At 37.2% G+C, this 53,217-nt stretch carries 51 protein-coding genes and 1 tRNA gene (1 of these 52 running past the window's edge); 26 read left to right on the forward strand and 26 right to left on the reverse strand.

Annotation, left to right across the window (positions count from 1 at the left end; all coding sequences use genetic code 11):
* Together G440_RS0104220 and G440_RS0104225 are read right to left on the reverse strand one after the other, a co-directional pair.
* On the reverse strand, positions 1–516 hold the 5' portion of the coding sequence (locus G440_RS0104220; protein WP_026450162.1) for a lysophospholipid acyltransferase family protein. It extends 288 nt beyond the left edge of the window; only the first 516 of its 804 coding nucleotides appear in the window; the start codon lies at positions 514–516; its stop codon lies beyond the left edge, outside the window.
* Between the two features lie 142 nt (positions 517–658).
* A complete protein-coding gene (locus G440_RS0104225; RefSeq protein ID WP_026450163.1) occupies positions 659–1,300 on the reverse strand; it encodes an NUDIX hydrolase in 642 nt (213 codons plus the stop codon).
* A gap of 2 nt (positions 1,301–1,302) precedes the next feature.
* Here G440_RS0104225 and G440_RS0104230 point away from each other — a divergent pair, with 2 nt between their 5' ends.
* Positions 1,303–2,031, forward strand: coding sequence for a peptidylprolyl isomerase (locus G440_RS0104230; protein WP_026450164.1), 729 nt, complete (start codon positions 1,303–1,305; stop codon positions 2,029–2,031).
* Positions 2,032–2,211: 180 nt separating this feature from the next.
* Here G440_RS0104230 and G440_RS21680 read toward each other — a convergent pair whose 3' ends face one another.
* From G440_RS21680 to G440_RS0104240, 3 genes are all read right to left on the reverse strand, one after another.
* On the reverse strand, positions 2,212–2,343 hold the full coding sequence (locus G440_RS21680; protein WP_157417842.1) for a T9SS type A sorting domain-containing protein: 132 nt from the start codon (positions 2,341–2,343) through the stop codon (positions 2,212–2,214).
* 74 nt (positions 2,344–2,417) lie between these two features.
* Complete coding sequence (locus tag G440_RS0104235) at positions 2,418–3,035, reverse strand: trimeric intracellular cation channel family protein (RefSeq protein ID WP_026450165.1); 618 nt, start codon at positions 3,033–3,035, stop codon at positions 2,418–2,420.
* Between the two features lie 107 nt (positions 3,036–3,142).
* The gene (locus tag G440_RS0104240) at positions 3,143–3,868 is read right to left on the reverse strand and encodes an RDD family protein (protein WP_026450166.1); all 726 of its coding nucleotides are present in this window, start codon (positions 3,866–3,868) and stop codon (positions 3,143–3,145) included.
* A 38-nt stretch (positions 3,869–3,906) separates the two neighbouring features.
* Here G440_RS0104240 and G440_RS0104245 point away from each other — a divergent pair, with 38 nt between their 5' ends.
* The 7 genes from G440_RS0104245 to G440_RS0104275 all read left to right on the forward strand — a co-directional run bounded on the left by G440_RS0104245 (position 3,907) and on the right by G440_RS0104275 (position 11,298).
* On the forward strand, positions 3,907–4,881 hold the full coding sequence (locus G440_RS0104245; RefSeq protein ID WP_026450167.1) for a stage II sporulation protein M: 975 nt from the start codon (positions 3,907–3,909) through the stop codon (positions 4,879–4,881).
* Entirely contained in the window at positions 4,856–5,782 is a 927-nt protein-coding gene (locus tag G440_RS0104250) for a hypothetical protein (protein WP_026450168.1), read from the forward strand. Before G440_RS0104245 ends, G440_RS0104250 begins: the two co-directional genes overlap by 26 nt.
* Positions 5,775–6,497: a hypothetical protein gene (locus tag G440_RS0104255; RefSeq protein WP_157417844.1), complete on the forward strand. Its 723-nt coding sequence runs from the start codon at positions 5,775–5,777 to the stop codon at positions 6,495–6,497. The genes G440_RS0104250 and G440_RS0104255 overlap by 8 nt, the downstream gene beginning before the upstream one ends.
* On the forward strand, positions 6,490–7,677 hold the full coding sequence (locus tag G440_RS19455; protein WP_051285139.1) for a DUF4350 domain-containing protein: 1,188 nt from the start codon (positions 6,490–6,492) through the stop codon (positions 7,675–7,677). Before G440_RS0104255 ends, G440_RS19455 begins: the two co-directional genes overlap by 8 nt.
* A 3-nt stretch (positions 7,678–7,680) precedes the next feature.
* Positions 7,681–8,673, forward strand: coding sequence for an AAA family ATPase (locus G440_RS0104265; protein ID WP_026450170.1), 993 nt, complete (start codon positions 7,681–7,683; stop codon positions 8,671–8,673).
* Positions 8,674–8,804: 131 nt separating this feature from the next.
* A complete protein-coding gene (locus G440_RS0104270) occupies positions 8,805–10,139 on the forward strand; it encodes a DUF58 domain-containing protein (protein ID WP_026450171.1) in 1,335 nt (444 codons plus the stop codon).
* 220 nt (positions 10,140–10,359) lie between these two features.
* Positions 10,360–11,298 carry a LysR family transcriptional regulator gene (locus G440_RS0104275; protein ID WP_026450172.1) on the forward strand — a complete coding sequence of 313 codons (939 nt, stop codon included), beginning with the start codon at positions 10,360–10,362 and terminating at the stop codon, positions 11,296–11,298.
* Positions 11,299–11,372: 74 nt separating this feature from the next.
* Here G440_RS0104275 and G440_RS0104280 read toward each other — a convergent pair whose 3' ends face one another.
* Together G440_RS0104280 and G440_RS0104285 are read right to left on the reverse strand one after the other, a co-directional pair.
* Complete coding sequence (locus tag G440_RS0104280) at positions 11,373–11,570, reverse strand: hypothetical protein (RefSeq protein WP_026450173.1); 198 nt, start codon at positions 11,568–11,570, stop codon at positions 11,373–11,375.
* Positions 11,571–11,759: 189 nt separating this feature from the next.
* On the reverse strand, positions 11,760–12,212 hold the full coding sequence (locus G440_RS0104285) for a DUF4442 domain-containing protein (RefSeq protein WP_026450174.1): 453 nt from the start codon (positions 12,210–12,212) through the stop codon (positions 11,760–11,762).
* A gap of 133 nt (positions 12,213–12,345) precedes the next feature.
* Here G440_RS0104285 and G440_RS19460 point away from each other — a divergent pair, with 133 nt between their 5' ends.
* From G440_RS19460 to G440_RS0104310, 6 genes are all read left to right on the forward strand, one after another.
* Positions 12,346–12,846 (forward strand): DUF4870 domain-containing protein, encoded by a 501-nt coding sequence (locus G440_RS19460; RefSeq protein ID WP_034258941.1) that lies wholly within the window; start codon positions 12,346–12,348, stop codon positions 12,844–12,846.
* On the forward strand, positions 12,830–13,081 hold the full coding sequence (locus G440_RS21175; RefSeq protein ID WP_157417847.1) for a hypothetical protein: 252 nt from the start codon (positions 12,830–12,832) through the stop codon (positions 13,079–13,081). The genes G440_RS19460 and G440_RS21175 overlap by 17 nt, the downstream gene beginning before the upstream one ends.
* Entirely contained in the window at positions 13,011–13,349 is a 339-nt protein-coding gene (locus tag G440_RS0104295) for a PadR family transcriptional regulator (RefSeq protein WP_026450175.1), read from the forward strand. The genes G440_RS21175 and G440_RS0104295 overlap by 71 nt, the downstream gene beginning before the upstream one ends.
* The gene (locus G440_RS0104300; protein ID WP_026450176.1) at positions 13,346–15,061 is read left to right on the forward strand and encodes a PspC domain-containing protein; all 1,716 of its coding nucleotides are present in this window, start codon (positions 13,346–13,348) and stop codon (positions 15,059–15,061) included. Before G440_RS0104295 ends, G440_RS0104300 begins: the two co-directional genes overlap by 4 nt.
* A gap of 106 nt (positions 15,062–15,167) precedes the next feature.
* Positions 15,168–15,884 carry a head GIN domain-containing protein gene (locus tag G440_RS0104305; protein WP_026450177.1) on the forward strand — a complete coding sequence of 239 codons (717 nt, stop codon included), beginning with the start codon at positions 15,168–15,170 and terminating at the stop codon, positions 15,882–15,884.
* A gap of 158 nt (positions 15,885–16,042) precedes the next feature.
* Entirely contained in the window at positions 16,043–16,474 is a 432-nt protein-coding gene (locus G440_RS0104310) for a hypothetical protein (protein WP_026450178.1), read from the forward strand.
* A gap of 75 nt (positions 16,475–16,549) precedes the next feature.
* On the opposite strand, the gene trxB is transcribed toward G440_RS0104310, so the two are convergent.
* Positions 16,550–17,512 (reverse strand): thioredoxin-disulfide reductase, encoded by a 963-nt coding sequence (gene trxB / locus G440_RS0104315; protein ID WP_026450179.1) that lies wholly within the window; start codon positions 17,510–17,512, stop codon positions 16,550–16,552.
* Between the two features lie 110 nt (positions 17,513–17,622).
* Positions 17,623–19,125 (reverse strand): malate dehydrogenase (quinone), encoded by a 1,503-nt coding sequence (gene mqo, locus G440_RS0104320; protein WP_026450180.1) that lies wholly within the window; start codon positions 19,123–19,125, stop codon positions 17,623–17,625.
* Positions 19,126–19,334: 209 nt separating this feature from the next.
* Here mqo and G440_RS0104325 point away from each other — a divergent pair.
* Positions 19,335–19,408, forward strand: a tRNA-Pro gene (locus G440_RS0104325).
* 531 nt (positions 19,409–19,939) lie between these two features.
* Here G440_RS0104325 and G440_RS0104330 read toward each other — a convergent pair.
* The 11 genes from G440_RS0104330 to G440_RS0104385 all read right to left on the reverse strand — a co-directional run bounded on the left by G440_RS0104330 (position 19,940) and on the right by G440_RS0104385 (position 36,095).
* Positions 19,940–20,455, reverse strand: a complete 516-nt coding sequence (locus G440_RS0104330) for an EF-hand domain-containing protein (protein WP_245574823.1) — start codon at positions 20,453–20,455, stop codon at positions 19,940–19,942.
* A gap of 258 nt (positions 20,456–20,713) precedes the next feature.
* Positions 20,714–22,453, reverse strand: coding sequence for an efflux RND transporter periplasmic adaptor subunit (locus G440_RS0104335; protein WP_026450182.1), 1,740 nt, complete (start codon positions 22,451–22,453; stop codon positions 20,714–20,716).
* A gap of 186 nt (positions 22,454–22,639) precedes the next feature.
* On the reverse strand, positions 22,640–23,131 hold the full coding sequence (locus G440_RS0104345) for a DUF305 domain-containing protein (protein WP_026450183.1): 492 nt from the start codon (positions 23,129–23,131) through the stop codon (positions 22,640–22,642).
* A gap of 12 nt (positions 23,132–23,143) precedes the next feature.
* Positions 23,144–26,119, reverse strand: coding sequence for a heavy metal translocating P-type ATPase (locus G440_RS0104350; protein ID WP_245574824.1), 2,976 nt, complete (start codon positions 26,117–26,119; stop codon positions 23,144–23,146).
* Positions 26,120–26,281: 162 nt separating this feature from the next.
* A complete protein-coding gene (locus G440_RS0104355; protein ID WP_026450185.1) occupies positions 26,282–26,737 on the reverse strand; it encodes a heme-binding domain-containing protein in 456 nt (151 codons plus the stop codon).
* 78 nt (positions 26,738–26,815) lie between these two features.
* Positions 26,816–27,421: a DUF3347 domain-containing protein gene (locus G440_RS0104360; protein ID WP_026450186.1), complete on the reverse strand. Its 606-nt coding sequence runs from the start codon at positions 27,419–27,421 to the stop codon at positions 26,816–26,818.
* Positions 27,422–27,473: 52 nt separating this feature from the next.
* Positions 27,474–29,810, reverse strand: a complete 2,337-nt coding sequence (locus G440_RS0104365) for a multicopper oxidase domain-containing protein (protein WP_026450187.1) — start codon at positions 29,808–29,810, stop codon at positions 27,474–27,476.
* A 64-nt stretch (positions 29,811–29,874) separates the two neighbouring features.
* Positions 29,875–30,441, reverse strand: a complete 567-nt coding sequence (locus G440_RS0104370) for a helix-turn-helix domain-containing protein (RefSeq protein ID WP_026450188.1) — start codon at positions 30,439–30,441, stop codon at positions 29,875–29,877.
* A gap of 2 nt (positions 30,442–30,443) precedes the next feature.
* Positions 30,444–31,679, reverse strand: coding sequence for a TolC family protein (locus G440_RS0104375; RefSeq protein ID WP_026450189.1), 1,236 nt, complete (start codon positions 31,677–31,679; stop codon positions 30,444–30,446).
* A 10-nt stretch (positions 31,680–31,689) separates the two neighbouring features.
* On the reverse strand, positions 31,690–35,544 hold the full coding sequence (locus tag G440_RS19465) for an efflux RND transporter permease subunit (protein WP_034258944.1): 3,855 nt from the start codon (positions 35,542–35,544) through the stop codon (positions 31,690–31,692).
* A 134-nt stretch (positions 35,545–35,678) separates the two neighbouring features.
* Positions 35,679–36,095, reverse strand: a complete 417-nt coding sequence (locus tag G440_RS0104385; protein ID WP_026450190.1) for an HYC_CC_PP family protein — start codon at positions 36,093–36,095, stop codon at positions 35,679–35,681.
* A 295-nt stretch (positions 36,096–36,390) separates the two neighbouring features.
* Here G440_RS0104385 and G440_RS0104390 point away from each other — a divergent pair, with 295 nt between their 5' ends.
* The gene (locus G440_RS0104390; RefSeq protein WP_026450191.1) at positions 36,391–37,305 is read left to right on the forward strand and encodes an NADP-dependent oxidoreductase; all 915 of its coding nucleotides are present in this window, start codon (positions 36,391–36,393) and stop codon (positions 37,303–37,305) included.
* A 510-nt stretch (positions 37,306–37,815) separates the two neighbouring features.
* Positions 37,816–38,706, forward strand: a complete 891-nt coding sequence (locus tag G440_RS0104395; protein ID WP_034258946.1) for a DUF6929 family protein — start codon at positions 37,816–37,818, stop codon at positions 38,704–38,706.
* Between the two features lie 76 nt (positions 38,707–38,782).
* On the opposite strand, the gene hflC is transcribed toward G440_RS0104395, so the two are convergent.
* A complete protein-coding gene (hflC, locus tag G440_RS0104400; RefSeq protein WP_026450193.1) occupies positions 38,783–39,727 on the reverse strand; it encodes a protease modulator HflC in 945 nt (314 codons plus the stop codon).
* Between the two features lie 2 nt (positions 39,728–39,729).
* Positions 39,730–40,737 (reverse strand): FtsH protease activity modulator HflK, encoded by a 1,008-nt coding sequence (gene hflK / locus G440_RS0104405; RefSeq protein ID WP_026450194.1) that lies wholly within the window; start codon positions 40,735–40,737, stop codon positions 39,730–39,732.
* Positions 40,738–41,073: 336 nt separating this feature from the next.
* Here hflK and G440_RS0104410 point away from each other — a divergent pair, with 336 nt between their 5' ends.
* Positions 41,074–41,538 (forward strand): 3D domain-containing protein, encoded by a 465-nt coding sequence (locus G440_RS0104410; protein WP_084426574.1) that lies wholly within the window; start codon positions 41,074–41,076, stop codon positions 41,536–41,538.
* Positions 41,539–41,626: 88 nt separating this feature from the next.
* On the opposite strand, the gene G440_RS0104415 is transcribed toward G440_RS0104410, so the two are convergent.
* Positions 41,627–42,040, reverse strand: coding sequence for a DUF6691 family protein (locus G440_RS0104415; RefSeq protein WP_026450196.1), 414 nt, complete (start codon positions 42,038–42,040; stop codon positions 41,627–41,629).
* 3 nt (positions 42,041–42,043) lie between these two features.
* Positions 42,044–42,601: a YeeE/YedE family protein gene (locus G440_RS0104420; RefSeq protein WP_026450197.1), complete on the reverse strand. Its 558-nt coding sequence runs from the start codon at positions 42,599–42,601 to the stop codon at positions 42,044–42,046.
* Between the two features lie 104 nt (positions 42,602–42,705).
* Here G440_RS0104420 and G440_RS21315 point away from each other — a divergent pair, with 104 nt between their 5' ends.
* Entirely contained in the window at positions 42,706–42,861 is a 156-nt protein-coding gene (locus tag G440_RS21315; protein ID WP_169718940.1) for a hypothetical protein, read from the forward strand.
* Between the two features lie 53 nt (positions 42,862–42,914).
* Here the strand turns inward: G440_RS21315 and G440_RS0104430 are convergent, their stop codons facing one another.
* Positions 42,915–43,712 (reverse strand): sulfite exporter TauE/SafE family protein, encoded by a 798-nt coding sequence (locus G440_RS0104430; protein WP_026450198.1) that lies wholly within the window; start codon positions 43,710–43,712, stop codon positions 42,915–42,917.
* A 234-nt stretch (positions 43,713–43,946) separates the two neighbouring features.
* Here G440_RS0104430 and G440_RS0104435 point away from each other — a divergent pair, with 234 nt between their 5' ends.
* From G440_RS0104435 to G440_RS19470, 5 genes are all read left to right on the forward strand, one after another.
* On the forward strand, positions 43,947–44,876 hold the full coding sequence (locus tag G440_RS0104435; protein WP_026450199.1) for a LysR family transcriptional regulator: 930 nt from the start codon (positions 43,947–43,949) through the stop codon (positions 44,874–44,876).
* A gap of 349 nt (positions 44,877–45,225) precedes the next feature.
* The gene (locus G440_RS0104440; protein WP_034258948.1) at positions 45,226–46,608 is read left to right on the forward strand and encodes an MmgE/PrpD family protein; all 1,383 of its coding nucleotides are present in this window, start codon (positions 45,226–45,228) and stop codon (positions 46,606–46,608) included.
* A 186-nt stretch (positions 46,609–46,794) separates the two neighbouring features.
* Positions 46,795–47,679, forward strand: a complete 885-nt coding sequence (locus G440_RS0104445; RefSeq protein ID WP_084426577.1) for a phosphosulfolactate synthase — start codon at positions 46,795–46,797, stop codon at positions 47,677–47,679.
* Positions 47,680–47,822: 143 nt separating this feature from the next.
* The gene (locus G440_RS0104450) at positions 47,823–48,560 is read left to right on the forward strand and encodes a YggS family pyridoxal phosphate-dependent enzyme (RefSeq protein ID WP_026450202.1); all 738 of its coding nucleotides are present in this window, start codon (positions 47,823–47,825) and stop codon (positions 48,558–48,560) included.
* A 187-nt stretch (positions 48,561–48,747) separates the two neighbouring features.
* Positions 48,748–49,905, forward strand: a complete 1,158-nt coding sequence (locus G440_RS19470) for a GIY-YIG nuclease family protein (protein WP_051285141.1) — start codon at positions 48,748–48,750, stop codon at positions 49,903–49,905.
* A gap of 57 nt (positions 49,906–49,962) precedes the next feature.
* Here the strand turns inward: G440_RS19470 and G440_RS0104460 are convergent, their stop codons facing one another.
* Positions 49,963–50,301, reverse strand: coding sequence for a hypothetical protein (locus G440_RS0104460; RefSeq protein ID WP_245574825.1), 339 nt, complete (start codon positions 50,299–50,301; stop codon positions 49,963–49,965).
* A 318-nt stretch (positions 50,302–50,619) separates the two neighbouring features.
* Here G440_RS0104460 and G440_RS0104465 point away from each other — a divergent pair, with 318 nt between their 5' ends.
* Both G440_RS0104465 and G440_RS0104470 read left to right on the forward strand, forming a co-directional pair.
* Complete coding sequence (locus G440_RS0104465) at positions 50,620–51,753, forward strand: helix-turn-helix domain-containing protein (RefSeq protein ID WP_026450204.1); 1,134 nt, start codon at positions 50,620–50,622, stop codon at positions 51,751–51,753.
* A 286-nt stretch (positions 51,754–52,039) separates the two neighbouring features.
* A complete protein-coding gene (locus G440_RS0104470) occupies positions 52,040–53,203 on the forward strand; it encodes an IS4 family transposase (RefSeq protein WP_026450205.1) in 1,164 nt (387 codons plus the stop codon).
* Positions 53,204–53,217: the final 14 nt, after the last annotated feature.

Here is a 53,217-nt window from a genome sequence, read left to right on the forward strand (position 1 = left end):
ACCGCGTCTAATTGGTTTCCAAGGCTTCGTAGTTCCTTGCGGAAATGTGATAACCCAACCATCGTCCAAAGCTTTGGTTATATTGCTCACATCGCTCATTTTAACTTGTTTATTAACCTCTTTCCCTTTTTCGCGCCAAGTACGTTCAATACTAACGGAACCGGTATATGCCAAAATTTTTGTCAGCAAACTCGCTTTCATGGTTTCCTTTGCTGCAACATAATAAATATTGAGTTTTGGACGCCACAAATAACCGACGTTTTTTATGTTGTCGTCCCGTCCGCTTAAACTCGCATTAAACACGTGAAGCATGGCAGCTACATCTGCAAAATAGGTTTGGTGGTTGCTCACAAAAAGCACGTTTGTTTCGGGAAGATTTCTTAAAATCTCACTTCCGTGAATTTGCAATTCGTTAAAACCCTTGAAACGTCTGTGGGTCAATACACCAGCAATCCGTATCAACCAGAGTTTTAAAAAAAGTATATGCCCAAATGGGTTTTTTTTGAAGAGACTCATTTTTTAGTGATCAGTGGTCAGTATTCAGTATTCAGTATTCAGTAGGAGTAAGCAGAGTAATTTTCTTTTTCATTATGCCTTTGGCATTATTCATTCTGCATTATGAATTATTTATTCTGGACAAATATACTAAAATATGCTTTTATAGCGCCATTTTAAGCAATTCACGTACCTCGTTAAGCATCATTGCAGTAGCACCCCAAACTATATGCCCATTAAGTTTAAAGGCAGGAACTTCAAGGCTAGTGGCGTATGAAGTAGATAAAATTTGCGAGGTTATATTCTTATCATTCAAAAAATCTTCCAATGTTACTTCAATCAAGGCTTCAACTTCTTCTTCCTGCATTATAAATTTTGGTAATTTGGTGGTGATTCCCAAGAAGGGCTGCACAAAAAAGTTGCTTGGTGGGATATAGATTTCTGTCAGTTTTTTTAATACCGAAATGGTTTCTCGCGCAACCCCCACTTCTTCTTCGGTTTCTCGCAATGCCGCATCTTGAATGTTGTTATCTTCAAGTTCCAGCTTTCCTCCGGGAAAACCTACTTGCGCGGAATGCACTCCTTTATAGGTTTTCCGAAGAATCAAAATCAAGCGAGTTTCAAATTCTTCCGAAGGATAAAAAAGCGACATCACCCCTGCCCTTCTTGCCGTATCTCTGCTTTTTGCTTCTCGCTTCAATTCTTGCAAACGTTCCATCGGTGCCATTTTAAACTGTACCGATTCTCCTGGAAGTTCCATTTTTGTTACATTTACAATCCGTTTTTCAAAATCGTGAAAATTCATCTATGCAAAAATTATTTATTTATTGTTTCGGAATTATGCTGTTACTGGCAAGTTGTGAAGATAAGAAAAAGGCTTCCCAAAATGAAAACGATCCCGATAGTTATCGGGACGAAAACCAAAAACCCGTTAAAACTGAAGCTGAGTTAGAAACTGAAAAGAAAGATACAATCAATTACCCCGAAATCACCAACGAAAATGTAGTTTCTTTTTTAACCCAATACGGTGCGAAAAACCCAGAAACAAAAGTCATGATAAATACTCGCTTTGGGGATATTGAAATAGAGCTTTACAAAGACACTCCGCTACACCGCGCTAATTTTATCTATTTGGTGAAGCAGCATTATTTCGACGATACTTTTTTTCATCGCGTGGTGCCGAATTTTATTATTCAAGCAGGAACCAGCGACCTTGCATCAACCCCAAAAAAACGCGCAAAGCTCGGGAAAGAATATTTACTTCCTGCAGAAATTATTCCGGGTAGAACCCACGAATATGGCACGGTTTCCGGAGCTAAGGAATATCGCGAAAATCCAGATAACAGAACGGCACCCTACGAGTTTTTTATCTTTCTGGGACCAAAATCCTCTACCGCACATCTAAACGGAAAATATACCATCTTCGGAAAAGTGATTCAAGGAATGGACGTGGTGGAAGAAATTTCAAAAGTGGAAACAGACGACGGAGATTGGCCTTTGCAGAATATTTATATTAGTGCGAAGGTTATTGAGTAGAGAGAGTATAGTGTTTTAAGAAGCATATTTTTGCAAATAAAATCCCGAAGGGATTACATATTTATAACAACATACAACCTTACAAATATACGACCCCAAACGGGGTCGAACATCCGTACCTTATCGTTTCCTATAAATATATGAACCTTTCAGGTTCAGAGGTATGGAAATATTCTGAATCTATTCCTTTATAAATCTGTTCATAAAACTCTTTCCTTCATAAGTAATTTGCGCATAATACACCCCAGCATTCAGAGCCGAAACATCAATGACTTTTGAAAACGCGGGGACACAATTCAATGAACTCAACACATCACATTACCGGACGGTTTCTTTCACAACTTCTAAACCCTCCTACGCCTACCAAGCTCATAAACCCTCTTTCCTCACTCCAATTCATCATTTCGATAAATACTTGGTAAGGATAGTTTGAAATATACTGCAAGTAGCCTAACAGTAATAACAGTAGCACCAGAAATAATAACAATGAAGTCTAAGGGAATTCTTGTTTTTAAAAGTAGAAAATATACTAAGGCACCAACAATACACGCCGTTGCATAAATCTCTTTTCTAAAAATGATTGGAATATCGTTACAAAGAATATCCCGGAGCACCCCACCAAAGCAAGCAGTCATTGTTCCCAGCGCAACGCAAATTATTGGATGAAAACCTGCCGCAATCCCTTTCTCTACCCCAACGATGGTATAAAGCGCAATCCCAATAGTATCAAACAAAAACAGGGACTTCCGAAAGTAGCCAAGCCGCTTTCTAAAGATTACTGCAAATAATAACGATCCAAAAATAACATAGACATAGGTTAGGTTCAACATCCATTCTACTGGAGAATTGATCAGTATATCGCGCAAGGTCCCACCTCCTACTGCAGCTACAAACGCAATTATCAGTATCCCAAACGGATCTAGTCGTTTATTCATAGCTGTAAGTACGCCCGAAATAGCGAACGCAATGGTTCCCAAAATATCAATTACTAATATTAATTTCATCTATATAATATATTTGATACAGCGGAATGCTTCGACTGCGCTCTGTACAGGAATGTAATGTCCAAATTATACATCTTTCGTTAATTTATCAATTTTTAATGAGCATTTCACATGTTTTGTGTAAAATGGTTATAATCCCGCATTACGGTATCTAAATATTGTTTGTCGTATAAATCTGAAGAAGTTCCCAAAATAGATTCAACCTTTATCCGAAGCAAATTTAAGGTTTTAAAGTCGTTAGATTTCTTTGCAATTAGATAGGTTTCTTTAATGAGCCTTACATCTTTATCAGTGAGCATGGTAACATTCAAAAATTTGGGTTGATAATCTTCGGCAATTTCCTCTAAAATTGTATGACTAATATTCACCTTGTTTTTTGTACTTATCACAACTGTTCCAGCAGCGTGGTCTCCTACGCGTTGTCTTCTTTCAGAAAAAATTATGGAAAGCAATCCAATAGAGCCTAAAAAAATCCATATATCTACCAACCTAAGCATCCATAATACCATATAATCGCTCCATCGGGCGGGACTGCCATCTACTTTGATAACTTTAGTTTTCATCGCCATCTTTCCCACTGTTCGTCCGTTAAAAAGTATATGCATATAAAGCGAATAAAATAGCACTGGCAAAAGTAGTAATTGCTGAATTCCAAAAACGGTCCAATGATCGCTAAAAGCCATACTCATTGCTTCTGTAGCTAGTTCCACCAGATAGAAATATACAAAAAACAGAAAGAGATCTATCAAAAATGCGAGAATGCGTTCGCCAACACTAACTATCTTATAGTCTAGATTTACGTTTTGGGTTGTATTGATTTCTAAGTTTGCCATGTGAAAGCAAGTGATTATATTTATCGAAATTTTAAAACATGCGCGAAGCAGCATTCGTCAAGCAAAATAAGGGAAAATGGATTGCATTTGAAAAGGCAATTACATTAAATTCAAAAATAAGTCCAGACCAGCTTGCCGACCACTATATCCAACTTACTAATGACCTTGCTTACGCACAAACCTATTATCCTGAAAGTAAGACGCTTCAGTATTTAAATTCGCTAACTTCCCAAGCCCATCAAAAGATTTATAAAAACAAAAAAGAAACTAAAAACCGGGTTGTCAGCTTTTGGAAAGAGGAATTTCCGCTGTTTTTCGTTCAATATCATCGCACTTTGCTCTTTTCGTTTTTAATATTTGCTATTGCTTCGGCAATTGGAGCCATTTCAGCTTTCAATGATGATTCATTTGTACGCTTAATTTTGGGTGACGGTTATGTAAATGAAACCTTAAGCAATATTGACAAAGGCGATCCAACGGCTATTTATAAAAGCGGAAGTGAAATTGGAACTTTTTTGGGCATTACCATCAATAATATTCGCGTAGCATTTTTAGCCTATGCTTTCGGAGTTATCACTTCCTTGGGAACAGCTTATTTACTTTTTAGTAATGGCGTGATGCTCGGTGCATTTTTTACGTTTTTCTACAATCGTGATCTGCTTTTTGAAGCTTCAAAAAGTATCTGGCTTCATGGGACTATTGAAATTTCAGTGATTGTAATTGCTGGCTGTGCCGGTTTGGTTATGGGGAACAGCATTCTTTTTCCAAAAACCTTTTCGCGGAAAGTTTCATTTTTAAAAGGCGCGAAGGACGGATTGAAAATCGTGGTGAGTACGATTCCATTTTTTATCATTGCCGGGTTTATTGAAGGCTTTATAACTCGTTATAGTAATATGCCCGTTTGGTTGGCAATGTGCATTATTTTTAGTTCCTTGGCTCTCATTATTTTTTATTACGTTATTTATCCTATTATCCTCAATAAATCACATGCAAGACAAATATATACCGCTTAAAAGACAACGTGACGTAGGCGAAATGATTACCACTTATTTCGAATTCTTAAAAAAGAACTTTAAACCCTTTTTAAATATTTTCATAAGTTATAATGGAATTTTTATTCTTGCTTTCTTAGGTGTAAGCTATCTCTTGGTCACAGGTTTTGTAGGTGCGTTTGTCGCAACTCCTACTTTTGGAATGACTAACGACGTTACAAGCTATCAAATTTATTTTGTCGTGGGAATCATTGGTTTCTTAGTACTCTTTATTATTACAGCCGTCCTGAACTACAGTCTTGCCGCGGTGTATATGATCCAGTATGAGCGAAACAAGGGCACTGCAATCGAAAAAAGAAAAGTCTGGGAAGTAGTAAAACAAAACCTAGGTAAAATTGTACTGTTTATTATTTTAATGATGCTAATGTATCTAGTGGTGATGATTGTTGGAGTTGTAATTTCATTCATTCCAATCCTGGGATCATTTGCTTATTATTTAATTATACTGGCATATACCAGTTGGATGGGTCTTTCCTTTATGTCCATGATTAATGATAACAAAGAAGTAACGGAAGCTTTCGGCGAGGGTTGGAACTTGTTAAAGAAATTCTTTTGGAAAAGCGTCCTTTCAAACTTGGTGATTGGAATGCTGTTAGGTATTTTGATGATGGTGGTTTTAATGATCCCCGGAATTTTGATTGGGGTTTATGCCTTCCATTCCTTAGATACTGGAGTAGATCTCGCAAATTCGCCAATGGCAAACGTGGTTTGGACCCTTGCACTTTCATTAATTTTGATACTTTATACCATAAATCAATCTTTAGCGCAGTTTGTAAACGGAATTCTATACTATTCTCTTCACGAAGAAACCTATAACGAAGCAACCCGGGAACGTATTGATAACATCGGCACTGGTGAATAAAATCTTAATCATCTTATTTGTTCTTTTGAATACGCTCGCCGCCACGGCATCTGTAAAGGATAGCTTGTTGGTTGCTGTGGACAGCAGTAAAATTGTACAAAAGAATTTTTCTAAAAAATTATCCGTTAAATATACTGGTAACAATTTTGATTATGAATCCATGGAAGGCGATGCCGAAAACTTTTTAGGGCGCGCCATTAGCTGGTTTTTCGATAAGATCGGTCAGATTTTCGGCTTCCATTTAACACCAGGAATGTATCAGATAATTAAACTTATAGTCTATTCCCTCCTTATTTTTTTCGCTATTTATATTTTGATAAAACTCCTTGTTGGCAATAATGCTTCCTCATTGTTTAGCCGACAGAGCAAACTTGTTGCTCCGCTAAATATTCAAGAAGAACATATTGAAAATGTCGATTTGGACTCTTATATCAAAAATGCTTTAAAAGAAGAAAATTACCGCTTGGCAATTCGGTATATGTATTTGAAATCCTTGAAATTGCTTTCGTTAAACAATATAATCGACTGGCATTTTGAAAAAACGAATACTGATTATTATAGAGAAATTGAAAATGAAAGTTTAAAGGAAAACTTCAAAAAAGCTTCCTATTTATATGACAATATTTGGTATGGTGAATATGCATTGGACAAAATAGGTTTTGAAAACGCACAAAAAGATTTTGAACGCTTAAACCAACACTTAAAAAATGCTTGATAAACGTTCTAAAAAAGTATTATGGGTTTTCGGAGTTGCCTTGCTAGCCATTGTGATTACGGAATTGGTGCGTCCAAAACCAATTGATTGGCGTACAAGCTATACTTCATTTGACAAGATACCTTTTGGCGGATTTGTATTTTTTGAAGAAGCGCCAAGCCTTTTTAAAAATTCTGAAATAAAGAAGATTGAGAAAGATCCGTATGAGTTTTTAAAGGATAGCACCTATTCAGAAAATTCTGCTTACGTCTTTATAAATGATGAAGTTTCGCTGGATAAAAGACAAGTGGAAGAAATTTTAAAATATGCAGAAAGCGGAAACACCGTTTTTATGTCTTCGCGAAGTTTAGGCTACATTTTGAGGGATTCCCTAAAGCTTTTCACTTCCACAAATTATAATATTTTAGAAGAAGAATTACATCCAAAACTTTTCAACAAAGCATTAAAGCAAGATTCTGTTTCAACATTTAAAAAAGGTGTTTTTAAATCCACATTTTCAAAAATTGACACCTTGAAAACTACGGCCCTTGGATATTTTGATACAAAAGAACCAGCATTGAAGGAACTGAATTATATAAAAGTAAAATTCGGAAAAGGTCAGTTTTTACTTCATAATATGCCTGAAGCATTTTCAAACTATTACTTGCTCAACGGCAATGAAAAATACGCGGCCAATGTGCTATCCTATATTGATGCAGACGAAATATACTGGGATGAATATATAAAATCTGGCAGAAAGGTTATTACTTCACCTATGCGGTTTATTTTAAATCAAGAGCCATTAACTTGGGCGTATTATGTTTTACTTGGAGGTTTGTTGATCTTTGTTCTTTTTAAAGGAAAAAGAGAGCAGCGCGTTGTAGCGGTTATGGAACCTTTAAAGAACACTTCGGTTGAATTCACAAAAACCATTGGAGATTTATATTTTCAGCATAAAGATTACAGCAATATTATAGCGAAAAAAATCACGTATTTTTTAGAAACCCTTCGTTCAAAATATTATATAAATACGAATGAAATTTCTGAAGATTTCATTAAAACATTAGCTTTAAAAAGTGGGAATTCTTTTGAAAAAACACAAGAATTGATGCTTTTTATAAGAAACTTAAAGGAAAAATCTGTTCACAGTGAAGCCGATTTGCTGGAACTTAACAAAAAAATAGAAGCATTTAGACTATAGACTATGGAAGAATCACAAGTAAACCCGTTGGAATTTAATTCGAGAATAGACTTAAAAAACCTTCAGGAAGCCGTTCAACAAATAAAAACCGAACTCGGAAAAGTAATCGTAGGGCAACACGATATGCTGGAAATGCTTATCATTTCAATATTGAGTAATGGCCATTCCCTTATTGAAGGCGTTCCGGGTGTTGCAAAAACATTGACCGCGAAATTATTGGCAAAAACATTGGCGGTAGATTTCAGTAGAATTCAATTTACACCAGATTTAATGCCGAGCGATATTCTGGGAACTTCTATTTTTAATGTAAAAACCAGTGAGTTCGAATTTAAAAAAGGCCCGATCTTTTCTAACATTATCCTGATAGACGAAATAAACCGTGCACCCGCAAAAACCCAAGCTGCACTTTTTGAAGTTATGGAAGAGCGACAGGTAACAATGGATGGCACAGAATATAAAATGCAACTTCCGTTTTTGGTTTTTGCAACACAAAACCCCATAGAGCAAGAAGGTACCTATGCCCTACCCGAAGCGCAACTGGATCGTTTTCTATTTAAAATTAATGTGCCTTATCCAAGCCTAGAAGAAGAGATTCATATTTTGGAAAACGAACATAACAGAAAGGATAAACTTATTCTGGATGATATTAAACCAGTTTTAAACGCGCAGCAAATTGCAGAATACCAGCATACGATAAAGCAAATAATTATGGAAAGCAATCTGCTAAAATACATTGCAGCCATTGTTGATAATACCAGAACAAATGCGAATCTATATCTGGGTGCTTCCCCACGAGCATCCTTGGCTATTATGAACGCCTCAAAAGCATTAGCTGCAATGAACGGCCGTGATTTTGTAACCCCAGATGATATTAAAAAAATAGCGCCTTCAGTTTTACGACATAGAATAATGCTGACGCCAGAGCGCGAAATGGAAGGAGTAACCCCTGATAAGGTGGTGCAGCAGATCATTGAGACGATTGAAATTCCACGCTAGCTTCGATACAATCCCGATGATCCCGATAGCTATCGGGACGGTATCACTCAGCTGCCTTTTGGGGATTCGGGGTTTGTTAATTCGGGCTCGAACTAGAAACCAGAAACTATAAACTTGAAACAATTTGTGAAGTGAAAAAATTTCTTAAAAGCTTATATCTAACAAAACGATTTTTTATCGTGGTGTTTTCACTTGCGATCCTGTTTGTAGTTTCCTATTTTTTTCAGGAACTGTTCGGGGTGATTAAGCTTTTGTTTTATTTACTTCTTGGTACTTTTATTTTTGATGTTTTATTATTGTTCCGAAATAAAACTGGCTTACAAGCATACCGATTATTACCTGAAAAGCTTTCAAACGGAGATGACAATAACATTGAGATAAAAGTGGTTAACAGATTTCAATTTAAAACTTCCATAAAAATAATAGATGAATTGCCTGTGCAATGGCAAATTCGCGACTTTAAGATTGAATCGGTTTTAAATTATTCCGAAGAAAAACGATTTACCTATCAAGTTCGACCTACGGAACGCGGGGAATATCACTTTGGAAACCTAAATGTATTTTCTTCATCTGTTTTGGGATTGATTTCACGGAAGCAACAATTTTCGGCAGAGCAAATGGTGCCAAACTACCCTTCATTTTTGCAGTTAAAAAAATATGATTTTATTGCCTTCTCAAATAAACTACAGCTTTTTGGACTTAAAAAGATCAGAAGGATTGGCCATACCATGGAGTTTGAACAAATTAAAGATTACACTCCTGGAGATGACATTCGTAACATAAACTGGAAAGCGACCGCCAAACGAAACAATTTGATGGTGAACCAATTTCAGGATGAAAAATCACAGCCTGTTTATTCTGTAATTGATAAGGGAAGGGTAATGAAAATGCCTTTTAACAACCTGAGTCTTTTGGATTATGCCATAAATTCCACCTTGGTTATTTCAAATATTGTATTAAAAAAGCACGATAAAGCCGGTATGTTTACTTTTTCCAAAAAAGTGGACGATCGTGTAATTGCCCAACGAAGAAGCGCCCAAATGCATCTTATTTTGGAAACACTTTACAATGTAAATACAGACTTTTCTGAAAGTGATTTTTCCAGATTATACGTTGATGTAAAACGACATATTAAACAAAGAAGTCTGTTGTTGCTGTACACCAACTTTGAAACTATGGATGCCCTTCACCGCCAATTGCCTTATTTGCAAGCAATCAATAAAACACATCTCCTAGTGGTTATCTTTTTTGAAAACACCGAGTTGAAATCATTTATCGATAAAAAAGCGACCACAACACATCAGGTTTTTGAAAAGACAATCGCTGAAAAGTTTATATATGAAAAGAAATTGATCGTCAATGAACTTCATAAATACGGTATTCAATCCATTCTTACCGCTCCCGAAAATCTTACGGTAAATACTATTAATAAATATTTAGAGATTAAGGCGCGAGGACTACTTTAAGCTCTTCCTCCGGCAGGCAGGCCCAAAGGGGGAATTATTTCTTGGAAAAATCATACGGCTCTTCAAGCTTCAGACCTTTTTAAGAATATTTTGTCTTCAGTGGTTTATTTAATTCTTAATTTTCTTAAAGCCAGATTCCTGTTACATTTTCTTCCCGATTCGAATTCCAGCTATAGCTTATATCGATAGAAACATTATCTTTGTATAAACAATCTCTACAATGACAATCACGCAACTTAAATACGTTTTAGCGGTAGCCGAGCATCAGAATTTCACGAAAGCTGCTGAAAAAACCTTCGTCACGCAGCCTACGCTCAGCATGCAAATCCAAAAACTGGAGGATGAACTGGATATTCTTATTTTCGATAGAAGCAAAAAACCAATCGAGCTTACCGAGGTTGGAAAAAAAATAGTGGAACAGGCTCGAAACATTGTAAACGAATCAGAACGGATGCAAGATGTGGTGGATCAGGAAAAAGGCTTTATCGGTGGTACTTTTAAACTCGGAATCATACCAACCATAATGCCTACGCTACTTCCTATGTTTCTCAAGAATTTTTCGAATCGGTATCCAAAGGTTCAGCTTAAAATTGAAGAACTCAATACAGATGAGATCATTACCAAAATCAGCGACGGTTATCTTGATGCAGCAATTGCCGCCACGCCTTTGAAACATGATAAAATTAAGGAAAGAGTTTTATATTATGAACCATTTGTAGGTTACATCCCAGAAAACCATCGACTAACTTCAAAAGAAAAACTGGAAGTTGGCGATTTGGATATTGACGATATATTGTTGTTGGAAGACGGCCATTGCTTTCGAGATGGTATAATAAATCTTTGCAAAGCCTCTAAACACGGAGGTATTGATAAATTCCAACTAGAAAGCGGCAGCTTTGAAACTTTAGTAAAACTATCCAATGAAGGTTTGGGAATGACGTTGCTGCCCTATTTACACACTTTGGATATTAATCCAAGTCTTACAAAAAATCTAAGATATTTTAAAAATCCCTCACCAGCGCGTGAAGTAAGCTTAATTTACAGTAAAAGTGAACTTAAATTGCAAACAATAAATGCTCTTTATGATATTATCGCAGGAGTGATACGTGGCGCAATTGCTTTTCAGGATGTGAAAGTTATCAGTCCGACGAAAAAGTGATCCTCCGTTTGAAGTAGCAGTAAAAAGTAACTTAATAATTAAAAAATCCCCTTGATTTCTCAAGAGGATTTTATTTATGGGTTTAGATAGATTAGACACTGATTTAGTTGCGGGTTCTGTTTAAGAAGTGAATCGATCCAAACTTTGAGCTCTTCTACTTCATAGGGAAGTAATCGGGTCAGCGCTTTTTGCAATTCTTTACAGAACAAATTAACATCAAAACTTACTTTTGCAAGTACGGCTTTGGTGTAATCAAACATTGCTCTTGCCATAGCTAATTGAGATTTTATAAAATTAAGTTAGGTAGATGTTCTCTCAATAGGCGAAGATGTTTTTTTTAATTTGACATAAATATAGCCAATATATTTCAAATCTGTTCCCTTTCAAATGGAATTAACCTTGTTAAAGATTTGTTAATTAGGAGATAAGCTTTTCAAACCTTTAGATACGCGGAGGTTAGCTTACTTAACTTTTAATGTCCATTCAAACTCAAAAATAGAAACTACATCCCCTTCTTCATCTTTTCCTTCAGATTTCATCCAAATGGTCTGTCCCTCTCCAGAACTTATGGTTTTTTGTATTGCCGCATCAATTAGTTCTCCATCAGCACAGGAATAATTTATTCTTCCGCGAGCCTTTTTAGTAAATGTAGCTTTGTTACTCGCCACGAGCATGGAAATCTTTCGCTCACTCTGCTGAATTTTGGCCATTACCATTGCTCCTGTACTCAATTCGGCAGCCATTCCTTGAACTGCCCAAAACATAGAGTTAAATGGGTTCTGGTTAATCCAACGATGCTTTACTGTGGTCTCACACGCATTTTCCGAAATAGATTTTACACGTACTCCTGTAAGATATGCAGAAGGCAGTTTAAATAGTAAGAAAGTATTGATTTTACTAGGGCTGAGTTTCATTTTGTAGAATTATTTTACAAATATATTCAATAAATCCATGACAAACTATTTGTTAAAAAAATGTTAATTATAGTACTATGCGTAACATACTACTGTCTTTTAGACATATATTTGTATAAGAAAATATAAGGCTATGACAACTACAATTTCAGAAAACCAAAAAAACACGAGTGCTTTTATTCACTTGTCAACATTTTTAAAATACTTTTTCCCGTTCGCGAATTATATCGCCCCACTTCTAATTTGGACTTTTAACAAGGAAAAGCCCTTTGTTGACGAGCATGGGAAACAGGCTATTAATTTTCAGCTAAGTATTTTGGTGTATACCATATTAATAGGACTGATCTGCTTGCCATTTTTTATAATTTTCGCAACCGATTTTATTTCGCTAATAGAAACCATCAATAACAATACGGGACATTTTTCGGTAAACAACATTCAAAATATTTCAGGATACATTCTTCTTTTTGGTTTAGCATTGATCTTATTATTGGGATTATTCGTTTTTGAACTTTATGCCGTAATCAATGCCTCTATCCACGCATCTCGCGGACAACTTTATCAATATCCACTTTCTATACCATTTATAAAAACCAACCCTCAAAATCCAATTCAAAATGAGCACATTAGTTAGTTACCTATTGGCTGCCATTTTACAGTTTATAGGTCTAAGCGTACCGACGGAACAGGAATCTGTTAGCGAGTTGACTCATCAACAATTCGAAGAAACCACAAGTGCGCTTCCGTATTCATTCATCATCAACAACGAACAAGAATTAAAAACAAACATTAGAAAAAATGAAAATCGAAAACACAAAGGCGCAGATGCGAAAAGGGGTTTTGGAGTTCTGCATCCTTTCCGTTCTTAAGGACGGCGAGGCATATACTTCAGATATTCTGGAAACTCTCAAAGATGCGAAAATGCTTGTCGTGGAAGGCACCATTTATCCGCTGCTCACAAGGCTTAAAAATGCGGGACTGCTTTCATATCGCTGGGAGGAATCTACCGGCGGACCACCGCGAAAGTATTACAGTCTTACTGATAAAGGTAAGTTATTTTTAACCGAATTGAACAGCACCTGGAACGAATTGCAACAGGCTGTGAATATAGTAACCAGCGAAAAAAACACAAAATGAACAAGACAGTAAACATTAATTTGGCAGGTATTTCCTTTCACGTAGACGAAGATGCCTTTGGAAAACTTTCGCGCTACCTAGACGCCATCCGTAGATCACTAAAACACGATGAAGGAAGTGAAGAGATCATGCAGGACATTGAAGCCCGTATTGCGGAACTTTTTTCTGAAAAAGTAGAAGGTTCAACACAAGTTATAACATTAAAAATGCTTGATGATGTAATCGAAATCATGGGACAGCCCGAGGATTACGAAGTTGACGATGAAATTTTTGAAGACGTTCCCCCACATTCCAAAGCCGACGAGAAAGCACGTGGAACTTCCAGGCGCAAACAACTGTTCCGAGATCTGGACGATAAATACATCTCTGGTGTCTCTTCTGGAATAGGACACTTTTTAGGAATAGACGCAATTTGGATCCGTCTATTATGGGTTCTTTTAGTAGTTGCCGGTTTCGGTTCGCCTATCCTTGTTTATATATTGTTTTGGATTTTGGTTCCCCCAGCTTTGACTACTTCTGATAAACTGAAAATGACAGGAGAACCCGTTAATATTTCAAACATTGAAAGAAAATTTAAAGAAGGTTTTGACAATGTTGCCGATAGAGTGAAAAACGTAGATTATGACAAGTACGGCAATAAAGTGAAAACCGGGGCTTCAAACTTTTTCGATTCCTTAGGGGAAGTAATCGTAGTACTGTTTAAGATATTCGCAAAATTAATTGGGGTGCTTATAATTATCGTTTCCCTCACAACCATCATCGGATTAGTAATTGGATTTTTCACCTTAGGTTCTATAGATTTCTGGGGAAATACTGAAATAGCCGAGAAAATTGCAATGGTAGATACCACCAATGCGCCCATCTGGTTAATGGCTTTATTAGTCTTTTTCGTAGTTGGAATTCCATTTTTCGCGCTGTTTGTTTTAGGTTTAAAGTTGTTAATCAGCAACCTAAAGTCGATGAGCTCTACATTAAAAATCTCCCTAATCGTTATCTGGGCGCTCTCTCTAATAGGTTTAACCATATTAGGGATCAAACAAGCGACGGAACAAGGATATGATGGAAATTACATCGAGGAGCAAGCTTTGGCCTTAAACACGGGAGACACCTTACATCTTTCTATGCGAGCCGATAAACAGTTCAGCTATAAGGTTGGACGAAGCAGTGGTTTGGAGTTGAAATATAATCAGGATAATAAACGTGTGATTTATTCGAACGATATTTCAATAAATATAAAATCGACCAAAGATTCAACTGGAAAAATTGTGATTGAAAAAACAGCCCAAGGAAATAATAATCTAGATGCTAAAAAACGAGCAGAGGCAATTGACTACAGGTTTACAATTAATAACGATAACCTCATACTCGACGGATTTTTCACAACTAATACCGCTAATAAATACCGCGATCAGCAAATAGAAATAACTGTTTATTTGCCAGAAGGCACCATTCTTTATTCCGAAGAGAACACGAATTCTTATTACGGTTATAATTCAGACTTTAAGGAATTGAGCAATTGGGATAACGACGCACATTATTATAGTGTATTAAAGAATAAATTTGAATGTTTGGATTGTCAAGAAAAGGAAGAAATCCTTCAAGAAAACGATTCTTTAGAAACAATACATTTAGAAAAAGCTTCTGACACCGTAGAAGCCATTCAGAATAAAACTTGGGAAGAGCAAGTACAGGAAGACTTAGGAAACGATTAACTGCCAATATGTTTAACCCAAGTTTCAATGCACACTACCATAAACTTTTAAACCCTCCTTCGACGGGCAAGCTCATAAACTTTTTTAACCATCAAAAACTAAAATTATGAAACCAATCCATTTAATAGCCACTTCGATTATAGCATTAATTTTCACTTCCTGTGTCATTAATATTGACGGCGAAAAGGGTAACGGCAATGTCGTGACCCAAGAAAGAGATGTTACTGAAAATTTTACAGAATTGCGTGGCAGCGCTGGTCTTGAGGTTTACCTAACCCAAGGCGATGAAAATAAAATTGTAGTTGAAGCCGATGAAAATCTACTGCAATACATTTCAACAGATATTAAAAACGGAAAGCTTCACATTACCACTTCAGAAAACATAGGGCGTTCTAAAGCAAAAAAAGTATATGTTACTTTTAAGGAATTAAACAACATTGAAGCAAGCAGCGGTGCAGATGTCATTGGAAATTCAGTGATTAAAAGTCAAAACCTGTCGCTTAGAAGTAGCAGCGGCGCAGATTTAAAAGTCGAAGTGTTTTCACAAGACCTCGTCATCAAATCCAGTAGTGGCTCAGAAGTAGACGTTTCTGGAAAAGCATCTTCATTAAAAGCTGATGCCTCTAGCGGAAGTGAAATTGACGCAGAGGAGCTTTTAGTAGCTAGTTGTAATGCAGAAGCCTCTAGTGGAGCCGAAGTAACCGTGAATGTAAAAGATAAATTAGAAACACACGTAAGCTCTGGCGGATCTATAAATTACTACGGAAACCCAGTTTCGGTAGATTCCAACAAAAGCCATTCGGGAAGTGTGAAAAAAATGTAAATTATAGCTATCGACAGTATTTACATTCGGAAATAGACCTCGAATTGCCAAAAAAGGCTTAACAGATTCACAAAATACTGTTAGGCCTTTTATCATTTATAATTATTTTAAGAGGATTTCTTTCATAATCAAGCAACTTTGAATAAAAACCTTAAATTATGAAAAGACTTTTTGTATTATTAGCAATAGTTGTTTTTGCTTCCTGTAGTTCAGATGATGATTCAGGGGATGCATACACTAGCGAATTTGAGCAAATTAAAACCACGCTTCCGCAGGGTCAATGGAAGATCAGCACACTTATTAGTAATGAAGCAGATCATACTTCAGACTTTGAAAGTTTTGTCTTCACTTTTAACGAAGACGGCACGGTAGACGGAGAAACCGATTTATTCAGTGAAACTGGAAATTGGACTTATGACAACACCTCCAGTACTTCGGAAAAATTGGTTTTAGAATTTGGAGAAACTGAACCATTTCCTCAGATTAGTGATGACTGGCATATTATTTCGGTCAGCACTTCAAAAGTTGAACTTTCAGACGATGATAATGCGAGCGGAGGGACCGAACTTCTAACTTTCACAAAGTTATAAGCCTTCATCCTGACAGTATATCAAAAGAAAATGCCGCAAAACGCGGCATTTTCCTATTCTAATAAGCTTCTTTAATTAAGCTGTTACTTCAGTTTCAACAGTAGCAAGATAACGTTCTGCATCTAATGCAGCCATACAACCGGTTCCGGCAGCAGTAACCGCTTGACGATAATCCTTATCTTGTACATCACCACTTGCAAAAACACCAGGACGATTGGTCTTGGTAGTTTTTCCTTTTGTGATTACATATCCTGTCTCGTCCATATCCAACTGACCTTTAAATATTTCAGTATTTGGTTTATGTCCAATCGCTATAAACAGACCGGTAATTTCAATTTCACTTTTCTCTCCTGTTTCATTATTAACCATTCTCAGGCCTTCCACAACTGTATCACCTAAAACCTCATCAACTTCTGTGTTGTAGAGAACCTCGAGATTTTTTGTGTTGTTCACTCGGTGCTGCATCGCTTTTGAGGCTCGCATGAAGTCTTTTCGAACCAACATAGTAACTTTATTACAGATGTTCGATAAATAAGTTGCCTCTTCCGCAGCTGTATCACCAGCTCCTACTATGGCAACATCTTGACCTTTGTAGAAAAAACCATCACAAACCGCACAAGCAGATACTCCACCTCCACGTAATTTTTGTTCGCTAGGAAGTCCTAAATATTTTGCAGTAGCCCCTGTTGAAATAATAACCGTTTCGGCCTCAAGTTGCGTACTATTATCAACCGTAATTTTATGAATGCCACCAGCTACTTCACTAAATTCAACATTAGTAACCATTCCAATTCTCACTTGGGTTCCAAAACGTTCCGCTTGTTGTTGCAGCTGCACCATCATAGTTGGTCCATCTATCCCTTCAGGATATCCTGGAAAGTTGTCAACTTCTGTAGTTGTAGTCAGTTGTCCACCTGGTTCCATTCCTGTGTAAAGAACAGGTTTTAGGTCTGCACGTGCAGCATAAATAGCAGCTGTATATCCCGCAGGACCCGAGCCGATAATAAGGCATTTTATTCTCTCAATAGTTTCGCTCATGATATTCTCTTCAATATATTTTTCAAAGTGCAAAAATAGCAACTTTCACAACAATGTAGTCTTAAAAGTTATGAAGAATTGTTATATATGCATTAGTCAAGGTTATTCTTTCACTTCAGAAGCTTAATTTCAAGTGTTTCAGAGCATTGTTTTCTAATGGCTTTGAAATCTTCTACATTTTCCGCTATTTCCTTATTCCAAAAGGGAACCATTTCTGAAAACTTCTCCTTCCATTCAGAAGACTCCGCTTTTTCAGGATAAGCAAAGTGTAAGAGCTCAATCATAATATCGACTGCTACAGAAGCTCCAGGAGATGCACCCAATAGGGCCGTAATTCTGCCGTCTTTGCTGTGAACCACCTCTGTTCCAAATTCAAGGATGCCTCCCTCCTTTTTATCTCTTTTAATAATTTGAACTCGCTGTCCGGCTACCTTTAACTCCCAATCTTCAGCTTTAGCATCTTTTACAAATTTTTGCAATTCATTCATTCTATCATCGTGCCCCATTCTTACTTGTTCTATCAAATATTTGGTAAGCGGAATATTGTGCCAGAATACGCCCCACATAGATGGAATATTATCAAACTTGATGCTTTTAAAAAGATCAAGGAAGGAACCTTCCTTTAAAAACTTTGTACTAAACCCAGCAAAAGGTCCAAACAAAAGTTCCTGTTTTCCGTCTATGTAACGAGTATCTAGATGAGGCATGGACATTGGCGGCGCACCAACTTCTGCTTTACCATAAACTTTAGCGTGATGCTTTTTTATTACATCTGGATTATTACAAATGAGCCACTCCCCGCTCACTGGAAAGCCTCCATAACCCTCTTTTTCCTCAATTTCAACCTTTTGAAGCAAAGGCAAAGCACCGCCTCCGGCACCAATAAAAACATGTTCTGCGTCGCAATAAACCTTTTCTTTAGTTTTAAAGTTTTTAATTTTTACCAGCCAATCTTCACCTTTTGTAGGATCTACATCTTCTACCTCGTGCATGGTATGTACCGGTGTATCAAATTTTTCTTCTAAGATTTTGAAAAATGTACGCGTAAGGACGCCATAATTTACTTCCGTCCCCAATTCCATTCTTGTGGCAGCTACTTTTTCTGAAGTATTCCGTCCGTTCATCATTAACGGAATCCAATTTTCCATTTCATTAAAATCTTCAGAAAACAGCATTCCTTCAAACATAGGATGCTTCGTCATTTCTTTTACGCGCTTTTTTAAAAATGCAACATTATCTTCTCCTTCTACCCAACTGTGGTGAGGAATGGGATGCATAAAATCTTTGGGGTTATCAATGAGTTTATTTTTTATCAAAAAGGACCAAAATTGTTTCGACTTTTCAAATTGGGTACACACCTTGATCGCTTTGGAAATATCAATAGAACCATCTTCCATTTCGGGGGTATAGTTCATCTCACAAAAAGCAGAATGTCCGGTACCGGCATTATTCCAAGCCGCGGAACTTTCTAAAGCAACCCGGTCAAGTCTTTCGAGAATAAGTATTTTTTGATTTTTGTCAATAAGTTTTAGCATTAGCGCCAGCGTTGCACTCATAATTCCGCCGCCAACACAGATTAAATCGTAATGGCCTTTGATTTGTTTATCACGCATATTTCAAGTTTTACTCAAAATTAGACAAAGAGGTATTGCATTGTACTTAAAGAAATATTAATAATTAAAAATAGTTAAAGGATATACTTGAGTTTTTATTGAATTATTCAAAAAGCAACTTGCCATACTTTAATATTTGACTATTTTTGCCCTTCCAAAATTCTGCTTTTGGAATTTGACTTTTGGAATTTGCAGCGAAAGCTGTATTTCGGGATGTAGCGCAGCCTGGTAGCGTACACGCCTGGGGGGCGTGGGGTCGCAAGTTCAAATCTTGTCATCCCGACTTAACGGAAAATGATCTGGCTTGGCCAGATCATTTTTTATTAACAGCAACGTCAAAAGCTCGCTTTTGTAAGTAGCTGGAAATAAAAAATGAGAACTCGATAAGCGTTCATTTTACATTTGCAACGAGGGTTTATTAAGATTCTGTAAATCTCTTTGTAAGTAGCTGGAAATAAAAAATGAGAACGCGATAAGCGTTCATTTTACATTTGCAACGAGGGTTTATTAAGATTCTGTAAATCTCTTTGTAAGTAGCTGGAAATAAAAAATGAGAACGCGATAAGCGTTCATTTTACATTTGCAACGAGGGTTTATTAAGATTCTGTAAATCTCTTTGTAAATGGACGGATATAAAAATGCTGATCAAAATCGATATTTCCTCATTCCAGTTCTATCACGGTCTTTTGGAAAGTTAATATTTGGCTTTCTTTAAAGTATTATTCAATCTTACAATTTAAACCTATTGTAAAATCAAAAAGGGGTTTACGGCCACTTACGAAGCCATAAACCCTTTAAATCCTTAAAAAGGTACTTAGATTTTCGTAATTTGTCCACAAGCTACTGGAATTGTAGCCACATAAGAACCGTCATTGTTTAAGCCATGCAATACTATGCTTCTATCTTCTAGAGCACCAAGTGCATCAGCTGTTAATACGCCATTTTCTCCAAGCGTAAAGGTTTTGGTAAAACTTATTTTTCCATTTGCATCAGCAGTTGGAAAATCCTCTAATGGCAATAATACTGCGCCATAAAAAGGAGCTCCTTCCGGAATAGTTATTATACCATCACCATCTGTATCTGCAGAAGCTGGAGGACAGGTGGCATTCGAACCATCATCCTTACCGTGAATATGCTGCGGATGGAGCTTACTTGGCACCATTCCAGTTGCTTCAATCTTTACGGTGATTGTATTCATATCCACTGAAATACTTGCCGTTCCAGACGCACCAGAGTTGTTTAATTGATTTAAAGTTGCTGCATAATTTTGTACTACAGGTCCATTGTCATCGTCTGAACTACAACTAGCAAATCCAATAAGCACTACCATTGATAAAATAAATAATTTTACTGTTTTCATAATCTTTAAATTTTTGTTGTTTTTATTTGTTAGAATTATGAACACTTACGGGCACAAAACTGTAGTGGTTTTCTTTTTAAATCCATTTTAACTTTGAGAGTGTAATTTTAACGGGTTTTAACGGAAATAGAACGGCTTTATTGAAGGCTACAATTTTTAAGAATAATTATACATTCAATACTTTTGATATAAATGAAGTAAATAAGCCAGATTATAGACCTTTACAATTCATTCAATTAAATCTGAAATCTCACCGCAATTCAGCATACTAGCACCAAAATAAGGATTCTGGATTTTTTTATTTTGACTCAACCAATATGCGCCTACATCATTATTCGCCATGGGGCAGTAAGCCACATATATCTTTTGGTTGATTCCAAAAGTCTTAAGAGCATTTATAAAATGTCCTGAGAGAGAAACAAAATACTCTCTTTGTTTTTGGATATCCGATGTGTTGGATATTTCGGTAGCAGATTCTTTTAGTTCCTTTTCGAGTCGCATCCAATGCGTATGTGCATCCTCCTCTTTTAACAGCTTCATATCAACAATTTCGATACTTTTAAGTATGTCACTAGCACCCTTTTGAGGTAATTCCGAATTGTCATTGATCAAAGCTAATTCTATGACCATATAATTATCAAAAACGACTTTGAGTTGTTCTTGGAATTCAGAGGAGACCTCAAAGCGTTTCACCTTAGCTAAATGATTTTTAGAATACATTTCTGATTGGTCTTCCGCATTCATCATACTCTTTTTACCTTGCAACTGAGCCGCTGCATCTACAGTAAATGTTCCATTTGTAACAATTTCCTCACCATTGAAAAGTCCATCTGCTATAGCGTAAAAATCGCCATTTTTAGTTCCTAAGATCACTTCGCGCATTTCGAAAACGGGTTCGTCAGGATTCGTTTTCACATATACTAAGGACCTGTTTCCCGTCCAGAGTACTGCGGTTGCAGGAACGGTAATCGGTGCTTCTAAGTTAGTGCTCTTTGACATCACCACTTTTCCTGTGACGAACATTCCTGGCTTTAATAAATTCTCCTTATTATTTAAGGTGGCACGAACGGAAACCGTTCTGGATTGTGTATTTAAAGATGGGTCAATAAACGAAACGCTAGCTTCAAATTCTTTGTTTGGATATGCATTCGTGGTAACTGTAATTTTCTGACCTTCTTTTAGTTGTGAAATTTGACCTTCATATGCATCAAACATTGCCCAAACGGTACTTAAGTCACTCACTTTTACAATAGGTTGGCCTTGCTTAACAAAATCTCCTTCTTCAGCCATTTTTTGGGAGACAGTACCGGATACCGTTGCATAGATAGGAAAATTTTCACGCACCTTGCCTGTGCTTTCTATTTGGTCAATTTGACTTTCTGAAAGTTTCCACAACTTCAATTTATTGCGAACCGCCTTGTATAATCCCGGTTGGGTATCCTTCATATTTGAAGCCGTTATCAATTCTTGCTGTGCAGCAACGAGCGTTGGCGCATAGATGGTTGCCAATAATTGTCCTTTACGGACTTCCTCTCCCGTAAAATTGACGTTTAGTTTTTCAATTCTACCTTCAAAATAACTCGCCTGTACTGCATTAGCCTCTTCGTTGGGAAGTATTTTTCCAGAAAGGCTCATCGTGTTATCATCACTCTCAGAGGCATTTCCAACAATCGTTGTTTGGATATTTGCTAAAGCCATTGCGTTGGTGGACATTTTAATCTCGTTTAAAGCAAGCCCTTCCCCACCAGTTTCCGCTGGGATTAAATCCATTCCACAAATAGGGCAATCTCCTGGTTCGGGTTGCATAATTTGTGGATGCATAGAACAGGTCCACATTTGAGGTTTAGTTTCGGTGCTTTCGGAAACTTCAGTTGTATTTGAATTTCCTTTGTTTGAAGTTCCGAAGAACACATAGCCCAGGATAAGTCCTATGGCTAAAATTGCTATGTAAATAATGTATTTTTTCATGATTTATTTTTTTGTCTTCCTCCAAACCTGACAGGTAAGTTTGCTTCGTGCCTCGCAATGCCTGTCAGGTTTATATTTTGCGCTAGGGATAGCAGCGGCATCCTTTTTTTTTATTTTTCTGAAAAAAAAGATATAGCGGAAAGCCCGCCTTCCTGCCGGCAGGCAGGCCCGAGCGCCCGAATAATTCTATTTATTATTTTCTAAACGCTTTATCATTTCTTTCATCTCTCCAATTTCCTTTCGCTGTGCTTTGATGATATCATCAGCCAGTTTTCTTACTTCGGGATCTTTTATATCGGCTCGTTCACTTGTTAAAATCGCAATGGAATGATGCGGAATCATTGCTTTCATCCACAAAACATCACCAATAATTGGGCTTTGGGCCCTCACCAAGCCAAGCGCGCCAACAAATAGAATCAAGCTACCTAATAAAATAGCCATATTCTTTTTTTTGTTTTGGTACATTTTACGCATTACCACAAACATTATAATCGCCATTGCCGAAATACCCAAACACGTCATATAAAATCGCGTAAGACTAAAATATACGTGGTCTATGGAATATGTGTTTAGATACATTGTGATGTACATTGCCACAAAAGATGCCGCCAACATAGCGACAAATTTTGTGTAATTGTTCTTGCTTTTCAGAGTGTGTGATTTATTTTCTTTGTTCATAGCTCTAATTTTTTAGTCGATTGATTTAGATTTAAGTCGCAAGGCATTCGCAATTACCGAAACAGAGCTAAAACTCATTGCAAGTGCCGCAATCATTGGAGAAAGTAAAATACCAAAGAATGGAAATAAAACACCTGCGGCAATGGGTACTCCGAGCGTATTGTAAATTAATGCGAAAAATAGGTTCTGTTTTATATTACTCATTACGGCGTGGCTTAGGTTTTTTGCCTTTACTATGCCGTGCAGATCACCTTTTACCAAGGTTATCATGGCGCTTTCTATGGCAACATCGGTTCCGGTTCCCATTGCGATACCAACATCGCTTTTGGCTAATGCCGGCGCATCGTTTATACCATCGCCCGCCATAGCTACCACTTTTCCTTGCTCTTGCAATTGGGTTACTTCTTTCAATTTATCCTCGGGGAGCATTCCGGCTTTAAAATCGGCTAAATTGAGTTCACTGGCAACCGCTTGGGCGGTGTCGTGATTATCTCCCGTGAGCATTATTACCGAAATCCCTTGATCCTGTAATTCCTTAATGGCTTTTGCGCTTGTTGCTTTTACTTTATCGCCAATAACAACGTAGCCTGAAACCTCGCCATCTACTGATAAATAAGAGACTGTTTTGCCTTGCTTTTGAAAGGATTGTGCTTCTTGCTCCATTTCTGCTGAAATAGTTGCATTGGCATACTCCATCATTTTGGAGTTTCCTAAATCCAGTTTTTTTCCCTCAACCGTTCCTTCTACTCCTTTACCCGTTACAGCGCTGAAGTTTTCGGTTTTTGATAGTTGTGCTTTTTGCTCTTTACCATATTTTACGGTTGCTTCCGCCAGCGGATGTTCGCTAGAGCTATTCAAGGAAGCGATAAATTTTAAAATTTCGGCCTCAGAATATCTTGAGCCAAAGACTCCAATTTTCTCTACTGTTGGTTTTCCTTCGGTGATTGTCCCCGTTTTATCAACAATTAGCGTATCTACTTTATCCAATTTTTCTAAGGCTTCGGCGTTTTTGATCAGTACGCCGTTTTGTGCACCTTTACCAACCCCCACCATTACTGACATGGGTGTGGCAAGACCTAAAGCACACGGACAGGCGATAATTAAAACCGCAATGGCATTTACTAAAGCATAAACGTAAGCAGGTTCTGGACCCCAAATTGCCCAAACCGCGAAGGTGATTAAGGAAATAATCACGACAACGGGAACAAAATATCCTGAAACGGTATCGGCCAATTTCTGAATGGGTGCCCGACTGCGACTAGCATCATTCACCATATGGATAATCTGGGAAAGTAAAGTATCGCTACCCACTTTTTCAGCTTTCATAAGGAACGACTGGTTACCGTTTATTGTTCCGCTACTTACTTTATCGTCTTCAACCTTATCTACAGGAATGGGTTCTCCCGAAATCATAGATTCATCAACTGTTGTTTTTCCTTCGGTTATAATTCCATCAACGGGAATTTTATCGCCTGGTTTTACACGTAGAATATCACCTTTTTCAATTTGGTCTATAGAAACTTCTTCTTCATTTCCATCTACAACACGAACAGCTTTATTGGGAGCAAGTTTTAATAATTCTTTTACTGCGGAATTTGTTTTGCTATGTGCTTTTGCCTCTAAAACTTGCCCCATCAATACCAAAGTAAGAATTACAGCTGCGGCTTCAAAATAAACGTGAACGGCACCAGATTCTGTTTTGAATTGTTCTGGAAAAAAATCTGGAAACAACATCCCGAAAATGCTAAAAATCCACGCCACACCAGCTCCAATACCAATAAGGGTGAACATATTTAGATTCCACGTTTTAATGCTCCGGTAGGCACGCTCAAAGAACATCCAAGTAGCATAAAAAACTACAGGAAGGGAGAGTGCGAACTGAATCCAATTCCACCCTTTTTGTTCCATTATCTTGTATAACGGATTATTGGGAATCATTTCACTCATTGCGATTAAGAAAATTGGAATTGTAAAACCAAGTGCTATCCAAAATTTCTTAAGTAATTTTTTATAAGTCTTTTCCTCTGCGGAAATATCGGGTTGCATGGGCACTAAATCCATCCCGCATATTGGGCAAGCACCCCGTTCATCCCTTATTATTTCGGGGTGCATTGGGCAAGTCCATTGTTCCGCCGTTGTTGCAGACAGGTTTTGTTCTTCCACTAAATCCATTCCGCAGACTGGGCAATCACCTGGCTTGTCGTAAGTTTTGTCGCCTTCGCAATGCATTGGGCAGTAAAATGTACCGGAACCGCTTTGTGCCGCTCGTTTCTTTTCTTTTTCTTTTTTATGCTTCTCCTCGGCATCTAAATCTTCAGGAAGTGAAATACTGTAACTTCCACCATCGTCTTTCAATGCTTTTTGAAATGTTACCAATGGAATGTGCTTTTCCATTTCGATGCTTGCTTCTGCTTTTTCTAAATCTACAGATGCCTTTGAAACTCCATTGACTTCACTTAAAGTATTTTCAACGTGGCTTCGGCAACCGTTACAGGTCATTCCGTGTATTTGATAGGTGTGTTTCATTACCCTATTTTTACCTCCATTTGGCATTTGGATACTATATCGCCCACCATCTGCAAGAAGTGCTTCTTGAAATTTTTCGATAGGAATATGTTTTTCCATTTCGATTGTAGCTTTCTCATTTTCCAAATCGACTGTAGCCTTTGAAACTCCATTGACTTCACTTAAAGTATTTTCAACGTGGCTTCGGCAACCGTTACAGGTCATTCCGTGTATTTGATAGGTGTGTTTCATTACCCTATTTTTACCTCCATTTGGCATTTGGATACTATATCGCCCACCATCTGCAAGAAGAGCTTCTTGAAATTTTTCGATAGGAATATGTTTTTCCATTTCCATCGTAGCTTCCTCATTTTCCAAATCGACTGTAGCCTTTGAAATTCCATTGACTTCACTTAAAGTGTTTTCAACGTGGCTTCGGCAACCGTTGCAGGTCATTCCGTGTATTTGATAGGTGTGTTTCATAATAGATTTTAGATATTAGACTTTAGATGTTAGATTTTATACACCTTGAAGTCTCTATTAAATTTATGCTCTGCTGAATGTTCATTAATATAGTCCTAATTTCAGTTCTAAACACCTAACAGAGTAGGCTGCTTCGTTCCTAGCAAGGTCGTCAGATTTATTTTATTGTAAACTATCTTTTATTTGCATCAAATATTTTATAACCATGTTTTTTTTAGAATCTGATAAAAATGCCTCCCGATGAATTAAAGTGTAGGAGAACAAGGGCATTTCATCGTCTTTGATCTGATTGGTGATGGATTTTAATTTACCATTTTTTCTTCTATCGGAAAAGTCATCCCACGCATTAAAATTCAATTCTGCTTTTCCTTCTTTAATATGATCTTCCAAAAACCAAGCTGCCGCATGAATTTTGTTATACCAAGAATATTCCGTGTTATTACTGTGACAATCATAGCAGGACACTTGTAATAGTGAGCTAATATTTTTTGGAGTATTGTTTACCAATATAAAATCTGTTTTTGGCACTTCATCACTTTGGTTGCGCTCTGTGGGCAAAAACTGTATGCCCACAAAACTAACCAATAAAATCAGCGCTATTATTTTTAGAATTTTCATAATAAACTCGACTTAGGTCGTTAGGTTTTAAGACCCAAGGCTTTTGGAATTGCTCTTTAGTCATACGTCATACGTCTTTTAATTTATCTTCTTTTGGACCTTCCCGCAATTCATCATTTTGCTGCCGTAATATGGATTTTTTACCTTTTCTTCCATACTTAACCACGCACCGCCGCCATCATACATTGGACAATATTGTTGGTATAAGGTAGTGTCTGTTCCAGTGATAGCTACCATATCCATAATATCCTTGCTCAAGATCTTGAAATGTTCGCGTTGATGGTCCATTTCACTCTTTCCAATATGTTCTGCATGTTCCTTGGCATCTGCGATGATATCTTTTAGCTCTTTTTGCTGTTCGGAAGTGTAACTACTCACATTAAAATTCTTTAAAGTGCTTTCAAGTTTCTTGCCGGCCTTTGCGGAAGCATCTTTATCGGTGGCTACCAGGGCATCTTTAAGCACCATATAATCTGCTAAAACTTGCTTAGAATCAGAATTCTGCACCTCGGAATCCATCATATCATTAGATGCATTCATAGCATCGTGGTTTATAGCCTGATTCATTTCAGGGTTTATGGCAGCTTCTTCTGAATGCTCAGTTTTACCGTCTTTGCAAGACATTGCTGTTAGACTTACGAAAGCCATAGCCATAATTGCTGTTGTTACTTTTACTTTCTTCATTTTGAAATTGATTAAAATTAATACTTGTTTTTATTTGAATTCTATTGAATTATTAAAATCTCATTGAAAGTCCCCCACCTGCACCAAAACGGTTGTCGTAGCTTGCCTTCAATGAAAAATCTCGGGATAAATAATATTCTACGCCTGCATTCCAAGTGACTTCGTTAGCAAAATTATCTCCCATAGGGAGATCATCAACCCATCCAAAGTTGGCTTGATATTCGTACATTCCGAAAATTGAAGTTCTTGGAAAAATCATGATTTCACGGCTTAGACTAATTTGTGGTCGCAACTTGCTGTCAATACGTACATCAAGATCGAAAAGATAAGGTGTCAAAAATCGAATTCCGGCAATTGCTGTGGTCGAGATTTCATCCATACTATCTCTCACTTCATTTTCAACATTCACACCTCCAAACACTCTAAAATAATCGTTCAAATAACGTTCGTAGGTAACTTCGGTCTCAAGATTTTTGTTCCAACCGTATTCCCCGGAAACATTAAATTGATTTCGGAGATTGGAAGCTACAAAATCAAATGAAGACATATGTGAAGCGACATCCAGCGTTGACCAAGCATAAAATTGATCTGCTTCCTTCAGTAGATTTTTTATGGGGTATTCCGCCATTCGTGGATCGCGAGGCGTGTCATAACTTACTACGCGCGCCATCCCGCTCATCATATGATAGAGTATATGACAATGAAAAAACCAATCGCCATATTCATCGCCGTCATTCCCGTTAAATTCTATGGTTACTTGCTGCATTGGCGCTACGTTCACCGTATGCTTTAAGGGCGAATATTCTCCATTTTCATTAATTACTCTAAAAAAGTGTCCGTGTAGGTGCATCGGGTGGTGCATCATCGTTAAATTATTGAAGGTTATTCTAGTAATTTCTCCGCCTTCTATTTTAATTTTGTCTGCTTCACTCAAGGGAATGCCGTTCATACTCCAAATGTAGCGTTGCATATTCCCCGTAAGATTTAATAGAATTTCCTTAACCGGAAGGTTTTTATCGTAGGTAGATTTTTCTGGTGATTTTAGATAATCGTAGTTGTATTCGGAAAACATTTCCATTCCGTCCATATTAGAATGATCCATCTCCTCTTTATTTGATGAGGAATCAGAACCCATTTTCATTTTGGAGTGATCCATCTTGGAGTGATCCATTTCCATCCCCTTCATAGTTTTAGTTGAATCTGTTTTCATCTCCATTTCGGAATGATCCATTCCTTCCTTGCCGGCAGGCGGGTTCATTCCATACTCCTCCTTCATTTCAAAACGTTCATCTTTCTTTGGTTGAAATTTTAGGGCGTGTGCCCCCATTTTCATATCCATTTTTGCCATTTTCTGCATCATCTTAATCTTATCGGGTTTTGTGATAACCTCTGCTGGTAGAATGACTCCCGTTCCAAAATAGGCTGTCGATGTTCCGGAGCCATCCTGAGCCATTGCCCGTAGTTCAATCTTCCCACCTTGGGGGATGTTGATTATAAAATCGTAAGTTTCGGCCGTAGCTATAAAGGTTTTACTGTGTTCTACCGGAACAACATCTTTCCCATCAGCAGAAACCAACAATGGAGACTCACCGCCAAATGTCATCCAAAATTGAGAGGATGCCGAACCGTTGATTATTCGCAAACGTACTTTTTCACCTGGCTTAAATTCTGGATATTCCACAGATTCCTTACCATTTATTAAAAATGCGGGATAATATACATCAGCAATATCTGCACCACCCATTCGCTGTCTCCAAAAATCGAGTTGTGCACCTAAGGCGCCGCGCGCAATTACCTTATTCAAGGGCGTTGACGTTCCTTTCTTCATTTGATACCATTCGTTGCCACGCTTTAAATTTCTCATTACGGTTTTCGGCTTTTCATTGGTCCAATCTGATAGCATCACTATTAAATCTTTATCATATTCCAAGGTTTTCTCTTTAGGATGAATTAACAAAGAACCAAAGACTCCACTTTGCTCTTGCAGCATGGTGTGGGAGTGATACCAATACGTACCCGATTGCTTCAATGGAAATTCATATTTAAATGTTGTTCCCGGTTTGATAGGCGGTGTAGTTAAATAGGGCACTCCATCCATAAAGTTGGGCAAAAACATTCCGTGCCAGTGAATGGAAGTTTCCACACTCATTTCGTTTTTTACGTAAATAACCGCGTATTCGCCTTCGGTAAATTCTAAAGTTGGACCAGGAATAGTTCCATTAATGGTCATTCCTTTCACTTCTTTACCTGCTTTATTGACCATTTCTTCCTTGATGGTCAAGGTGTATTCATTCACTGTCAGATTATCTACATTGCCTTCCACAGTTTGCGCAAAAACCGAATAACTGCAGATTAATAGGAGAATGAAGGAATAACTTAAATTTTTCATTTATTTATTTTTATCAAATGTAATGTTGATGTTCAGAAACTTGTGTCATAATATTGGTTCATAGTTATATAATTCGGTCTAAAGATGACCGATCATTACGCTGTTGTGCTTTGTAATTAGTTAGGCTCATTCCCGTTTCGGTTTTAAATTGGCGGCTTAAATGATTAATGTTACTATAGTTCAGTAGTTGGCCAATTTCGGTGAAATTGTATTCTTGATTTTGAACGAGTTCCTTAACCTTTTCGATCTTTAGTTTGATGAAATACCTTTCTATGGTAATACCTTCCTTTATAGAAAATAACTTACTTGTTTTGGAATAATCTTTTTGCAATTTTTCCTCCAAATAAACGGAAAGCTTTCGATCAATATCCAATGGCAATTGCTGCAATAATTTAATGAGTTCCATTTTTACCTGCTCTACCAACTGCTTTTCCGGACTGTCAATCAGCGAAAAACCATTTTTCTCTAGAATGGAAATCAAGATTGTTTTGTCTTCGGAATCTTGAATATTCAATTTGATTTTCCCCAATTCAATTTCTAGCAATTCTATTTCCTTTTCCTTCAATTCGTCCTGCAATACCTTGATACATCTATCACAGACCATATTTTTTATATAGAAATCTTTTATCATAATTAGTCGATTAAATAGTTGATAATGGACGATTGCTCATAGTATAATTTGATCGATTCAATTTGGCTCATCTGAAACTTTAACTGTAATTCCTGAATATCCAGCACATCATTAAAATCTATGGTTCCAGTTTCGTAATTCTTAATTAATATTTCCTCTGCATCTTCAGCTTGTTTTAAATTCTTTCCTAGGGTGTTGAATTTAATTCGAGACTGGTTCCGTTGGGAAATAGCTTTGGACAAATCAGCTTTTAAGGAATTAAGACGTTCTTCTTTTTGGGATTGGATTTCCTGTTTGCGCAGTTCATTTTGCCTGGATTGGGATTTATATTTTTTGTTGAAAATTGGAATTGATACCGAAAACATCGGCATCACCATATCTTTAAAAGAGCTGGTTATCATTGGGCTGTTTTCTTGATTGATATATTCCACTCCAAAACCTATCATCGGACCATTTTCTTTTTGGTTTAACAACTCAGATTGTTCCACAGATTCATAAAGTTTGTCATATTTGAGCAATTCCGGGTTTACCGACAAGGTCTCATAGCTGTAAAAATTATCGTCTTCTGGAATTTCCATAGGGGAAACCACCGTCACAATTTTATCAAAATCCCTGTTTAACAAACTGTTCATAGCTGCCTGGATTCCCTTATTCTGTTGAATTAATACATCTTTTTCCTGTTGAAGTTCGTTCTGCCGAATTTGTAACCGTAGTACGTCAACCGCAGAGGCTTTCCCCACTTCCACGGAAGTGAGGGCAAGTTTTTCATAGGTCTGCAGAAGTGCTATATTTTTATCAAGCACTTCTTGTTTGGATCTAATTTCATAGAGCAGATAATAAAATTGGGAAACAGAAAGTGCTAGCTTACGCTTGGCGATCGTTACTTCCACATATTGCGCTTCAGCTATTGAGGAAGCGTAATCTTGCCGTGCCGATATGGTTCCAAACCACGGTAACATTTGCATTACAGAGACTTTAAACCGATCCATGGGCATTTCCATTTCAGGTTTTATAGCCATTACACCAACATTAAATTCGGTATTTGGCAAGCTGTTTACTTCATTTACTTTTTCGGAAACAATCTTATACTGAAAATCAAACTTTTCAATTTCAGGACTGTTGGTAATAGCTTCGTCTATATAAGTCTGCAAACCCTGGCTGTAACCTGAAATACTCAAGAAACAAGAGCCGAGAATCAGGATGGCTTTTGGTATTATATGATATTTTGATTGTCTCATTTTTATTGTTTTAATCTTGGTTCTCAATCCTTAATTTTTTATACCTCCTTTTTGCTAGGCTTTCCTTTCTCCAACTAAACAATACCGGAACCACAAAGAGGGTTATCAAAGCAATCAACATTCCACCAAAACTTGGAATTGCCATTGGGATCATTATATCACTTCCTCGACCAGTAGAGGTTAGAATTGGCAACAAAGCAAGAATAGTCGTGGCCGTAGTCATCAAGCAAGGACGTATTCTTTTCATTCCGGCTTCTACTACAGATGCGCGGATTTCGGTTACATTTTCGGGATCGTTTTTATCAAAAGTTTGGGTGAGATATGTTGCCATAACTACCCCGTCATCTGTGGCAATTCCGAAGAGCGCAATAAAACCTACCCAAACGGCGACACTCAAATTGATGGTGTGCATCTGAAACAGATCTCGTAAGTTTTCCCCAAAAAAGCTGAAGTTTAAAAACCAATCCTGCCCATAAAACCAAATCATCAAAAAGCCACCGGCAAAAGCTACGGCAATTCCTGAAAACACCATTAGCGAGGTAGTCACTGAGCGGAATTGGAAGTAAAGGATCAAAAAGATGATCACCAAGGCCAGAGGCACGATTACGGAGAGTGTTTTTTCAGCCCGTAACTGGTTTTCATAGGTTCCTGTAAACTGATAATTAATTCCTTTTGGAACTATGAGCTCTCCATTGGCAATTTTTTCTTTAATTAAGGCTTGCGCATTTTCTACCACATCAACTTCTGCAAAACCATCTAGTTTATCGAATAGTACATAACCAACTAAAAATGTATCCTCACTCTTGATCATCAGCGGTCCCTGCTCATAGCGAATATCTACAAGTTCGCCCAATGGCACCGGATTTCCTTTTTCTACGGGTACATAAATATTTTTTAAATCCTCGGGGTTAGCTCGTAGCTCACGCGGATAACGTACTCGTACTCCGTAACGCTCCCGGCCTTCCACTGTTTGCGTCAGTGGCATCCCTCCTATCGCTACTTGGAGAATTGCCTGAACATCTTCAATGGTAACTCCATAACGGGCAAGACGATCCCTCTTAATATCTATTAATAGATAAGGCTTTCCTACAAGACGATCTGCAAAAACGGCCTCTTTTTTAACTCCTTCCGCTTCTTTCAGGATATCTTCAAGCTCAATTCCAAAGGCTTCGATTTTTCGAAGATCTTGTCCTTTCACTTTAATTCCCATCGGGGCTCGCATTCCTGTTTGCAACATCACCAAACGAGTTTCAATAGGTTGTAATTTTGGAGCAGAGGTTACCCCGGGTATTCTGGTCACGCGCACTATTTCATTCCAAATATCGTCTGGAGATTTTATTTCGGGTCTCCAGTTCCGGTAAAACTCGCCGTCGTTATCTTCTATCAAATCTTTTAATGGTACGTCCAGTGCGGTTGAGATTCGTTTTCCTGCTTTTTGAGCATTTTCTACCCCGCTCGAACTGACATCATAATTCGGGTTATCAACCAGACCGCCATCTTTTAATAGAAACAATCCATCCTCATTCACCTTAAACCTTTGACGCTTTCCATCTTCATTTAGTGCGTATTCCGACTTATATTGAATGATATTTTCATACATCGATAATGGCGCGGGGTCGAGCGCAGATTCGGTTCGTCCTGCTTTCCCAACAACGGTTTTAATCTCCGGAATTCCCGCCACAGCCATATCCAATTGCTGCAATACACGTTTATTTTCATCTACACCTGAATGGGGCATTGAAGTAGGCATCAATAGAAAAGAACCTTCATTTAAGGACGGCATAAACTCCTTGCCCGTGTTCTGCCAAATCAAAACTCCACAAACAAGGATCAGGGTTGGAAGCGAAAGAAATAATATTTTGTTGCGAAGTGCCCAACCTAAAATCCGAGTGTAATATTTTTGAAATAACCAGAATACCGCTAACAATCCAAAACAGATTAAACCGACAAACAAAAGGTTCCAAAATATACTTTTATCAACCCCAAGAGGACGCCAGAATTCAGCCAACAAGAAAACAACGGCCAGCGCAGAAATAAAGATATTTATGGTATTGGCGCGTTTATCTGAAAGTGTTAACTCATCGGATATTCTGGAAGCAATCTTTTCGTCTTTTAAAAGGCCTGTGATTCCAAAGCCAATTAAAATCAGCCCTAACCAATATCCAAAAAATATGGCTGTAATTCCTAAAAGGATTAACAGTCCGTTGATTATGTTAACGGTGGCATTTCTAATACTTTTTCCTGCCTGCCGGCGGGCATGGCTTCGGAATAAAAACGCAGCAAAAGGTGGGATTAAAAATAAAGCCACTATAAAGGAAGCGGTTATGGCCATTGTTTTTGTAAATGCCAAGGGCCGGAATAACTTTCCTTCGGCACCGATCATTGTAAACACTGGAATAAAGCTGATAATGGTAGTAAGAACCGCGGTAAGAATCGCTCCAGAAACTTCAGCACTAGCATTATAGACCACCGTATTAATTGGCAGTTTGACACCAGTTTCGGCAGAACGGTCCTTTTCCTCATCCAGATGCCTGATTATATTTTCAGATAGTATGACGCCAATATCCACCATTGTACCAATGGCAATGGCAATACCTGATAAGGCTACAATATTAGCATCAACATTAAAGAGCTTCATCGCGATAAAGACCATTAAAACCGCCACGGGCAGAAGTCCAGAGATAAGTATGGAGGCTCTTAGGTTAAAAACCATCACGATAATTACGAAAATTGTAATGAGTATTTCCAGGGTTAAGGCTTCGTCAAGCGTGCCCAGGGATTCCTGAATAAGTTCCGAACGATCATAAAAGGGTACAATGGTAAGTTGGGAGGTAGTGCCATCGGAAAGTTCCTTAGAAGGCAAACCAGCACTAAGCTCGGCTATCTTTTCCTTTACATTATTGATAACTTCCATCGGGTTTGCGCCGTATCTCGCCGTAATAACGCCGCCTACTACCTCAGCCCCTTCCTTATCCAAAATGCCTCGTCTTGGGGCAGGACCTAAACTTACATTTGCAATATCTTTAATTCGTATAGAAGTATAATCTTCCGACGTTACAACGGCTTCCTCAATATCGGCTATAGACTTTATATATCCTAGACCACGCACCAAGTATTCGGCCTGATTGATTTCCATCGTTTGGGCGCCGATGTCCTTATTACTTTCCTTAACTGCTTTGACGATTTCCGCGAGGCTGATATTGTACTGGCGCATCAATTCAGGCTTTACGTCTATTTGATACTCCTGCACATAGCCTCCAATAGATGCTACTTCAGAAACTCCACTTGCCGAAGAAAGCGCATATTTTACATAGTAATCTTGAATGCTCCGCAATTCGTGCAAATCCCAACCTCCGGTCACGTTACCATCTTTATCGCGCCCTTCCAAGGTGTACCAATAAATTTGTCCCAATCCTGTGGCATCTGGGCCCAAAGATGGATTTATGCCTTCCGGAAGTAAACCAGCCGGTAAGGAGTTTAGCTTTTCCAAAATGCGGCTACGGCTCCAGTAGAATTCTATATCCTCTTCAAAAATGATATAGATGCTCGAAAAGCCGAACATAGAAGAACTACGGATGGTTTTTACTCCAGGAATACCTAACAGCGTTGTGGTAAGCGGATAACTTATTTGATCTTCTATATCCTGAGGGGAACGCCCTTCCCATTGGGTATACACAATTTGCTGGTTTTCGCCGATATCAGGTATTGCATCAACGGCAACAGGGTTGGTGGGAATCCCGATAGCTATCGGGACCGTGTCCCAGTTAAAAGGTGCGTTTACGACACCCATACCTACAAAAAGTGCGAGTAACAAAACGGCAACCAGCTTGTTCTCTATGAGAAATTTTATGCTTTTATTCAGCATGTGTATTGATTGTTAAACAGTTAAAAATTGAATAAGATTCTAATAAGATCAGAAAATTAAACACAACAAAATGAGCCCAGAATGGCAGTAACCATTGGGCTAATTTTCCGGTGAAACACCGGAACTGTTTAAAATCAAATTAAGTACGTCTCGTGGAGCTTTTGTATGTCCCGTATGAGTAAGGGAGGCTTATAATCTCTAAAAGGAATGATGTTGGTATCAAGATCCTCAAAAAGATTTATATATGTGTAGAAAAAAGTAGCAACAAAAGTTTGCTGCTCAAAATTTAATGTATCAAATGATATTTTAAGGTCATCCTGACCTTCAACAACTATTTGTTTATCGGAACAGCAGGAATCATCAGGAATTCCAATTTCACAATCATCACTTGGTTGCTCTGTTTCCATCCCGCAGGTATGCGCATTTTGGCTAAGAGAGAAATCTACAAGACTTTCTCCACAATAATGCATATCCACAGTGAACGACATCGTGGTAAATAATACCAAGGTCGCCAGACAAACAGACACTATTTTATGAAAAAATGAATTCATTAGTTTGCAAATTTATAAGAATTATCGATACGTCGCTGTGTTTAGGATGATTATTAACAATTTATAAACTTTTACAATGTGTATTTCTAAAATGAATTTATTCAAATCGGTGAAAAATGTCTAGAAATCTACCGCAGGTAATTTTTCTAATTTCGACAGTATCTTGAATTTTAGAAAGTTTAAAACTTAAGGTTATCCCAATTCCGAATACTTAACTTTTCTTTTGAAAATGGCTTAAAAGGTTTATGTATATTGAATTTTACGAAAAAAACATTGAAAAACAGAAAATATGAAAATGAAAGCAATACAGATTGACGAATACGGTGATGAAAACGTTTTAAACTACACCGATGTTGAAAGACCTGAACCAAAAGCAGATGAAATCTTAGTAAAAGTAAAGGCAGCCGCGGTAAACCCCGTGGATTGGAAAATCCGTGACGGAAAAGGGAAAGATTTTGGAATGAAGTTACCCTTGATTCTTGGGGCTGATTTTGCAGGAACTGTTGAAGAAGCTGGAAGCGCCATTGAAAAATTCAAAAAGGAAGATGAAGTTTACGGGAAGATTCTCACAGATTGCTATGCCGAATATGTGATTGTCAAAGAAAATGAACTAGGTAGGAAACCAAAAAACCTCGATTTTAAGGAAGCAGCTTCCATCCCAATGGGTGCTTTAACAGCCTATCAGGCAATTTTTGACACCGCCGGACTTAAGAGTGGTCAAAAAATACTTGTCCACGGTGCATCTGGAAGTGTGGGGTCTATGGCGGTTCAGCTGGCAAAAGCAAAAGGAGCTTATGTTATTGGATCGGCATCTGGAAGTAATAAAGACTTTGTTAAAAAGATGGGAGCCGATGAATTCATCGATTATAAAACCACAGATTTTGAGGAAGTAGTCAAGAATATTGACGTAGTCTTTGATCCTGTTGGTGGGGACACCAACAAACGTTCTTATCAAGTTTTGAAGGAAGGTGGTTTTCTAGTATCTCTCGTTCAAGGAGGTTCTGAGGAACTGATGAAAAAATACAATGTTCAAGCTAAAGTAATGGCTTCGCATCCAGACCCAAAACAGTTAAACGAAATCACTGAACTTATAGAAGCTGGTAAAGTAGTTACAAATGTTGATAAAATTATGCCACTTTCCCAAGCAAAGGAAGCACAGGTATTAAGTAAAGAGCGCAAAGTAACTGGAAAAATTATTTTAGAGCCTTAATCGAGCTGAGTTCGAAATAAGATGAAGCTGCTCTAAAATTAAGTTTAGCAGAGTATTTGAAATTATTTCTCTATTACTGGCATAAAAATATGCCAGTTAAATTAAAAGGGTTGGACTAATTTAAAGTCTAACCTTTTTCTTTTAAATGATTTATTAGGCCCATTTGACTATTTAAAACTATTTCTGAGTACGTTTAACAATTGAGGCGTAAGACATAAGTTAATCACTCATTTTCATCCGAGATTACTCAATTAATCTAAGTTTAGCAATATAACTCTCCCATTATTAAAGCATACTTTTCTTTGCGACCCCTGCCTACGGCAGGCAGGTCTGCACCTCCTGCGGTGAAAAATATAACGCGAAGACGCAAAGGCCTTAGAGTTTATAATTAGGTACAGGATTACCCCACTTCTTAACAGATTGATAATCGGCTAAATTAATTAAACCAACATTTTTTAAACATCAATGAATTTTAATCATTAGTTTTCCATTTATTAAATTGAATATCTTGTGGAAAAAGAAGAATTAGAAATAGAAATATTAAGTTGGCAAATTTTAGAAGGCGTGCCAAGTGCTTCGGGAATAGTTAAGCATAAAGAGGGTTTCTATGTGATTGGTGATGATTCTCCTTATCTATTCCACATCGATACCAATTTTGTTCTACTTTCCAAAACTCAGATTTATTCTTCTGAGAAATTACAAAATAATACGATCCCCAAAATCAATAAACCCGATTTCGAGGCGATGGAAATGGTCAGTGAAACTGAGATATTGGTTTTTGGTTCTGGCTCTAAATCTCCCGAACGCGATGTTTGTGTTTTGCTTGAAATAGGAGAAGAAATAAGTTATAAGAAATACGATCTCTCCACATTTTATGATTATCTAAGGAATCTAGATGAAATGCGCGGCTATGAACTCAATATTGAAGCACTAGCAGCTAAAGGAGATATGTTGTTTCTTTTTAACAGAGGTCGCAATATCATATTTAGCTTTTCTTATAAAGACTTTATGATATACTGTAAAACCGAAAAAAACCATCCCATTCCTAAAACCAACTTATTTTCTTTACCGAAAATCAACGGATTGCAAGCAGGGTTTTCTGGTGCTACTGCTTTTAAAGAGAAACCGTTTTTTATTTTTACCGCAGCAGTAGAAGATACTCCCAATGCTTATGATGACGGAGCTGTTCTAGGCAGTTTTATCGGGGTTATAGAAATAAAAAATGGAGAGATTGCCAAAGAATATTCGATTCAAAAAATTCCAAACCCTGGGTTTCCTTTAAAAGTTGAATCTGTGATAATCGACAAAATTATATCCGAAACTCAAACCGACCTTGTTCTAGTTACAGATAATGACGGCGCCGCTTCAGAGATATTAAGATTACGAATGGAGTATTCTTAAAAAAAATTCTTCCTAAACTGAACTCCATATAATTCAACTTTTAAAACTGAAATTGTCATGTTGAATTTCTCAAGTACTATTGCTTGGTTTTTAAATATTTATACAATTCACTGTCTGTGGAAAGAATGACAGATGTATTCTTATCAAATGTTTTCTCAAATGTTTCCATTGATTTTAAAAAGCTGTAAAGGTTTTTAGAATTGGCAGACTGATTGTAACCCGAAGCATAAATTGCAGCCGCAGTGGCATCAGCTTTACCCTTAATTCTTTCCGCCTTTTCAAAAGCTGTGGACTGTATGATTTTAAGTTCTCGAACCTGCTCCCCATTTATTCGCGAAGCCTGCCCCTGCCCTTCAGATCTGAACTTATCGGCAATACGAAAGCGTTCACTGTTCATTCTTTTAAATACATTTTCACGTACTTCATCAACATAGTTTAGCCTTTTGATTTTAAAGTCAAGAATAACGATTCCCAAATCGGAAACTCTTTCGTTACCAGTTTTTAAAATCATTTTTTCAATTTTTTCGCGGCCTACATTAATATCTAATAGCGTATCAGAAGAAGGTTCTGTGAGCGTATCGGTTATTATTGCTTTTCTATTACTATTTCTAACTGCCTCCACTAAATTATGATTGGCTATATAATCTCTCGTTTCTCCATCTAGAATATCATTAAGCCTAGATTGGGCACCTCTTTCGTTGGTGAGTCTTTTATAAAACTGAAGCGGGTCGGTAATCTGCCAACGCGCATAGGTATCAATGAAAATAAACTTTTTGTCTTTTGTTGGTATTTGATTGGGATCACCATCCCATTCAAGATAACGTTTATCAAAAACATTGGCATCCTGAATAAAAGGGATTTTAAAATTTACTCCTGGAGTGGTAACTGCAACACCAATGGGCCTACCAAATTGTGTGATGACTACCTGCTCCTTTTCATCGACTATATATGCGCTCGAAGTAATGGCTATTAATAGTACTACTAGAACTATCCCTGATATAATGAGTTTCCTTTTCGACATGTTTAATTCTGTTTTGGCGTATTTTGATTTTGCATTTGCATCTGCAAGAGCGGAAGCACATTGCTTCCATTTTCATCCGTTATTATTTTATTCCCAAGTTGGGGAAGTACTTTGTTCATCGTCTCGAGGTATAGTCTTGTGCGTGTCACCTCTGGTGCTTTAACATATTCGGTGTACAAAGCATTAAATCTGGCCACTTCACCTTGTGCATTATTAACTCTTTCTGCTGCGTAACCTTCTGCTTTTTGAATGGTTTCAAGGGCCTGCCCTTTAGCTTTTGGAATCACTTTATTGTAAGCAGATTCAGCCTCATTAATCAGAGTTTCCCTTTCCTGCTGTGCTTGGTTTACAGCATTAAATGCCGCCTTTACAGCATCTGGTGGATTAACATCCTGCAACACTACCTGGTCTATCTTTACACCTAGTGAATATTCAATACTTAATTCCTGAACAATGAATTGAACCTTGTTGGCCACTTCAGTTCTTCCAACCGTCAACACTTCATTTACCGTTCTATCACCCACTACCTGGCGCATAGCTGCTTCAGACATATCACGTAATGTACTTTCGGGATTTTTCACTTTAAACAAATAATTGTAGGGATCGTCTATTCTATATTGAACTACCCATTCTACATCGGCAAGATTGAGATCGCCAGTAAGCATTAAGGATTCCTCTTTGGTTTTGCCTTTAGTATAACCAGTTTTAAGACTACTTGTGTCCGTTGTTCGGAAGCCAAATTCCAACTTTTGTTGCCGCTCCACAGGAACCTTATACACTTTTTCAGCAAAAGGGATCTTAAAATTAAGTCCCGGATCCACCGTTCTTACATATTTTCCAAACCTAGTGATTACCCCCACTTCCTCAGGTTCAATCTGAAAAAAAGAACCAAATGCAATAATCAGTACCAAAATCCCAACAATTACGATTTTTATATTTTGAGAAATAACATCTCCTATTCTTGCTAGAGGCTCTGAAACATCAAAACCTTCATTTCCATTGTTATTCATTTATAATTCTTTAACAATTATTAAAAGCCACCTCATTTCAGTAACCTTCAGTTCGTAAAAATATACATATTAAAGCGACTTACAGGTACGATTTCGAGATGATTAGTTTTGCCTAAAAGTTCATATGAGTTTATTAAAAACAATTTTAAACCTAAGATTATGGTTGTTGGGATCTTGCCGACTTCAGATTGCATCATTAAAATATAATAAAAGTTTATTATTCACATCGAAATAACCTAAAGTAAGCAACATTTTTATATAGAGCAATCATAGAGTTTTGCTACATATAATCTGTAAATTCAGGTGTTTAGCAGATTTTTTTGTACATTTTGTTGAATGAAAACTCAAAAGCACAAATACTACATATTTCCGATTCCGTTATTTATATTTTCCATAGGTGTGATATTACTAGGTTGCGGCGAAACTATCCCAAAGAAGAAAGATACTACGGCGACCATCACAGTGACTGCCACGGCTTATAATTCGGTTGAACATCAAACCAAAAAAGGGAACATTGGCTTAGCCGCTTGGGGCGATATTTTGGAACCTGGCGAACGCGCCATTGCCGTTTCCCGCGACCTGATTAAACTGGGATTGGATCACAACGAGGAAATCGAAATAAAAGGCTTAGAAGGCACCTATATTGTAAAAGACAAAATGAACAAACGCTGGAAAAAGAAAATAGATATCTATATGGGCTTAAACGAACAAGCCGCCCGCCAATGGGGCAATCAAAAGGTGGAGATTCGGTTTAATAAAAAGGACAGGCCTCATGATAAGTTTTCGGAGGAGGCTCGATAGAAATATTTACTTCCAGTTCTCTTAATGCCGAAGCCTAAAAAGTGAAAATTTACAAAATAGCAGTAAGCCGTCTATATTTTATAGCTACCTAATGCGGTAAATATTTTCTAACCAATCCATAAATAAATGTTCCAAGCAAAGCTCCAAAAATCACAATTAAAACAGAAGCATATCCTGCGCCTGCCAGCACATACATAGGTCCTGGACAAGCACCGGAAAGCGCCCAGCCTAGACCAAAAATAATTCCACCCACAAGATAACGGGTAATTCCTTTGTTTTTCGGTTGCAAACTCATCTCTTTACCCTTTAAAGTCTTTATGTTTTTCCGTTTAATAACTTGAACTCCAATAACTCCTAGAACTAATGCAGAGCCAATAATGCCGTACATATGAAAACTCCCAAACTGGAACATTTCATAAATACGAAACCACGAAGCGGCTTCAGATTTAAACATTACAATACCGAAGAAAATACCAATGGCTAAATAAGTGATGTATTTCATTTCTTAAAAAATAAAGGGGTAAATAAAGTGAACCATTATAAGGCCTCCGATAAAGAAACCAATAACGGCAATTAGTGATGGCAGCTGAAGATTGCTCAATCCAGAAATTGCATGGCCAGAAGTACAACCACCGGCATATCGGGTTCCAAAACCTACTAGCAATCCACCTACTAAAAGCAAGATGATATTGAACGGATTGGACAACGCCCCTATCGAGAATATTTCTGGCGGCAGATAACTGGTACCAGCACTATTGATGTTGTAGTCTGTAGCCAATTGCTGCGCGATTTCCGGGTTGATTTTAACGGTATTGTCGCTCATATAATTTGAAGCGATAAAACCACCAATAACGGCACCCAAGACCACCATTAAATTCCAGCGTTCTGCCTTCCAATCAAAGTTAAAGAAATCGGCTGCTTTTCCTGCACCTACCACTGAACAGGCGGTACGTAGGTTTGATGACATCCCAAATTTTTTGCCAACAAATAACAAAACAAACATCACAAGTGCGATTGCGGGGCCAGCAACATACCATGGCCACGGATCATATATCCAATTCATAAAAATTATTTTTGTGCAAAGGTGCCACTTTCGTTAAAACTAAAGCCTAAAATCGCTCAAAAAAACTCCAATATATTTTCTTTAGTTTTACAGAAAAGAAAAATATGACACGTAATAAAAAATTAGATCTTATTTCAGTGCTGTTGGCATTAGTTGCTATCGTAATGATTGTATTGGGAATTGTTATAAAAGTACCCGCTCCTGCCCTAACTGGCGTCGGTTTTCTTTTAATTGTATGGGCTTTCCAAGTATTGAAATAAATAGAAAAACTGGAAGTTTCCCTTTAGCTAAAATTGGTTTTTACTATATAGTGCTACTTACTTATCTCTTTATAAATAATGTAAATTCCCATCACCAATACAAACCAGCCAAATACTTTTTTAAGCTTCTTCCCATCTATAAAATTATTGAGCCAGATCCCGATAAAAATCCCAATAATGGAAAGTGCCGTAAATGTTAGAATAAAAGGCCAATCGACATTCATATTTGTAACATCTCCTGTAAAACCAATCAATGAGTTTATTGCAATAATAAAAAGGGAAGTAGCAACGGCTTTTTTCATAGGTAATCCAGCCAATAATACCAAAGCTGGAATAATCAAAAATCCGCCGCCTGCTCCTACTAATCCAGTATTAAAGCCAATAATCACACCTTGAATCATCAATACAGGATAATTGGTTTTTAGTATTACTTTATCCTGCTCCGGCTTTTTATTTCGAATCATCGTTATAGAAGCTAAAAGCATAATTACAGCAAAAAACACCATAATGGCTATGCTTTTTGTAACTGCAAAATCGCCTAGATTAAATAGCTGATCAGGAATTGCGGGAATCACAAATTTGCGAGTTATAAAGACCATGGTAAGCGCAGGACCTGCAAATACAAACGCGGTTTTAAAGACTACTAATCCTTTTTGCATATTTCGCAAAGCGCCAACAAGGGCTGTGCTACCTACTACGAAAAGTGAATATGCCGTAGCGGTTACAGGATTAAGGTAAAAGAAATAGACTAAAATAGGAACGGTTAAAATAGATCCTCCACCACCAATAAGTCCCAGAACAAGACCAACCATCAGCGCACCTATATATCCTAGAATTTCTGTAATCTCCATTAATTAGTTTTTTAAGTGCGCAAATGTACGTGGCTTAGTAATTAATATTGGTAAACTTTTTAAATTCTTACATAAATATCTACTTCACCTCCTCTAATTATTTGTTCGATAACAAATAAATACAAAAGTAATTAAGGATTAAGTATCTTAAAATACGAAACACCGAAAAGCCCTTCTACTACTAAGATAAATAGTACTTTTATAAAAGTTTAAAAAATCTAGAATACAAATTCAATGAATTTCCATCAGCTGAAATATATTGTCTCTGTTGACAGCAACCGAAATTTCTCACGTGCAGCCGAAGAGTGCGAAGTAGCGCAATCCACTTTGAGCAGAGAGATACAACGCTTGGAACAGGAATTCGACATTATAATCTTTGACCGAACTCGGCATCCCGTGGCACCAACAATGAAAGGGATTGACCTAATTGAACAAGCAAAAAAAATACTGCAGGAAGAGGAACGATTTATTTCTCTGGCAGAAAAAAGGGAAAACCGACCCAGCGGAAGTTTTAAGCTCGGCATCCTTACCAGTTTAGCCCCTTACCTCATTCCGTTATTTATAGATAAAATTACTCAGAAATATCCCGAGCTGAACTTGGAAATCTTTGAGATGGGAACTGCTGAAATGTTAGAAAATTTTGAAAGAGACACGCTTGATGGCGCTATTTCAATAGCTCCTTTCCAAAAGGAAGGGTTTTATGAAACCTCACTTTTTGAGGAAGAATTTGTTCTTTATGTGGGTCGAAATCACGTTCTTTCAGAATCGTCAAGTGTTCAATGGGCCGATATTCCCCAAAGCGAATTAACGCTTCCTCAAGGTATGAAATCTTATTTTTTGGAACAAAAACCTGACCTGCTTCAACCTGATGTAACAGCTAAAACAATTAGCTATCAAAACGCCTCTTTGGAAACCATCCGTAAAATCATTGATCGTAACGGCGGGCTCACCTTAATCCCACAATTGGCTTGCCTTTATATGGGAAATCGACGCCTGGAGATGGTACGTTCCATTAAAGACCCTGTTTTAAGCAGAACAATAAATTTCATTGCGCCACGTGGATTTCAGAAAACACGTCTTTCCAAGGTTATCCTCTCAGAGATAATCAAAAGTATTCCCAAAAACATCCAACTAAAAATGATTGCTGATCTGGAAAATGATTAAAACCGCCTTCGATATATTTTGAAAGCTAATGAACGGGCATGCTTTTCATTAAACATTAGTCGTCCTTTCAAAACATCTTCCTACGGCGGACAGGCTCAGGCAACGGTAAGCCGTAAGCCTAATTGAAATCGCCTGTTTTGCTGGCAAAGCTCCAAATGAGAACCATAAAGTTAATTAACCGCAAAATAAAAGGTGGCTGAGTGAATTTGTGTTTCGCAAAGCGAAACACAAATTTGTATCGAAGCCATCGCTTTTGGCTATAGCCCGTATCGCCTTTGCATCATTGACTTAGCTCATAATCTAGAGTACTTTTATGTCATCAAAATAGATAATCTAAAAACAAAATATCATGACAGAAGTACAGAAATTAGCCAGCTTCGTAAACTCACGAAAATATTCAGATCTATCCGAAAACGCAGTTCGAGAATTAAAAATCCGATTACTCGACTCTTTAGGTTGTGCCATTGGCGCTCTTAACGGAGAACCCGTTAACATGGTAAAAGAACAATTGGACGACTTTGGTGGAAATCCATTATCCACATTAATAGGCGGTGGAAAAAATGCACCGGACAGAGCCGCATTCTACAATTCAACATTAGTACGTTATCTCGATTTTAACGACAGCTATCTAGCGAAAAACGAAACCTGCCACCCTTCAGATAATATAGGTAGCGTTTTAGCCGCAGCCGAATATGCAGATAAAAACGGAAAGGATTTCCTTACTGCTTTAGCAATCGCATATCAGGTGCAATGTAGATTAAGCGATGTTGCTCCGGTGCGAGACAAAGGATTTGACCACACCGTGCAAGGAGCTTATGGTGCTGCGGCCGGAGCGGCTTATGCGCTTGGATTGGACGAGGAGAAAACCGCCAACGCGATCGCCATTGCAGCAACCGCATATAATGCACTCCGGGTTTCAAGAACAGGAAATCTATCGCATTGGAAAGGATTGGCATTCCCATCAACGGGTTGGACTTCCACTCACTCAGCATTCTTAGCAATGCGCGGAATTACTGGCCCAGAAGAAGTGTTTGAAGGCAATAAAGGCTTTAAGGAAACCATTTCAGGCGACTTCATTTTAGATTGGGAAAAAGAGGATCTAGAACGGGTGACAAAAACCATCATTAAAAAATTTAATGCCGAAATTCATTCCCAAGCAACTCTGGAAGGATTACAAGATTTGATGAATGAACACGATTTCTTCCCGGCAGATATTGAAAGCATTGTATTAAACACTTTCGATGTTGCTTACAATATTATTGGCGGTGGCGAAGAAGGTGGCAAGAAAAACATCCGCACCAAAGAGGAAGCCGATCACAGTTTACCCTATATGATGGCTGCCGTTTTATTGGACGGCAATGTGCTTCCTGCACAATACCTTCCTGAACGTATCGAAGAAAAGGATATTCAGGAGCTATTGCAAAAAGTGCAAGTAAACGAGAAAAAAGAATATTCAGACCGTTTCCCTTTTGAAATGGCAAATGATATTACCATAAAATTCAAGAATGGAAAAGAATTGAGAGTTGAAAAAACCGATTACGAAGGCTTCACATCTCGCCCCGCTTCTTGGGAGTTTATCATTTCAAAATTCAACAATCTGACCAAGGAATTTATTTCAGAAGAACTTCAAGACGAAATTATTTCCACAGTACAAAACATAGAAAAACACAGTATCAAGGAGCTGATGCAACTTCTTGAAACGGTTGGAAAACCTCAAATGATGGAGGCTTAGAAAATGCATCAAAACTTAATTAATAATTTTTAATGATTGTTTTAAAAGGACTTAGGACTATTTGACGTAAGACATAGGACTAAATGTTCTAGATTTAATTTGGTTTATGGATATAAGTCCTACGTCTTATGTCTTTTCATCCTACGTCCTTTTTGGACAATCATTTAACCTTTAAATACAAATATCATGTTAGACACAAATGAACTTATAAAAGATCCAAAAGAATTAAATGGAAAAGCAAAAGATTTTATTGTAAACCCAGTTGGTTTTGACTGGTTACAACGAAACGACCGTCCTGAGAAACCCCGTAAAGTAGGTATGACAGAAATTAGAGCTGCATATTATTCCAATTTTGGATTGAGCTATTTCAAAGACATTTTAGAAACCAGCGGAAATTATGTTGATAGTATCAAATTTGCCGGCGGATCCTTCACCTTTATGAACCCAGAAAAGATTAAAGCGACCAATGATTTAGCTCACCAATACGGCGTGCTGTCATCAACAGGTGGCTTTATGGAATATGTACTTACCAAAGGAAAAGATGCAGTGAAAAAATATATCCAAGAGTGTAAAGAACTCGGTTTTGATATTATTGAAATTTCCACTGGGTTTATTTCCATTCCAACGGACGACTGGTTACGAGTAATTGAAGAAGTCCAAAAAGCTGGATTAAAAGCAAAACCGGAAATCGGTGTCCAATTTGGAGCTGGTGGGGATGGAACCGTCGCCGAGTATGAAGCTGAAGGTATACAAGATGTGGAATATGCAATTAAGCAAGCCAAACGTTTCTTAGATGCCGGCGCATATACCATTATGATGGAATCTGAAGGAGTTACCGAAAATGCCAATCCATGGAAAGTTGGTGTGCCTGCAAGATTCATTAGTGAACTCGGACTTGAAAACGTGATGTTTGAAGCAGCGGATCCTCAGGTTTTCAAATGGTATATCAAGAATTACGGACCTGAAGTAAACCTGTTTGTCGATCACAGTCAAATCGTTCAACTTGAAGCAACCCGACAAGGAATTTGGGGAACCAATGACATTTGGGGACGAATTGTAACTTACAAATAATTGAAAAATTTCTGCCAGACCCTGAATAAATTTCGATCTGGCAGAAATTCTTTTGCTTTACTTGAATTAACAAAATCATAGCGGATAATATTATCCGCTTTAGTGTTTTATAGTTATCTTTGTTAAGAGTAAAACCATAAACAATGTCAGATACAATCACACATAACCTAAAAACAATTCACAATAGAATTCAAGCTGCCTGTAAACGAGCAGGCCGGAATCCCCATGAAGTACGGCTTCTCTTGGCTACAAAGACAGTGGATTCTGAACGGATCAAATTCGCTTTAGAACTTGGCGAAACCCTTGTCGGAGAAAATAAGGTTCAAGAATTAAAACAAAAGTGTGAAGCGATTGCCGTGTGTAATCCTGAAGTCCATTTTATCGGGCACTTACAAACCAATAAAATCAAAGAAGTTATTAAATGGGCTTCGTGTATAGAGTCTATAGACCGGCTGAATCTTGCTGAAAAATTGCACGACCGATTACTTTCCGAAAATAAAACTATCGATGCCTATATTCAGGTAAATACGTCTTATGAGGAAAGCAAATTCGGAATTTCTCCCGAAAACGCATTACAGTTAATTAAAGATGTTTCTCAATTAGAAACCATTAATATTAAAGGTTTGATGACTATCGGATTATTTAGCTCAGAACCTGAAAAAGTTCGAAAATGCTTTCGTCTGCTAAAAAGTATTCAGAAGAATGCGATAGCTTTAAACTTACCAGGAGTTTCTTTAAAAGAACTTTCTATGGGAATGAGCGGAGACCTAGAAATTGCAATTGAAGAAGGTGCAACAATCGTACGGGTTGGAACAGCCATTTTTGGTGAACGGATCTATCCAGATAGCTATTATTGGGATGAAACAAAGAAAGTCAAATAAGTTCTCATTGTGCTTTTCGAACAGATTTTGACAATATTACCCAAACCCTAAAGGGATTATCGTCAAAATCTTTATTTCTACCTTAGTCCCGAGAGCTATCGTGAGAGGAAAAGAGTAAAGACTTGTTCATTTAAGTTCAATTAGACTCGAAATGCACAACGGGTTTACATAGTGTTTAATTATTTGAATGAGAACGCACTTGGGTTTTGATTTCGATTTCGGTTTCAATTTCAATTTAAAGATTATGAAGAGTGAGAAAATCCAACAGTTAATAAAAAATCTCCCGCATCTTCCAGGGGTTTATAAATACTTCAACAAAGAAGGAGAACTTATTTATGTTGGAAAGGCCAAAGATTTACGAAAACGCGTAACTTCTTATTTCACCAAAGAACCTGAAAACAGAAAGACTTACAACTTAGTACAAAACATCCATCATCTTGAATTTACAATAGTCAATACGGAGCAGGAGTCTTTACTGCTGGAGGATTCATTAATTAAACACTTCCAACCGCGTTATAATATAAATCTGAAGGACGATAAAAGCTTCCCATATATTGTAATTACAAATGAAGCTTTTCCTAGAGTATTTTTAACTCGCAACCTCCTTAAAGATGGATCGGAATATTTCGGTCCTTTTACCAGCGCTGTTAAAGTACGCGAATTATTGGAGTTAATCCGAAGCCTTATTCCGCTTCGGAAACATCATCAAGAACTTTTTATTCATATTACTGAAGAAGGAAAATTAAAGGTGAGCCCAGAGTATTATTTGAAAAATGCTAATCAGAAGGAAGAGCTATTAACCGAAGAAGAATATAATATTGGGATACAGCAAGTACGTGCTGTTTTTAAGGGGAAATTTGCGTCAGTAATCAAGCCGTTGCGAAAACAGATGAAAGAATCTGTAGAAAAAATGGATTTTGAAAAAGCTGAGGTTCTTCATCAGAAAATCGAATTTATACAGCAGTATCGAGCAAGCGGCAAGATGATCAACGCAGGTTTGGGAGATATAGATGTATTTACAATCCTCATTAAGGAAAATCAAGCTTTTGTAAATTACCTTCAAGTAAAAAAAGGAACTATTTTACAAACTAAAACATTCACTTTTAAGTATAAAAACGATGAATCACAGCAAGAAACGCTCATCTCGGCTATATTTCACATTCAGAAAAAACTTAAAAGTAAGGCGTTGGAGCTGATAGTTCCTTTTCCTATTGAACATCCGGATCTAGGTCTTAGTATTACTGTTCCTAAAAAAGGAGTTAAAAAGAAACTCTTAAATCTTTCAATCAAAAATTTAATCTATTTTAGTGAAAGAACTTCTAAAAAAACAAATGCATCAATCTAAGCTAAGGTTCAAGTACGCAAAAACTGAATTCCCGATTTCTCTAGAAGTTCTACTAAACTATTTCTTTTCAGCGGTTTCATACTTTTCAATTCTCTCTTTCCCTTCCTCCAATTCGCTGCAATTAGGGCATACGTGCACTACTCCATCCTTAACGTGATACCCATCAACGTGTTCCTTTACAAAACCTTGAATAAGCATATAGGATTCTTTATGATTATTGACGTCCACCTGTTTGTCCTTGTATAACTCGCGAATTTTACCGTCGTATTCCTGAAAACCCCAACATAGTGAGCAAACTCCTTCGGGGGATTCATTTTTAGTTTCTTCTTCGGGTTTCTTGAAAAACGCTACGATTGTTTTTATAATATCCATGATAATTTTTATTTTATGTTTCATTTGTAATTTAAGGATTTATCCCATGGAACACAAGTGAAGCAAAGGATATCTCGTTGTGAAATTAAGGAATACTGCAGTATAAAAATTAGTATCTATTTTAAATATTCCTTTTAAAACATTTCGAAAATAGCTGCCATCTTCAGTGAGAAAAATTGTGCAATTATTTTATTGAATATACTTCAGAGTTGATAATTGGCCGAAAATGCTCGGGAAAGAGCCAAGCTATTTGAGTAAAATACCATAGCTTTGAATGAAACGATCCGTGGATTGCAACGAGCAAAAAATCACTAAAAACGACACTATAGCAAGGATAAGACTATGACATATTTATTTTTTATAGCTTCTTTTAATGCGTTTTTCTTTCTTGCGCTACTTCTTCAGAAAAAACCAAAATTACTCCATGATAGAATTCTTATTTTTTGGCTTCTATATCTTGGGCTTTCTACGGCTACTTACGCCTTAACGATTGATTTTTTTCCTGAGAATTCACTTTTAGCCAGTGGAATTATCGCTTTGTTCTTATTGCACGGACCATTTTTATATCTCTATGTTTCTTCACTTACCTTGGATAGAAAAGATTTTAAAACTAAAGATCTCTTGCACTTTATAGCCTTTATTGCATTTATTCTTTATCTGTTTATCGCCTCCCAGTTTCCCTCCTATTCAGAGGGAATTAGAGTAGATCACGTTTCTGAGGGAGGAGCTGAACCTCCATTGCTCTTTAGTCTTTTCCTAATTATAACCGCACTTTCAGGACCAATATATTTCCTTTTGGCATATAAAAAATTTCAAGTAAGCAAGAAATCTTCCTTTAATTTTTCTTCGCAGGAAGTAAACTTAGATTGGCTGGGAAAACTGATTTCAATTTTTGGGATTGTGTGGACAATACTGATTCTGATAGCGGTAATTCATCATGTTTTTCACCTGTTTTCGATGGCTTTTTGTACGGATGGATTATTTCTGTCTCTTTCGGCATTTATAATTTTAATAGGATATTTCGGATTTAAACAAAAAGAGGTGTTTATTAATCACAGCATCGAAAACGAGAAACAGATACCTAATAAACCGGAAATTAAATATGCTGCTTCAAAACTAGAAGATACAGAATTACAAAAATGCTGTGATAAAGTTAGTCAGTATATGAAGATTGAAAAACCCTACTTGGATTCCGATCTCACCTTACCTAAATTGGCTGATGATTTAGACGTATCTACTCATCATCTTTCACAAATCATTAATGAAGTACACGGAAAAAATTTCTTCAACTTTATCAATGAATTCCGGGTAAACGAAGTGAAAATAAAAATACAAGACCCAACATTTAATAATTATTCTTTGTTAGGAATCGCTTTTGAAAGTGGTTTCAATTCCAAATCTGCTTTTAATCGGGTTTTCAAAAATTTGACGGGTACTACGCCTAGTCAATTCCGAGACTCACTCTCTTCCTCCTAAAACAACGCGATTTTCTACGTATTAAGTCCCCTATTATAAAGTGGGACCTGTCTTTCTATCCCAAATAGGTGCCACCTTACAAGCAAGGTCGCACATCCTTGAGTTAGCCCATACTTTTGTTCACAGAAAATAACAATAGATTATTAATTAAAAACAAATAATCACTAGTGTCCACTAAAAGTTTATAAAAGTTCTTTGAAATTATTGTAAACCTGTGTTTTAAGTCTCATTTTAAAGCGTGACGATTTGAAATGGCTATCTATGTTCGTAAAATAATATTACGAATATGAACCAAGGCAAATATATATTTTCTCAGTTGGTAAATTTTCTGCCACAACGTGTTTTTGATAGAGTTACTGCTAAATATTCTGGGAATAAATCAGTCAAACATTTTACTTGTTGGAATCAATTATTATGTATGGTTTTCGGTCAATTATCTGCTAGAGAAAGTCTGAGAGATTTGATACTTATTATAGAGGCTCATAAGTCAAAATCATATCATTTAGGGTTTGGTAAAAGTATAACTCGAAGCAACTTGTCAAAGGCAAATGAAAATCGAAACTTCAAAATATTCGAAGAGTTTGCAGACCATTTGATTAAGATTGCCCAAAGCAAAAATGATAAAAGTGATTTTGAAATAGAAGGTAATATCTATGCCTTTGACTCCTCTACTATCGACCTTTGCCTTAGTGTATTTTGTTGGGCCCATTTTCGCAAAACAAAAGCAGGAATCAAATTACACACCCTCTTTGATGTTAATACCCACATCCCCGTGTTCATTCATATTACAGAAGCAAACATACACGATGTTAATGCGATGGATGTTATAGATTACGAGCCTTTAGCTTACTATATATTTGACCGTGCTTATGTAGATTATGGACGTCTTTATCGCATCGAGAAAGCTAAAGCTAATTTTGTGGTTAGAGCAAAATCGAACATTAAATTCAAAAGAATGTATTCAAGAAAAGCAGATAAAGCCAATGGAATCAAATACGACCAAATTGGAAAAATAATGGGCTTTTATAGTTCTAAAGATTATCCCGAAAAAATTCGTAAAGTAAAATATTACGACAGTGATACTAAAAAAACGTTAGTGTTTTTAACAAACAACTTTAAATTATCTGCTAATGATATTGCATTGCTTTACAAACAAAGATGGCAAGTAGAACTATTCTTTAAATGGATAAAACAACATCTAAAAGTGAAAACCTTTTGGGGCAGATCAGAAAACGCTGTTCGAGTACAAATCAATGTTGCGATTATAACATATTGTTTGGTGGCCATAGTCGCCAAAGAATTAAAAATAAATCGTTCCAATTATGAAATTTTACAAATATTATCTGCATCACTACTTGATAAAACCCCTTTAAATGAGCTACTTATGAAATCAGATTACAATAATGTCAATGAACAAAATACTAATCAGCTGGTTTTCAACTTATTTTAAGTGGACACTAGTGA

The sequence above is a fragment of the Aequorivita capsosiphonis DSM 23843 genome (assembly GCF_000429125.1).
Lineage (GTDB): Bacteria > Bacteroidota > Bacteroidia > Flavobacteriales > Flavobacteriaceae > Aequorivita > Aequorivita capsosiphonis.

Coding starts and splice junctions, on each gene's coding strand:
- G440_RS0104240 (WP_026450166.1), bottom strand. CDS start 3,868: ATGGCAAACTTAGAAATCAATACAACCCAAAACGTAAATCTAGACTAT.
- G440_RS0104350 (WP_245574824.1), bottom strand. CDS start 26,119: ATGAAACACACCTATCAAATACACGGAATGACCTGCAACGGTTGCCGA.
- G440_RS0104295 (WP_026450175.1), top strand. CDS start 13,011: ATGAAAATCGAAAACACAAAGGCGCAGATGCGAAAAGGGGTTTTGGAG.
- G440_RS0104365 (WP_026450187.1), bottom strand. CDS start 29,810: ATGAAAAATTTAAGTTATTCCTTCATTCTCCTATTAATCTGCAGTTAT.
- G440_RS0104230 (WP_026450164.1), top strand. CDS start 1,303: ATGCAAAAATTATTTATTTATTGTTTCGGAATTATGCTGTTACTGGCA.
- G440_RS21315 (WP_169718940.1), top strand. CDS start 42,706: ATGACACGTAATAAAAAATTAGATCTTATTTCAGTGCTGTTGGCATTA.
- G440_RS0104370 (WP_026450188.1), bottom strand. CDS start 30,441: ATGATAAAAGATTTCTATATAAAAAATATGGTCTGTGATAGATGTATC.
- G440_RS0104430 (WP_026450198.1), bottom strand. CDS start 43,712: ATGGAGATTACAGAAATTCTAGGATATATAGGTGCGCTGATGGTTGGT.
- G440_RS0104385 (WP_026450190.1), bottom strand. CDS start 36,095: ATGAATTCATTTTTTCATAAAATAGTGTCTGTTTGTCTGGCGACCTTG.
- G440_RS0104440 (WP_034258948.1), top strand. CDS start 45,226: ATGACAGAAGTACAGAAATTAGCCAGCTTCGTAAACTCACGAAAATAT.
- G440_RS0104265 (WP_026450170.1), top strand. CDS start 7,681: ATGGAAGAATCACAAGTAAACCCGTTGGAATTTAATTCGAGAATAGAC.
- G440_RS0104330 (WP_245574823.1), bottom strand. CDS start 20,455: ATGGTAGTGCTTATTGGATTTGCTAGTTGTAGTTCAGACGATGACAAT.
- G440_RS0104305 (WP_026450177.1), top strand. CDS start 15,168: ATGAAACCAATCCATTTAATAGCCACTTCGATTATAGCATTAATTTTC.
- hflK (WP_026450194.1), bottom strand. CDS start 40,737: ATGAATAACAATGGAAATGAAGGTTTTGATGTTTCAGAGCCTCTAGCA.
- G440_RS0104275 (WP_026450172.1), top strand. CDS start 10,360: ATGACAATCACGCAACTTAAATACGTTTTAGCGGTAGCCGAGCATCAG.
- G440_RS0104360 (WP_026450186.1), bottom strand. CDS start 27,421: ATGAAGAAAGTAAAAGTAACAACAGCAATTATGGCTATGGCTTTCGTA.
- trxB (WP_026450179.1), bottom strand. CDS start 17,512: ATGAGCGAAACTATTGAGAGAATAAAATGCCTTATTATCGGCTCGGGT.
- G440_RS19455 (WP_051285139.1), top strand. CDS start 6,490: ATGCTTGATAAACGTTCTAAAAAAGTATTATGGGTTTTCGGAGTTGCC.
- G440_RS0104345 (WP_026450183.1), bottom strand. CDS start 23,131: ATGAACAAAGAAAATAAATCACACACTCTGAAAAGCAAGAACAATTAC.
- G440_RS0104470 (WP_026450205.1), top strand. CDS start 52,040: ATGAACCAAGGCAAATATATATTTTCTCAGTTGGTAAATTTTCTGCCA.
- G440_RS19470 (WP_051285141.1), top strand. CDS start 48,748: ATGAGAACGCACTTGGGTTTTGATTTCGATTTCGGTTTCAATTTCAAT.
- G440_RS0104435 (WP_026450199.1), top strand. CDS start 43,947: ATGAATTTCCATCAGCTGAAATATATTGTCTCTGTTGACAGCAACCGA.
- G440_RS0104310 (WP_026450178.1), top strand. CDS start 16,043: ATGAAAAGACTTTTTGTATTATTAGCAATAGTTGTTTTTGCTTCCTGT.
- G440_RS0104335 (WP_026450182.1), bottom strand. CDS start 22,453: ATGAAAAAATACATTATTTACATAGCAATTTTAGCCATAGGACTTATC.
- G440_RS0104225 (WP_026450163.1), bottom strand. CDS start 1,300: ATGAATTTTCACGATTTTGAAAAACGGATTGTAAATGTAACAAAAATG.
- mqo (WP_026450180.1), bottom strand. CDS start 19,125: ATGCGTGATAAACAAATCAAAGGCCATTACGATTTAATCTGTGTTGGC.
- G440_RS0104465 (WP_026450204.1), top strand. CDS start 50,620: ATGACATATTTATTTTTTATAGCTTCTTTTAATGCGTTTTTCTTTCTT.
- G440_RS0104460 (WP_245574825.1), bottom strand. CDS start 50,301: ATGAAACATAAAATAAAAATTATCATGGATATTATAAAAACAATCGTA.
- hflC (WP_026450193.1), bottom strand. CDS start 39,727: ATGTCGAAAAGGAAACTCATTATATCAGGGATAGTTCTAGTAGTACTA.
- G440_RS0104355 (WP_026450185.1), bottom strand. CDS start 26,737: ATGAAAATTCTAAAAATAATAGCGCTGATTTTATTGGTTAGTTTTGTG.
- G440_RS0104410 (WP_084426574.1), top strand. CDS start 41,074: ATGAAAACTCAAAAGCACAAATACTACATATTTCCGATTCCGTTATTT.
- G440_RS0104375 (WP_026450189.1), bottom strand. CDS start 31,679: ATGAGACAATCAAAATATCATATAATACCAAAAGCCATCCTGATTCTC.
- G440_RS0104235 (WP_026450165.1), bottom strand. CDS start 3,035: ATGAAATTAATATTAGTAATTGATATTTTGGGAACCATTGCGTTCGCT.
- G440_RS0104245 (WP_026450167.1), top strand. CDS start 3,907: ATGCGCGAAGCAGCATTCGTCAAGCAAAATAAGGGAAAATGGATTGCA.
- G440_RS0104300 (WP_026450176.1), top strand. CDS start 13,346: ATGAACAAGACAGTAAACATTAATTTGGCAGGTATTTCCTTTCACGTA.
- G440_RS21175 (WP_157417847.1), top strand. CDS start 12,830: ATGAGCACATTAGTTAGTTACCTATTGGCTGCCATTTTACAGTTTATA.
- G440_RS0104420 (WP_026450197.1), bottom strand. CDS start 42,601: ATGAATTGGATATATGATCCGTGGCCATGGTATGTTGCTGGCCCCGCA.
- G440_RS0104280 (WP_026450173.1), bottom strand. CDS start 11,570: ATGGCAAGAGCAATGTTTGATTACACCAAAGCCGTACTTGCAAAAGTA.
- G440_RS0104415 (WP_026450196.1), bottom strand. CDS start 42,040: ATGAAATACATCACTTATTTAGCCATTGGTATTTTCTTCGGTATTGTA.
- G440_RS19460 (WP_034258941.1), top strand. CDS start 12,346: ATGACAACTACAATTTCAGAAAACCAAAAAAACACGAGTGCTTTTATT.
- G440_RS19465 (WP_034258944.1), bottom strand. CDS start 35,544: ATGCTGAATAAAAGCATAAAATTTCTCATAGAGAACAAGCTGGTTGCC.
- G440_RS0104450 (WP_026450202.1), top strand. CDS start 47,823: ATGTCAGATACAATCACACATAACCTAAAAACAATTCACAATAGAATT.
- G440_RS0104285 (WP_026450174.1), bottom strand. CDS start 12,212: ATGAAACTCAGCCCTAGTAAAATCAATACTTTCTTACTATTTAAACTG.
- G440_RS0104250 (WP_026450168.1), top strand. CDS start 4,856: ATGCAAGACAAATATATACCGCTTAAAAGACAACGTGACGTAGGCGAA.
- G440_RS0104445 (WP_084426577.1), top strand. CDS start 46,795: ATGTTAGACACAAATGAACTTATAAAAGATCCAAAAGAATTAAATGGA.
- G440_RS0104390 (WP_026450191.1), top strand. CDS start 36,391: ATGAAAGCAATACAGATTGACGAATACGGTGATGAAAACGTTTTAAAC.